The sequence below is a fragment of the Pseudomonas sp. SDO52101_S400 genome (assembly GCF_054071635.1).
Map to the genome: position 1 here is coordinate 55,948 of NZ_JBSVWF010000011.1, position 55,279 is coordinate 111,226.

58 protein-coding genes (2 of these 58 running past the window's edge) are annotated in these 55,279 nt (G+C 60.9%); 32 read left to right on the top strand and 26 right to left on the bottom strand.

What is annotated here, in order from left to right; all coding sequences use genetic code 11:
- A protein-coding gene (locus ACW9HX_RS07890; protein WP_457380154.1) for a FadR/GntR family transcriptional regulator crosses the window boundary here: on the bottom strand, positions 1-490 show its 5' portion. 218 nt of this gene lie to the left of the window's left edge; 490 of the gene's 708 nt are visible here — the first part of the coding sequence; the start codon lies at positions 488-490; the stop codon falls past the left edge of the window.
- A 256-nt stretch (positions 491-746) separates the two neighbouring features.
- Between ACW9HX_RS07890 and ACW9HX_RS07895 the strand changes: the two genes are divergently transcribed.
- The 5 genes from ACW9HX_RS07895 (at position 747) to ppx (ending at position 5,315) form a co-directional block, all read left to right on the top strand.
- Complete coding sequence (locus tag ACW9HX_RS07895; protein WP_457380155.1) at positions 747-1,532, top strand: transporter substrate-binding domain-containing protein; 786 nt, start codon at positions 747-749, stop codon at positions 1,530-1,532.
- Between the two features lie 21 nt (positions 1,533-1,553).
- On the top strand, positions 1,554-2,234 hold the full coding sequence (locus ACW9HX_RS07900; protein WP_457380156.1) for an amino acid ABC transporter permease: 681 nt from the start codon (positions 1,554-1,556) through the stop codon (positions 2,232-2,234).
- Complete coding sequence (locus ACW9HX_RS07905; RefSeq protein ID WP_457380157.1) at positions 2,231-2,881, top strand: amino acid ABC transporter permease; 651 nt, start codon at positions 2,231-2,233, stop codon at positions 2,879-2,881. Before ACW9HX_RS07900 ends, ACW9HX_RS07905 begins: the two co-directional genes overlap by 4 nt.
- On the top strand, positions 2,868-3,605 hold the full coding sequence (locus tag ACW9HX_RS07910) for an amino acid ABC transporter ATP-binding protein (RefSeq protein WP_457380158.1): 738 nt from the start codon (positions 2,868-2,870) through the stop codon (positions 3,603-3,605). The genes ACW9HX_RS07905 and ACW9HX_RS07910 overlap by 14 nt, the downstream gene beginning before the upstream one ends.
- A 207-nt stretch (positions 3,606-3,812) precedes the next feature.
- Entirely contained in the window at positions 3,813-5,315 is a 1,503-nt protein-coding gene (ppx, locus tag ACW9HX_RS07915) for an exopolyphosphatase (RefSeq protein ID WP_457380159.1), read from the top strand.
- Positions 5,316-5,580: 265 nt separating this feature from the next.
- On the opposite strand, the gene ppk1 is transcribed toward ppx, so the two are convergent.
- On the bottom strand, positions 5,581-7,806 hold the full coding sequence (gene ppk1, locus ACW9HX_RS07920) for a polyphosphate kinase 1 (protein WP_457380160.1): 2,226 nt from the start codon (positions 7,804-7,806) through the stop codon (positions 5,581-5,583).
- 18 nt (positions 7,807-7,824) lie between these two features.
- Entirely contained in the window at positions 7,825-8,838 is a 1,014-nt protein-coding gene (gene hemB, locus ACW9HX_RS07925) for a porphobilinogen synthase (RefSeq protein WP_457380161.1), read from the bottom strand.
- 207 nt (positions 8,839-9,045) lie between these two features.
- On the opposite strand from hemB, the gene ACW9HX_RS07930 reads away from it, so the two are divergent.
- Positions 9,046-9,702 carry a DedA family protein gene (locus ACW9HX_RS07930; protein ID WP_457380162.1) on the top strand — a complete coding sequence of 219 codons (657 nt, stop codon included), beginning with the start codon at positions 9,046-9,048 and terminating at the stop codon, positions 9,700-9,702.
- Here ACW9HX_RS07930 and ACW9HX_RS07935 read toward each other — a convergent pair.
- A complete protein-coding gene (locus tag ACW9HX_RS07935; protein WP_457380163.1) occupies positions 9,683-10,918 on the bottom strand; it encodes a sterol desaturase family protein in 1,236 nt (411 codons plus the stop codon). The two genes, ACW9HX_RS07930 and ACW9HX_RS07935, sit on opposite strands and share 20 nt — an antisense overlap.
- Before the next feature lie 116 nt (positions 10,919-11,034).
- Between ACW9HX_RS07935 and elbB the strand changes: the two genes are divergently transcribed.
- Complete coding sequence (gene elbB / locus ACW9HX_RS07940; RefSeq protein WP_457380164.1) at positions 11,035-11,703, top strand: isoprenoid biosynthesis glyoxalase ElbB; 669 nt, start codon at positions 11,035-11,037, stop codon at positions 11,701-11,703.
- 131 nt (positions 11,704-11,834) lie between these two features.
- On the opposite strand, the gene ACW9HX_RS07945 is transcribed toward elbB, so the two are convergent.
- On the bottom strand, positions 11,835-12,290 hold the full coding sequence (locus ACW9HX_RS07945) for a YaiI/YqxD family protein (RefSeq protein ID WP_457380202.1): 456 nt from the start codon (positions 12,288-12,290) through the stop codon (positions 11,835-11,837).
- 4 nt (positions 12,291-12,294) lie between these two features.
- Positions 12,295-14,190 carry an FTR1 family protein gene (locus ACW9HX_RS07950; RefSeq protein ID WP_457380165.1) on the bottom strand — a complete coding sequence of 632 codons (1,896 nt, stop codon included), beginning with the start codon at positions 14,188-14,190 and terminating at the stop codon, positions 12,295-12,297.
- Positions 14,191-14,341: 151 nt separating this feature from the next.
- Between ACW9HX_RS07950 and ACW9HX_RS07955 the strand changes: the two genes are divergently transcribed.
- The 5 genes from ACW9HX_RS07955 to ACW9HX_RS07975 all read left to right on the top strand — a co-directional run bounded on the left by ACW9HX_RS07955 (position 14,342) and on the right by ACW9HX_RS07975 (position 19,073).
- Positions 14,342-15,715: a COG3014 family protein gene (locus tag ACW9HX_RS07955; protein WP_457380166.1), complete on the top strand. Its 1,374-nt coding sequence runs from the start codon at positions 14,342-14,344 to the stop codon at positions 15,713-15,715.
- 202 nt (positions 15,716-15,917) lie between these two features.
- Positions 15,918-17,312: a COG3014 family protein gene (locus tag ACW9HX_RS07960; protein WP_457380167.1), complete on the top strand. Its 1,395-nt coding sequence runs from the start codon at positions 15,918-15,920 to the stop codon at positions 17,310-17,312.
- A 15-nt stretch (positions 17,313-17,327) separates the two neighbouring features.
- On the top strand, positions 17,328-17,702 hold the full coding sequence (locus tag ACW9HX_RS07965; protein ID WP_457380168.1) for a DUF1425 domain-containing protein: 375 nt from the start codon (positions 17,328-17,330) through the stop codon (positions 17,700-17,702).
- A 36-nt stretch (positions 17,703-17,738) separates the two neighbouring features.
- Positions 17,739-18,326, top strand: coding sequence for a penicillin-binding protein activator LpoB (gene lpoB / locus ACW9HX_RS07970; RefSeq protein ID WP_457380169.1), 588 nt, complete (start codon positions 17,739-17,741; stop codon positions 18,324-18,326).
- A gap of 3 nt (positions 18,327-18,329) precedes the next feature.
- Positions 18,330-19,073 (top strand): penicillin-binding protein activator LpoB, encoded by a 744-nt coding sequence (locus ACW9HX_RS07975; protein ID WP_457380170.1) that lies wholly within the window; start codon positions 18,330-18,332, stop codon positions 19,071-19,073.
- Between the two features lie 61 nt (positions 19,074-19,134).
- On the opposite strand, the gene ACW9HX_RS07980 is transcribed toward ACW9HX_RS07975, so the two are convergent.
- The 3 genes from ACW9HX_RS07980 to ACW9HX_RS07990 all read right to left on the bottom strand — a co-directional run bounded on the left by ACW9HX_RS07980 (position 19,135) and on the right by ACW9HX_RS07990 (position 22,373).
- Positions 19,135-19,767: a LysE family transporter gene (locus ACW9HX_RS07980; protein WP_457380171.1), complete on the bottom strand. Its 633-nt coding sequence runs from the start codon at positions 19,765-19,767 to the stop codon at positions 19,135-19,137.
- A 114-nt stretch (positions 19,768-19,881) separates the two neighbouring features.
- Positions 19,882-20,463: a mechanosensitive ion channel family protein gene (locus ACW9HX_RS07985; RefSeq protein ID WP_085708945.1), complete on the bottom strand. Its 582-nt coding sequence runs from the start codon at positions 20,461-20,463 to the stop codon at positions 19,882-19,884.
- Positions 20,463-22,373, bottom strand: coding sequence for an ATP-binding cassette domain-containing protein (locus ACW9HX_RS07990; protein WP_457380172.1), 1,911 nt, complete (start codon positions 22,371-22,373; stop codon positions 20,463-20,465). The genes ACW9HX_RS07985 and ACW9HX_RS07990 overlap by 1 nt, the downstream gene beginning before the upstream one ends.
- Positions 22,374-22,423: 50 nt before the next feature.
- Between ACW9HX_RS07990 and ACW9HX_RS07995 the strand changes: the two genes are divergently transcribed.
- Complete coding sequence (locus ACW9HX_RS07995) at positions 22,424-22,885, top strand: TIGR02444 family protein (RefSeq protein ID WP_457380173.1); 462 nt, start codon at positions 22,424-22,426, stop codon at positions 22,883-22,885.
- Here the strand turns inward: ACW9HX_RS07995 and ACW9HX_RS08000 are convergent.
- Positions 22,882-24,024: an AlgP family protein gene (locus ACW9HX_RS08000; RefSeq protein WP_457380174.1), complete on the bottom strand. Its 1,143-nt coding sequence runs from the start codon at positions 24,022-24,024 to the stop codon at positions 22,882-22,884. The genes ACW9HX_RS07995 and ACW9HX_RS08000 overlap by 4 nt on opposite strands.
- A 192-nt stretch (positions 24,025-24,216) precedes the next feature.
- Between ACW9HX_RS08000 and ACW9HX_RS08005 the strand changes: the two genes are divergently transcribed.
- Positions 24,217-24,882, top strand: coding sequence for an FKBP-type peptidyl-prolyl cis-trans isomerase (locus ACW9HX_RS08005; protein ID WP_457380175.1), 666 nt, complete (start codon positions 24,217-24,219; stop codon positions 24,880-24,882).
- 58 nt (positions 24,883-24,940) lie between these two features.
- Here the strand turns inward: ACW9HX_RS08005 and rsd are convergent, their stop codons facing one another.
- The 7 genes from rsd to ACW9HX_RS08040 all read right to left on the bottom strand — a co-directional run bounded on the left by rsd (position 24,941) and on the right by ACW9HX_RS08040 (position 31,335).
- Positions 24,941-25,399, bottom strand: coding sequence for a sigma D regulator (gene rsd / locus ACW9HX_RS08010; protein WP_085731442.1), 459 nt, complete (start codon positions 25,397-25,399; stop codon positions 24,941-24,943).
- Positions 25,400-25,584: 185 nt separating this feature from the next.
- Positions 25,585-26,136 (bottom strand): disulfide bond formation protein B, encoded by a 552-nt coding sequence (locus ACW9HX_RS08015; protein WP_457380176.1) that lies wholly within the window; start codon positions 26,134-26,136, stop codon positions 25,585-25,587.
- Between the two features lie 217 nt (positions 26,137-26,353).
- The gene (locus ACW9HX_RS08020; protein ID WP_457380177.1) at positions 26,354-27,592 is read right to left on the bottom strand and encodes a heme biosynthesis HemY N-terminal domain-containing protein; all 1,239 of its coding nucleotides are present in this window, start codon (positions 27,590-27,592) and stop codon (positions 26,354-26,356) included.
- Positions 27,589-28,728, bottom strand: coding sequence for a uroporphyrinogen-III C-methyltransferase (locus ACW9HX_RS08025; RefSeq protein WP_457380178.1), 1,140 nt, complete (start codon positions 28,726-28,728; stop codon positions 27,589-27,591). The genes ACW9HX_RS08020 and ACW9HX_RS08025 overlap by 4 nt, the downstream gene beginning before the upstream one ends.
- Positions 28,729-28,744: 16 nt before the next feature.
- On the bottom strand, positions 28,745-29,512 hold the full coding sequence (locus ACW9HX_RS08030) for a uroporphyrinogen-III synthase (RefSeq protein ID WP_457380179.1): 768 nt from the start codon (positions 29,510-29,512) through the stop codon (positions 28,745-28,747).
- Positions 29,509-30,450: a hydroxymethylbilane synthase gene (gene hemC / locus ACW9HX_RS08035; protein WP_457380180.1), complete on the bottom strand. Its 942-nt coding sequence runs from the start codon at positions 30,448-30,450 to the stop codon at positions 29,509-29,511. The genes ACW9HX_RS08030 and hemC overlap by 4 nt, the downstream gene beginning before the upstream one ends.
- 138 nt (positions 30,451-30,588) lie before the next feature.
- Positions 30,589-31,335 (bottom strand): LytR/AlgR family response regulator transcription factor, encoded by a 747-nt coding sequence (locus tag ACW9HX_RS08040; RefSeq protein WP_457380181.1) that lies wholly within the window; start codon positions 31,333-31,335, stop codon positions 30,589-30,591.
- Between the two features lie 471 nt (positions 31,336-31,806).
- Here ACW9HX_RS08040 and argH point away from each other — a divergent pair, with 471 nt between their 5' ends.
- Positions 31,807-33,201, top strand: coding sequence for an argininosuccinate lyase (gene argH / locus ACW9HX_RS08045; protein WP_457380182.1), 1,395 nt, complete (start codon positions 31,807-31,809; stop codon positions 33,199-33,201).
- A gap of 127 nt (positions 33,202-33,328) precedes the next feature.
- On the opposite strand, the gene ACW9HX_RS08050 is transcribed toward argH, so the two are convergent.
- Positions 33,329-33,988 (bottom strand): glutathione S-transferase family protein, encoded by a 660-nt coding sequence (locus ACW9HX_RS08050; protein ID WP_457380183.1) that lies wholly within the window; start codon positions 33,986-33,988, stop codon positions 33,329-33,331.
- A 123-nt stretch (positions 33,989-34,111) separates the two neighbouring features.
- On the opposite strand from ACW9HX_RS08050, the gene ACW9HX_RS08055 reads away from it, so the two are divergent.
- The 3 genes from ACW9HX_RS08055 to ACW9HX_RS08065 all read left to right on the top strand — a co-directional run bounded on the left by ACW9HX_RS08055 (position 34,112) and on the right by ACW9HX_RS08065 (position 37,872).
- The gene (locus ACW9HX_RS08055) at positions 34,112-34,396 is read left to right on the top strand and encodes a hypothetical protein (RefSeq protein WP_085708931.1); all 285 of its coding nucleotides are present in this window, start codon (positions 34,112-34,114) and stop codon (positions 34,394-34,396) included.
- Positions 34,397-34,587: 191 nt separating this feature from the next.
- The gene (locus ACW9HX_RS08060) at positions 34,588-34,833 is read left to right on the top strand and encodes a TIGR02647 family protein (RefSeq protein ID WP_007951883.1); all 246 of its coding nucleotides are present in this window, start codon (positions 34,588-34,590) and stop codon (positions 34,831-34,833) included.
- A 195-nt stretch (positions 34,834-35,028) separates the two neighbouring features.
- Entirely contained in the window at positions 35,029-37,872 is a 2,844-nt protein-coding gene (locus ACW9HX_RS08065; protein ID WP_457380184.1) for a class I adenylate cyclase, read from the top strand.
- Between the two features lie 7 nt (positions 37,873-37,879).
- Here the strand turns inward: ACW9HX_RS08065 and rnk are convergent, their stop codons facing one another.
- From rnk to cyaY, 3 genes are all read right to left on the bottom strand, one after another.
- Entirely contained in the window at positions 37,880-38,290 is a 411-nt protein-coding gene (rnk, locus tag ACW9HX_RS08070; protein WP_007951886.1) for a nucleoside diphosphate kinase regulator, read from the bottom strand.
- A gap of 128 nt (positions 38,291-38,418) precedes the next feature.
- Positions 38,419-38,643, bottom strand: a complete 225-nt coding sequence (locus tag ACW9HX_RS08075) for a DUF1289 domain-containing protein (protein WP_457380185.1) — start codon at positions 38,641-38,643, stop codon at positions 38,419-38,421.
- A 4-nt stretch (positions 38,644-38,647) separates the two neighbouring features.
- Positions 38,648-38,980: an iron donor protein CyaY gene (cyaY, locus tag ACW9HX_RS08080; RefSeq protein WP_007951887.1), complete on the bottom strand. Its 333-nt coding sequence runs from the start codon at positions 38,978-38,980 to the stop codon at positions 38,648-38,650.
- Positions 38,981-39,219: 239 nt separating this feature from the next.
- Between cyaY and lptM the strand changes: the two genes are divergently transcribed.
- The 6 genes from lptM to ACW9HX_RS08110 are packed head-to-tail and all read left to right on the top strand — an operon-like array spanning position 39,220 to position 43,827.
- The gene (gene lptM, locus ACW9HX_RS08085) at positions 39,220-39,393 is read left to right on the top strand and encodes an LPS translocon maturation chaperone LptM (protein ID WP_007951888.1); all 174 of its coding nucleotides are present in this window, start codon (positions 39,220-39,222) and stop codon (positions 39,391-39,393) included.
- A 9-nt stretch (positions 39,394-39,402) separates the two neighbouring features.
- Positions 39,403-40,650, top strand: a complete 1,248-nt coding sequence (gene lysA, locus ACW9HX_RS08090) for a diaminopimelate decarboxylase (protein WP_457380186.1) — start codon at positions 39,403-39,405, stop codon at positions 40,648-40,650.
- Positions 40,651-40,654: 4 nt separating this feature from the next.
- A complete protein-coding gene (dapF, locus tag ACW9HX_RS08095; protein WP_096817338.1) occupies positions 40,655-41,485 on the top strand; it encodes a diaminopimelate epimerase in 831 nt (276 codons plus the stop codon).
- A gap of 13 nt (positions 41,486-41,498) precedes the next feature.
- Positions 41,499-42,224: a DUF484 family protein gene (locus ACW9HX_RS08100; protein WP_457380187.1), complete on the top strand. Its 726-nt coding sequence runs from the start codon at positions 41,499-41,501 to the stop codon at positions 42,222-42,224.
- A 2-nt stretch (positions 42,225-42,226) separates the two neighbouring features.
- Complete coding sequence (xerC, locus tag ACW9HX_RS08105) at positions 42,227-43,126, top strand: tyrosine recombinase XerC (RefSeq protein ID WP_085708922.1); 900 nt, start codon at positions 42,227-42,229, stop codon at positions 43,124-43,126.
- Positions 43,123-43,827, top strand: a complete 705-nt coding sequence (locus ACW9HX_RS08110; RefSeq protein ID WP_457380188.1) for an HAD family hydrolase — start codon at positions 43,123-43,125, stop codon at positions 43,825-43,827. Before xerC ends, ACW9HX_RS08110 begins: the two co-directional genes overlap by 4 nt.
- 65 nt (positions 43,828-43,892) lie before the next feature.
- Here the strand turns inward: ACW9HX_RS08110 and sutA are convergent, their stop codons facing one another.
- The 4 genes from sutA to glnK form a co-directional block, all read right to left on the bottom strand.
- Complete coding sequence (sutA, locus tag ACW9HX_RS08115) at positions 43,893-44,219, bottom strand: transcriptional regulator SutA (protein ID WP_007951900.1); 327 nt, start codon at positions 44,217-44,219, stop codon at positions 43,893-43,895.
- Positions 44,220-44,321: 102 nt separating this feature from the next.
- Positions 44,322-44,747: a secondary thiamine-phosphate synthase enzyme YjbQ gene (locus ACW9HX_RS08120; RefSeq protein WP_457380189.1), complete on the bottom strand. Its 426-nt coding sequence runs from the start codon at positions 44,745-44,747 to the stop codon at positions 44,322-44,324.
- A 215-nt stretch (positions 44,748-44,962) separates the two neighbouring features.
- Entirely contained in the window at positions 44,963-46,300 is a 1,338-nt protein-coding gene (locus tag ACW9HX_RS08125; protein WP_096817333.1) for an ammonium transporter, read from the bottom strand.
- 37 nt (positions 46,301-46,337) lie between these two features.
- Positions 46,338-46,676 carry a P-II family nitrogen regulator gene (gene glnK / locus ACW9HX_RS08130; protein ID WP_002555808.1) on the bottom strand — a complete coding sequence of 113 codons (339 nt, stop codon included), beginning with the start codon at positions 46,674-46,676 and terminating at the stop codon, positions 46,338-46,340.
- Between the two features lie 413 nt (positions 46,677-47,089).
- Between glnK and ACW9HX_RS08135 the strand changes: the two genes are divergently transcribed.
- The gene (locus ACW9HX_RS08135; RefSeq protein WP_007920416.1) at positions 47,090-47,350 is read left to right on the top strand and encodes an accessory factor UbiK family protein; all 261 of its coding nucleotides are present in this window, start codon (positions 47,090-47,092) and stop codon (positions 47,348-47,350) included.
- A 395-nt stretch (positions 47,351-47,745) separates the two neighbouring features.
- Positions 47,746-48,273 (top strand): BRO-N domain-containing protein, encoded by a 528-nt coding sequence (locus ACW9HX_RS08140; RefSeq protein WP_192559280.1) that lies wholly within the window; start codon positions 47,746-47,748, stop codon positions 48,271-48,273.
- On the opposite strand, the gene ACW9HX_RS08145 is transcribed toward ACW9HX_RS08140, so the two are convergent.
- Entirely contained in the window at positions 48,268-48,537 is a 270-nt protein-coding gene (locus ACW9HX_RS08145) for a HigA family addiction module antitoxin (protein WP_457380190.1), read from the bottom strand. The genes ACW9HX_RS08140 and ACW9HX_RS08145 overlap by 6 nt on opposite strands.
- A gap of 252 nt (positions 48,538-48,789) precedes the next feature.
- Between ACW9HX_RS08145 and ACW9HX_RS08150 the strand changes: the two genes are divergently transcribed.
- The 6 genes from ACW9HX_RS08150 to ACW9HX_RS08175 form a co-directional block, all read left to right on the top strand.
- Entirely contained in the window at positions 48,790-49,254 is a 465-nt protein-coding gene (locus tag ACW9HX_RS08150; protein ID WP_457380191.1) for a hypothetical protein, read from the top strand.
- Positions 49,255-49,636: 382 nt separating this feature from the next.
- Positions 49,637-51,130, top strand: a complete 1,494-nt coding sequence (locus ACW9HX_RS08155) for a YifB family Mg chelatase-like AAA ATPase (RefSeq protein ID WP_457380192.1) — start codon at positions 49,637-49,639, stop codon at positions 51,128-51,130.
- Positions 51,131-51,488: 358 nt separating this feature from the next.
- On the top strand, positions 51,489-52,661 hold the full coding sequence (locus ACW9HX_RS08160; RefSeq protein WP_457380193.1) for a hypothetical protein: 1,173 nt from the start codon (positions 51,489-51,491) through the stop codon (positions 52,659-52,661).
- 72 nt (positions 52,662-52,733) lie between these two features.
- Positions 52,734-53,276 carry an adenylyl-sulfate kinase gene (locus ACW9HX_RS08165; protein ID WP_457380194.1) on the top strand — a complete coding sequence of 181 codons (543 nt, stop codon included), beginning with the start codon at positions 52,734-52,736 and terminating at the stop codon, positions 53,274-53,276.
- Between the two features lie 2 nt (positions 53,277-53,278).
- Positions 53,279-54,028: a class I SAM-dependent methyltransferase gene (locus ACW9HX_RS08170; protein ID WP_064589796.1), complete on the top strand. Its 750-nt coding sequence runs from the start codon at positions 53,279-53,281 to the stop codon at positions 54,026-54,028.
- A 6-nt stretch (positions 54,029-54,034) separates the two neighbouring features.
- A protein-coding gene (locus tag ACW9HX_RS08175; RefSeq protein ID WP_064589797.1) for a PEP-utilizing enzyme crosses the window boundary here: on the top strand, positions 54,035-55,279 show its 5' portion. It continues 1,071 nt past the right edge of the window; 1,245 of the gene's 2,316 nt are visible here — the first part of the coding sequence; its start codon is at positions 54,035-54,037; its stop codon lies beyond the right edge, outside the window.

Below are 55,279 nucleotides of genomic sequence, written 5' to 3' on the forward strand. Positions count from 1 at the left end.
ACATCGCCTGATTGCCGCTGGCCCGCAGGATCCGCCGGTGGAATTCGAAATCCAGTTTCGCCGCGGCGTCGAAGTCACCGACACGCAGTTGTTCGCGCATGGCGGCGACGTTGTCTTCCAGTTCGTCCAGATCAAACGTGCTCAGTGTCACCGCTGCCAGCCCGGCCGCGAACCCTTCCAGCGCGTAGCGCAACTGAAAGATTTCCAGCGGCGAGGCTTGGGCTGCAAACGGCCAGGCCGGCGCGCCCTCCCCACGCGGAAGCTCCACCGGCGACTGCACGAACACCCCCTTGCCCGGCTGGATGCTGACGACACCCAGCGCACTCAAGGACGACAACGCTTCGCGCAACGATGCTCGGCTGACCCCCAACTGCACCGCCAGATCCCGCTGCGAGGGCAGCGCATCGCCCGGGCCGAAGCCCTGCTCGGTAATCAGTTTGCGGATCGCTTGCAGCGCCACTTCGGGTACGGCGCGGGAGATCGAGTTCATGGTTTTCCAGTCGGACCAGGCCAAGGTGCGGCCAGTTGTAAAGCTATTCGAGGCGTCAGGCAAGTCATGCCCCAGCGGGGTTCGGCGGCGCACACCGATGCGCTATCGCAGTGCGAAAACCAACCTGACTGTTCAGACCAGTAAGACCGAACAAACCCGCTAATCCCGTGGCTTTGCGGGGCTAAATCGGCGCTTTGGCACGGCCCATGCTCTGTCCGATCGCAGAATTCACTTCCCGCCGATCCGGAGATTGTCCATGACGAAGCGTTACAGCGCCCTCCTCGCCGCCCTGTTTGCCGGTCTGATGCTGAGCCAGGCCCCCGCCCATGCCGACGGTCTGGACGAGGTGGTCAAACGCGGCACCTTGAAAGTCGCCGTGCCTCAGGACTTCCCGCCGTTCGGCTCGGTCGGCCCGGACATGAAACCCCGCGGCCTGGACATCGACACTGCGAAACTGCTGGCCGACCAGCTCAAGGTCAAACTCGAACTGACCCCGGTCAACAGCACCAACCGCATCCCGTTCCTCACCACCGGCAAGGTCGATCTGGTGATTTCCAGCCTCGGCAAAAACCCCGAGCGCGAGAAAGTCATCGACTTCTCCCGCGCCTACGCACCGTTCTATCTCGCCGTGTTCGGCCCACCGGAAGCAGCTGTCAGCACTTTGGATGACCTCAAGGGCAAGACTATCAGCGTCACCCGTGGCGCCATCGAAGACATCGAGCTGACCAAGGTCGCCCCCGAAGGCGTGACCATCAAGCGTTTCGAAGACAACAACTCGACCATCGCCGCCTACCTCGCAGGCCAGGTCGACCTGATCGCCAGCGGCAACGTGGTGATGGTCGCGATCAGTGAAAAGAGCCCGAAACGCGTGCCGGCGCTGAAAGTGAAGCTCAAGGATTCGCCGGTCTACGTCGGCGTGAACAAGAACGAGCCGGCGCTGCTGGGCAAGGTCAACGAGATCCTGGCCACCGCCAAGGCTGACGGCGCGCTGGAAAAGAACGCGCAGACCTGGCTCAAAGAGCCGCTGCCGGCCGATCTCTGACCGAAGGCGCGAGAAACTGTCATGGCCTATCAGTTCGATTTCTTGCCGGTAGTGGAAAACACCGGCCTGCTGCTGCGCGGGGCGCTGTTCACGCTTGAGCTGACGGCCATCGGGGCGCTGCTCGGGGTTGGCGTGGGTATCGTCGGGGCGCTGGTGCGGGCATGGAACATCCGCCCGTTTTCGACGATCTTCGGCGTTTACGTCGAGTTGATCCGCAACACGCCGTTCCTGGTACAGCTGTTCTTCATCTTCTTCGGCCTGCCGTCCCTCGGCGTGCAGATTTCCGAGTGGCAGGCGGCGGTGCTGGCGATGGTAATCAACCTCGGCGCGTACTCGACCGAAATCATCCGTGCCGGCATCCAGGCAATCCCGCGCGGGCAACTGGAAGCGGCGGCAGCGCTGGCGATGAGCCGTTTCGAAGCGTTTCGCCACGTGGTGCTGCTGCCGGCGCTGGGCAAGGTCTGGCCGGCCCTGAGCAGCCAGATCATCATCGTCATGCTCGGTTCGGCGGTGTGTTCGCAGATCGCCACCGAAGAATTGAGCTTCGCCGCCAACTTCATTCAGTCGCGCAACTTCCGCGCCTTTGAAACCTATGCCCTGACCACCCTCATTTATCTGTGCATGGCGCTGCTGATCCGTCAGTTGCTGAACTGGCTGGGGCGGCGCTACCTGTCGAAAAGCAGCGCAAGGAGCAGCCAATGAGCGACTTCACGTTCTGGGACATACTGCGCAACCTGCTGACCGGCCTGCAGTGGACGCTGGCGTTGTCGCTGGTGGCGTTCATTGGCGGCGGGATGGTCGGGTTGCTGATTCTGGTGATGCGCATTTCGAAAAACACCCTGCCCAGCAGCATCGCCCGTACCTGGATCGAGCTGTTTCAGGGCACGCCGCTGTTGATGCAGTTGTTTCTGGTGTTCTTCGGCGTGGCGCTGGCCGGGGTGGAGATTTCACCGTGGATGGCGGCAGCGATTGCCCTGACGCTGTTCACCAGCGCCTATCTGGCGGAGATCTGGCGCGGTTGCGTCGAGGCGATTCCCAACGGCCAATGGGAAGCTTCGTCGAGCCTGGCGCTCAATCCGCTGGAGCAACTGCGCTACGTCATTCTGCCGCAAGCGCTGCGCATCGCCGTGGCGCCGACGGTGGGTTTCTCGGTGCAAGTCGTCAAAGGCACGGCCGTGACCTCGATCATCGGCTTCACCGAGCTGACCAAGACCGGCGGCATGCTCGCCAACGCTACCTTCGAACCGTTCATGGTCTACGGCCTCGTCGCCGCCGGCTATTTCCTGCTCTGCTACCCCTTGTCCCTCAGTGCGCGCTACCTGGAAAGGAGACTGCATGCCTCTGCTTAGAATTTCCGCCCTGCATAAATACTACGGCGACCATCACGTGCTCAAAGGCATCGACCTGAGCGTCGAGGAAGGCCAGGTGGTGGCGATCATCGGCCGCAGCGGCTCGGGTAAATCCACCCTGCTGCGCACCCTCAACGGCCTGGAATCGATCAACGACGGCGTGATCGAGGTCGACGGCGAATACCTCGATGCTGCCCGCGCCGATCTGCGCAGCCTGCGGCAGAAAGTCGGGATGGTGTTTCAGCAGTTCAACCTGTTCCCGCACCTGACCGTCGGTGAAAACGTGATGCTCGCGCCGCAGGTGGTGCAGAAAGTGCCCAAGGCCAAGGCGCAGGAACTGGCGCGGCAGATGCTGGAGCGCGTCGGTCTGGGAGAGAAATTCGACGCTTTCCCGGATCGCCTCTCGGGTGGTCAGCAACAGCGCGTGGCGATTGCCCGGGCGCTGGCGATGTCGCCCAAGGTGTTGCTGTGCGACGAGATCACTTCGGCGCTGGACCCGGAACTGGTCAACGAAGTGCTCGGCGTGGTCAGGCAACTCGCGAAGGAAGGCATGACGCTGATCATGGTCACCCACGAAATGCGCTTCGCCCGGGAGGTCGGGGACAAACTGGTATTCATGCACCAGGGCAAGGTACACGAGGTGGGCGATCCGAAGGTGTTGTTTGCCGATCCGCAGACGCCGGAGCTGGCGAACTTTATTGGTACGGTGGAAGCGACAGCCTGAAATACTCTCAGCACCGGTAAAGGCCTCATCGCTAGCAGGCTAGCTCCCACAGGGGAGCGCATTTCAATGTGGGAGCTAGCCTGCTAGCGATTGGCCGCGCAGCGGTCACAGACTTTATGCGCTGAATCAAGGGTTTGAACCATGCGCGTTGGCGGCAGCGTTTGATCGTGGCACGATGTCGGGGTTATCGACCGAGACCCCCAGACCATGCCGCAATCCCAAGCCAAGAATCTGTCCCTGATCGCCGCAATCGACCTGGGCTCCAACAGCTTCCACATGGTCGTGGCCAAGGCCCAGAACGGCGAAATCCGTATTCTCGAACGTCTCGGGGAGAAGGTTCAGCTCGCCGCCGGCATCGACGATGAGCGCCATCTCAACGAAGAATCCATGCAACGCGGGCTCGATTGCCTCAAGCGCTTTGCCCAATTGATCAACGGCATGCCGCTGGGCGCCGTGCGAATCGTTGGCACCAACGCCCTGCGCGAAGCCCGCAACCGCCTGGAGTTCATCCACCGCGCCGAAGAAATTCTCGGCCACCCGGTGGAAGTCATCTCCGGCCGTGAAGAGGCGCGCCTGATTTACCTTGGCGTCTCTCACACCCTCGCCGACACCCCGGGCAAACGCCTGGTCGCCGACATCGGCGGCGGCAGTACCGAATTCATCATCGGGCAACGATTCGAACCGTTGTTGCGCGAAAGCCTGCAAATGGGCTGCGTGAGTTTCACCCAGCGCTACTTCAAGGACGGCAAGATCACCCCGGCCCGCTACGCCCAGGCCTACACGGCGGCGCGGCTGGAAATCATGAGCATCGAACACGCCCTGCACCGCCTGACCTGGGATGAAGCCATCGGCTCCTCGGGCACCATCCGCGCCATCGGACTGGCGCTGAAGGCCGGCGGACATGGCACCGGCGAAGTGAACGCCGAAGGCCTGGCGTGGCTCAAGCGTCGCCTGTTCAAACTCGGCGATGTCGACAAGATCGATTTCGAAGGCATCAAGCCGGATCGCCGGGCGATCTTCCCGGCGGGTCTGGCGATTCTTGAAGCAATCTTCGACGCTCTCGAACTGCAACGCATGGATCACTGCGAAGGCGCACTGCGCGAAGGCGTGCTCTACGACCTGCTCGGCCGCCATCATCACGAGGACGTGCGCGAACGCACCCTGACCTCGCTGATGGAGCGTTACCACGTTGACCTGGAACAGGCCGCACGGGTTGAGCGCAAAGCCTTGCATGCGTTCGATCAAGTGGCCGTGGACTGGGAGCTGGACGACGGCATCTGGCGCGAACTGCTGGGCTGGGCGGCGAAAGTGCACGAAGTCGGGCTCGACATCGCTCACTACCATTACCACAAGCATGGCGCTTACCTGATCGAGCACTCGGACCTTGCCGGATTCTCTCGCGAAGACCAGCAAATGCTCGCTCTGCTGGTGCGCGGTCACCGCCGCAACATCCCCAAGGACAAATTTGCCGAGTTCGGCGACGACGGCGACAAGCTGATCCGCCTGTGCGTGCTGCTGCGCTTTGCGATCCTGTTCCACCACATTCGCGGCACCCAGACCATGCCGCAGGTCGCGCTGCATGCCAGCGGCGACAACCTCGACGTGGAGTTCCCGGAGAACTGGCTGGATGAAAACCAGCTGACTCAGGCAGATTTCGCGCTTGAGGCCGAGTGGCTGACGCGGGTGGGGATTGTTCTGACCGTGCACTGAGTAACCGGCAGGCACAAAAAAGGCGATCCTTCGGGATCGCCTTTTTATTGGGTGTTCGGCTGAATTCTAATGGGGTGTTTAAGATCGATCCCCCTCACCCCAGCCCTCTCCCCCAGGGGGGCGAGGGGGAAAGGGAGCCGAATTGTGTGCGTTTCAAATCCTGAGTTCGACTCGATATCTCAGGTCGATGTACCTCGAATATTCAACTCGGTCAGTCCCCTCTCCCTTTGGGAGAGGGCTAGGGTGAGGGTGTGCTTTTAAGCTGTTAGCTGCTCACCGGCAAAATCGGGCTACCCAACCGCTCCAGCAACGTCGCCTGCGCACTGCGCGGGTTCTGATTGCCGGTCGGCGTGTTGCGAATGTAGCGGCCGTCCGACTGAAGGCTCCAGCTGTGGGTGTTGTCGGTCAGGTACAGCTCCAGTTCTTTCTTGACCCGGGTCAGCAGCTTCTTGCCTTCCACCGGGAAGCAAGTCTCGACGCGCTTGTCGAGGTTACGCTCCATCCAGTCGGCGCTGGAAAGGAACATCTGCTCCTCGCCACCGTTGAGGAAGTAGAACACTCGCGTGTGCTCAAGGAAGCGGCCAATGATCGAGCGCACGTGAATGTTGTGCGAAACCCCGGCGATGCCCGGACGCAGGCAGCACATGCCGCGCACCACCAGATCGATGCGCACGCCGGACTGGCTGGCCTTGTACAGCGCGCGGATGATCTTCGGATCGGTCAGCGAGTTGAACTTGGCGATGATGTGCGCCGGCTTGCCGTCGAGCGCGAATTGCGTCTCGCGGGTGATCATGTCGAGCATGCCCTTCTTCAGGGTGAACGGCGCGTGCAGCAACTTCTTCATGCGCAGCGTTTTACCCATGCCGATCAACTGGCTGAACAGTTTGCCGACGTCTTCGCACAACGCGTCGTCGGAGGTCAGCAGGCTGTAGTCGGTGTACAGACGGGCGTTGCCGGCGTGGTAGTTACCGGTGCCGAGGTGCGCGTAACGCACGATCTCGCCCTGCTCGCGGCGCAGGATCAGCATCATCTTGGCGTGGGTCTTGAAACCCACCACGCCGTAGATCACCACCGCACCGGCCGCTTGCAGACGGCTGGCCAGTTGCAGGTTGGATTCTTCGTCGAAGCGCGCGCGCAGTTCGATGACCGCCGTCACTTCCTTGCCGTTACGCGCGGCGTCCACCAGCGCATCGACGATTTCCGAGTTGGCGCCGGAGCGGTACAGGGTCTGACGTACGGCCAGAACGTGCGGGTCTTTGGCGGCCTGGCGCAGCAGGTCGACCACCGGAGTGAACGACTCGAACGGGTGCAGCAACAGGATGTCCTGTTTGCTGACAACGCTGAAAATGTTCTCGCTGTTTTGCAGCAGTTTCGGGATCTGCGGGGTGAAGGGCGTGTATTGCAGCTCCGGATGGCTGTCCAGACCGGTGATGCTGAACAGACGCGTCAGGTTGACCGGACCGTTGACCTGATACAGCTCGGTCTCGCTCAGGTTGAACTGCTTGAGCAGGTAGTCCGACAGGTGTTTCGGGCAAGTGTCAGCGACTTCCAGGCGTACGGCGTCACCGTAACGACGGGAGAACAGCTCGCCACGCAGGGCGCGGGCAAGGTCTTCGACGTCTTCGGAGTCGAGCGCCAGGTCAGCGTTTCGGGTCAGGCGGAACTGGTAGCAGCCCTTTACCTTCATGCCCTGGAACAGGTCGTCGGCGTGAGCGTGGATCATCGACGACAGGAACACATAGTTGTCGCCAGGGCCGCCGACCTCTTCCGGCACCTTGATGATCCGCGGCAACAAACGCGGCGCCGGGATGATCGCCAGACCGGAATCGCGACCGAAGGCGTCGATACCTTCGAGCTCGACGATGAAGTTCAGGCTCTTGTTCACCAGCAACGGGAACGGGTGCGTCGGGTCGAGGCCGATCGGGGTGATGATCGGCGCGATCTCGTCGCGGAAATAACGGCGCACCCAGGTCTTGAGCTTGGTCGTCCAGTTGCGCCGGCGGATGAAGCGCACCTGATGCTTTTCCAGTTCCGGCAGCAGGATGTCGTTGAGGATTGCGTACTGACGGTCTACATGACCGTGCACCAGCTCGCTGATGCGGGCCAGTGCCTGATGCGGTTGCAGGCCGTCGGCGCCAGCCTGTTCACGGGCGAAGGTGATCTGCTTCTTGAGGCCGGCGACGCGAATTTCGAAGAATTCGTCGAGGTTGCTGGAGAAGATCAGCAGGAACTTCAACCGCTCCAGCAATGGATAGGACTCGTCCAGCGCCTGTTCCAGCACGCGGATGTTGAACTGCAGTTGCGACAATTCCCGGTGGATATACAGGCTGCTGTCATCCAGACCGGGGATCGCGATCGCCGGAGCCGCCGCGGCAGGCTCGGTTGCCGGCGCGGGTGGCGCAGGCTCCAGTTCCGGCGGGGTTTCGGTAATCTGCTCGACCACGGGTTGAGCTTCTTTTACGGCAACTTCAGTGAGTCCTTCGGTATTCATCGAATGTTCCTGGGAGGGCTATTTCTGCTCTCGTAACAATTGAGCGGCACGGACAGCAAAGTAAGTCAGGATGCCATCAGCGCCGGCACGTTTAAAGGCGGTCAGGGATTCGAGGATCACGCCTTCGCTCAACCAGCCATTCTGGATCGCCGCCATGTGCATGGCGTATTCGCCGCTAACCTGATAGACGAAGGTCGGCACTTTGAAGGCATCTTTTACCCGGAACAAAATGTCCAGGTACGGCATGCCGGGTTTGACCATGACCATGTCCGCGCCTTCAGACAAGTCCGCGCCCACTTCGTGCAGCGCTTCGTCGCTGTTGGCCGGGTCCATCTGGTAGGAAGCCTTGTTCGCCTTGCCCAGATTCGCGGCCGAACCCACGGCATCGCGGAACGGGCCGTAATAGGCACTGGCGTACTTGGCCGAGTAGGCCATGATTCGCACGTTGACGTGACCGGCCAGCTCCAGGGCCTCGCGGATCGCCTGGATGCGACCGTCCATCATGTCCGACGGGGCAACCACCTGGGCACCCGCGGCGGCGTGGGACAACGCTTGTTTGACCAGTGCATCGACGGTGATGTCGTTCTGCACATAGCCTTCTTCATCGAGAATGCCGTCCTGACCGTGAGTGGTGAACGGGTCGAGGGCGACGTCAGTGATTACGCCCAGCTCCGGGAATCGGTCACGCAGCGCACGAGTGGCGCGCTGGGCGATACCTTCGGGATTCCAGGCTTCAGCGGCATCGAGGGATTTGAGTTCAGCTGGCGTGACCGGGAACAGCGCCAGCGCCGGAATCCCCAGCTCGACCCATTTCGCCGCTTCTTCGAGCAGCAGGTCGATGGTCAGACGCTCCACACCCGGCATCGACGCCACGGCTTCGCGGCGATTTTCACCGTCGAGCACGAACACCGGCAGGATCAGGTCATCGACCGTCAACACGTTCTCACGCACCAGCCGCCGGGAAAAATCATCACGGCGATTGCGACGCAGGCGAGTAGCTGGGAACAGACGGTTGGCTGGGGTAAAGCTCACGGCAGACTCCTGAGCCCGCGCAAACGGGCGAGCGTGACAGTTATAGACGGCCATTATGACTAACAGATGACAGTTGTGTGAGACCCGTGACATGTAGCCGCATTCCATTCTCAGCGTAGGAATTGTTCACGTCGAGACACATTTCGACACTTTCCTGAATGTGTCCGAAGGGTTAGGCTGCGCGTTCATTTCGCCAGCACCCAGACAATGCTCCAACAATTTCTGCATGACTTCGGCTACTTTGCCCTGTTTCTCGGCACGTTCTTCGAAGGCGAAACCATCCTGGTGCTCGCGGGCTTTCTCGCGTTCCGTGGATACATGGACATCAACCTGGTGGTGGTCGTGGCGTTCTTCGGCAGCTATGCCGGCGATCAGCTGTGGTACTTCCTGGGACGCAAGCACGGGCGCAAATTGCTGGCGCGCAAACCGCGCTGGCAAATGATGGGCGACCGCGCGCTGGAGCATATCCGCAAGCACCCGGACATCTGGGTCCTGAGCTTCCGCTTCGTTTACGGTCTGCGCACGGTGATGCCGGTGGCGATCGGCCTGTCGGGCTACCCGCCGGGACGCTATCTGCTGCTGAACGGCATTGGCGCGGCGATCTGGGCAGCCGCTCTGGCCGCAGCCGCGTACCACTTCGGGGCGGTGCTGGAAGGCATGCTGGGCAGCATCAAGAAATATGAACTGTGGGTACTCGGTGCGCTGCTGGTGCTGGGCGTCGGCCTGTGGCTGCGCCGCCGGTTCAAGAATGCCCGGCTGGCCAAGAAGGTCTACGAAGACGAGCAGGCCGAGCAACTGGCCAAAGCCGAACGGCACAAGGCCGAACTGGCCAAGACTGCCGACCCTAAGACGCCAGCCGAGTAAACCGCCGGCGGCAGCAATACAGCCCGATGCCACTGATCAGGCTGTAGCCGAACAGGCCGACCCAAACTTGCGGGTCGGCCGGCCATAGCCCGACTTGCGGCGCCAGCCATACCAGCGGCAGGTTCGCTGCCAGCCGCAGCAGTTCCAGCCTCAGCGCCCACGGGCGATTCTCCAGCGCTACGCCCAATACAAACAAACCGAATGCCACCGCGCCCCAGCCCAGAACCAGGGCGCCGGTCGACAGACTGTGCTCCAGATTCATCAGATAGCTGCCCAGCGCCACGTACATGCCGAATTGCAGCGCTACGTACCACTGCTGTCGGGCGCCCAGCGGCACTTCGAATTTGCGAAACCTGCTCAAGTCCGGCTTGTGCATCGGATACTTGGCCGCCACGTCCGCCGGGCGCCACCCCGTGCGCATGAACCAGATCCGCAGCTTGTCCCACGTGCGCTCAGCCCGGCGCGCGTCGTCCCACAACTGCGCATAGAACTGCACGTTGGCCCACAGCGGATTCCAGCTAGCCAGCGGTGTGGTCACACCGAAAATCACCGGTTCGTTGTCGTCCTCTTCCTGGAAAGAGCCGAACAGACGATCCCAAATAATGAACACCCCGCCATAGTTGCGATCCATGTAGAGAGCGTTCTGTGCATGGTGGGCCCGATGATTGGACGGCGTGACGAAGCATTTTTCGAACCAGCCAAGCTTGGGAATGTGTCTGGTGTGAACCCAGAACTGATACAGCAGATTCAACGCCGCAACGCTGACGAACACCAGCAAGGGTACTCCGAGCACGGCCATCGGCAGGTAAAAGATCCAGCCGAGCACAAACCCGGTGCTGGTCTGGCGCAAGGCGGTGGACAGGTTGTAGTCCTCGCTCTGGTGATGCACCGAATGCGCCGCCCAGAGAATGTTCCGCTCGTGCCCCATACGGTGCAGCCAGTAGTAGCAGAAGTCGTAGAGGACAAACGCGAAGACCCACACCCAGACGCTGTCCGCCGGCAACCTGACCAGCGCCAGATGTTCCAGGGCAAACCCGTACGTCACCAGCCCCACGCCTTTGGTCAGCAGGCCGGTGGTGGTCGACAACACCCCGGTGCTGATGCTGTTCACTGCATCGGCCAGGCGATAGTTGCTCACCCCGCGCCAACGGTCGGCGATGAGCTCTGCCACGATCAATACGAAGAAAAACGGCACCGCATACAGAATGAAGTTCATGACGCGCCCTGATCGAGATCCGTGTGCACAGATCCTAGGTCTAGCCACAGCTGGACCCTATGGCAACGAACGACAAATTAGTGGACATTTAGCGCCATGAATCTGGAGAGAAACCCATGAGCAAAAAAGTTGCAGTGATCCTGTCCGGTTGCGGCGTGTACGACGGCGCCGAGATCCACGAAAGCGTCATCACCCTGCTGCGCCTCGACCAGCGCGGCGCCCAGGTGCAGTGCTTCGCCCCGGACATCGCGCAATTGCATGTGATCAACCACCTCACCGGCAAAGAGATGCCTGAGTCGCGCAACGTGCTGGTGGAATCGGCACGCATCGCCCGGGGCAACGTCAAGGATGTCCGTGAAGCCGATGTCGAAGCGTTCGACGCGCTGATCGTGCCCGGCGGCTTTGGCGCAGCGAAAAACCTGTCGAACTTCGCCGTCGAAGGCGCGGGTTGCTGCGTTCAGCCAGACGTACTGGCGCTGACCGAGGCCTTTGCCGAAGCGGGCAAACCGGTGGGCCTGATGTGCATTTCGCCGGCGCTGGCCGCCAAGATCTACGGCCCCGGCGTGACCTGCACCATCGGCAACGATGCAGACACCGCCACGGCGATCGGCAAGATGGGCGCCACCCACGAAGACTGCGCGGTGACCGACATCATTGAAGACAAGGCGCGCAAACTGGTGACCACCCCAGCCTACATGCTGGCGCAGTCGATCAGTGAGGCGGCATCAGGGATCAACAAGCTGGTCGACCGCGTGCTTGAACTGACCCACGAAAACGACGCCTGATCTCCCTGGTCGAATACAAAACCAATGTGGGAGCGGGCTTGCTCGCGAAGACGTCAGGTCAGACAACTATTCGTTGAATGACGCACCGCCTTCGCGAGCAAGCCCGCTCCCACAAGGGATTTGTGTAATGTTCAGGGTATGCGTGTGAGCCTGGTGAGGATCCGGTCCAGCGCATTGGCGAACGCCTGTTTCTCCCGGTCGCCGAACGGCGCCGGGCCGCCGCTGACCTGGCCCTGCTCACGCAGATCGGTGAACAGGTTGCGTGTCGCCAGCCGCTCTCCCATGTTCTGCGCGTCGAACTCCTTGCCTCGCGGGTCCAGCGCTGCAACGCCCTTCTTCACCAGCCGGTCGGCCAGCGGAATGTCGCTGCAGATCACCAGCTCGCCCGGCACCGCATGTTCCACCAGGTAATCATCCGCCGCATCCGGGCCGCTCGGCACCACGATCAGCTTGACGATCGTCAGCGCCGGTTTGCTCTGCGGCTGCCCTGCCACCAACACCACTTCGAAACGGCGCTTGAGGGCGAACTTGACCACCAGCTCCTTGGCCATCTTCGGGCAGGCGTCGGCGTCGATCCATACGCGCATCATCTCAGGCCGCCACTCGGCGCTTTTCCACCACCCGACTGCGCCCGTACAGCACAACAATCGCCGCAATCGCCACGGCCTGCGCTGTCAGCGAGTAAGCGTCGGCATGAATCCCCAGCCATTCGAAATCGAAGAACGCCACCGGACGAGTGCCGAAGATCCCTGCCTCCTGCAACGCCTTCACACCATGACCGGCAAACACCACCGACAACGCACAGAGCAATGCCGCGTTGATGCTGAAGAACAGCGTCAACGGCAATTTCGCTGAACCGCGCAGAATGATCCACGCCAGACCGAACAGCAGCACCAGCGCCGTCGCGCCGCCCGCCAATACCGCGTTGTGTCCGGCAGGACCGGCCTGCAGCCACAGGGTTTCGTAGAACAGGATCACTTCGAACAGCTCGCGATACACCGAGAAGAACGCCAGGACCGCGAAGCCAAAACGCCCGCCGCCGCCGACCAGACTTTGCTTGATGTAATCCTGCCAGGCTGCCGCATGCCGGCGATCGTGCATCCACACCCCGAGCCACAGCACCATGACACTGGCGAACAGCGCCGTGGCGCCTTCCAGCAGTTCCCGCTGGGAACCGCTGACATCGATCACATACGCCGCCACCGCCCAGGTCCCGAGACCGGCCAGCAGCGCCAACCCCCAGCCGACGTTGACGCTGCGTACCGCCGATTGCTGGCCGGTGTTGCGCAGGAACGCGAGGATCGCCGCCAGCACCAGGATCGCTTCCAGGCCTTCGCGCAGCAGAATCAGCAGACCGGAAACGTAACTCAGCGACCAGCTCAGACCATCGCTGCCCAACAACCCGGCAGACTCCTTGAGCTTGGCCTTGGCCGCGTCGAGACGCTGCTCGGCCTGCTCGACCGGTAAGCCGTCCTGCAGCGATTGGCGGTAGGCCATCAGGGATTTTTCGGTGTCCTTGCGCACGTTGGCGTCGACGTTATCCAGCGAGCTTTCGACCAGCTCGAAACCTTCCAGATACGCAGCAACGGACAAGTCATAAGCCTGATCACGCTCACCGACGCGGTAAGCGGCAAGGCTCTTGTCCAGGGTCGCGGCGGTGTAGTCGAGCAACTGCGCCGGGCCACGTTTGACCTGCGGCGGTTGCGCCCGTTGAGCACGGAAGGTCGCTGCGGCTTCAGGGCCTTCGGCGGCCTGCACTTCGGCCGGCGTCTGACGGGCAAGGTCGGCGATGTTGTAAGTCTTGTCGGTTTTGGCCGTGGCCGGGTCGGCGCTGAACTGGGCGATGTAGGTTGCCAGATCCCAGCGCTGACGGTCGTCCAGCTGATCGGCGAAGGCCGGCATGTCAGTGCCTTCGACGCCTTGTCCGAGCGTGTTGTAGATCGCGTACAGGCTCAGGTGGTCCAGGCGCGCCGCGTCACGCAGATTGGCCGGAGGCGGCGTCATGCCGACACCTGCCGGGCCGTCCCCGGCACCCGTGGCGCCGTGGCACACCGAGCAGTGCTGGGTATAGAGCGGCGCGCCGCGAGTCGGATCCGGGGTGATGATCGGTGCCTGGCTGACTTCATACGCCACCGCCAGTTTCGCCCCCAGTTGCCGCGCCTGACGGGCGACGTCCGCGCCGTCCTGCTTCGCGGTGATGGCGGCGAACAGCGCTTCGACGCCCTGCTCCAGGCCGGCCTTCTCCGGTTTGGCCGGCATGCCGGCAATCAAGCCTTGCAGCGCGCGGGTGAACTCCAGTTGTTCACGGTATTCGGCATCGTCGATGACCTTGCCTGCCTCTACCGTTGGCGGGTAATCGGCGCTGATGTAATCGAGCAGGTGCAGCGCTTGCGGCGCGCCTTCCACGGTTTCGGCCAGCAGATTGAAGCTGCTCAGGGCAAACAACGGGAACACCAGCCAGGCCAGGAATCGGGACGAGGCAGTCATGAAGGGATCTCAATTGGAAATGCGAAGTAACATATTGTTCACGTCGGGGGAGCCTGACTCAAGCTTTCTCTCCAATACCCGGCGCATAGCGATTGACCGCCCCTATAATCCGTCACCTTTCACCTCTCTGTTCAAGGAAGAGTTGCACGCCATGCGCCAATGCCTGCTGCTATCGGTATTAATCAGCACGATCCTGCAACTGAGCGGCTGCGCGGCTTACCGCGATTACGACCTGGAAATGCAGCAGACCAATGACCGGCTGATGCGTGGCGACTATCAGGGCGCCCTGGATGTGCTGGAGTGGCACAACCCCTGGGAAGACAAGGACCTGCTCTATTACTTCGAGAAGGGCTCGATTCTCAGTTTCGCCAACGCACGACCCCAGAGCCAGAAAGCCTGGCGCAGCGCTGACCGGATGGTGTTCCAGCGCGAAGAGGCTGTGCCTTCCGCCCCCATGAAGCTGCTCAACCGTTTTTCCTATGAAATGGGCACCATGCTGGTCAACGACAAGCTCAGTCGCTACGAGGGCTACGACTACGAAAAAGTCATGCTGACCACGCAGATGGCCCTCAACCAATTGAGCGAAAGTGATTTCGACGGCGCCCGGGCCGACATCAAGAAGACCCACGAACGTGAAGCACTGATCGCCCGCCAGCGAGAGCGCCAGTACGAAGAGCTCGAGGAACAGGCCAAAGCTCAAGGCATCGTCGTGAAATACAAGGATCTGCAGGGCTATCCCGTCACCACCCTGGATGCGCCGGCGGTGATCGAACTGAAAAACGGCTACCAGAGTGCCTTCAGCCATTACCTGGCCGGCTTCACCTACGAAGCGCTGGGTGAGCGGGATTTGGCCGCGCCGGGTTATCGCCAGGCAATCGAGTTGCGCCCGAACATCCCTTTCCTCGAACAGGCGTTGCGCGATCTCGACAAACCGCCAGCCAAGGATGATGAAAGCGATGTTCTGATCGTCGTCCAGAGCGGTCTGGCACCGGCCCGCAGCTCGGTCACTGTGCCGGTCCCGGTGCGGCTCAATGAAAACCTGGTCATCACTGCACCGATCTCGTTTCCCATCCTGGTGCCGGATACCGTCACACCGGCGTTCGACCACATCATGGTGGATGGCCGCAAACGCCCGCTGACCGTGATCAACAGCGTCACCGACATGGCGTTTCGTACGTTGCGCGATGACATGCCGGCGATCATTTCCCGGGCGATGTTCCGCGCCAACATGGCCGCCATTTCCCAGGCCCAGGAAAACGAACGCAACCCGGCCAAGGCCTCGCTGGTGGTCACCGAGCACGACCCCTTTGAGGAGGCCGACACCCGAACCTGGCGCACGCTGCCGGACAGAACGCTGGTGGCCCGCCTGCGACTGAAAAAAGGCAACCATCAGTTCGGCGCTCCCAATGCACCGGAAGCGGCGCCGGTGACCTTGCGAATCGACCGCGATCACCAGTTGGTCAACCTGCGGGTCCTGAACGACATCGCCAATGTTGTCGGCAACGCCAGACTGCCGGACAAGTGATGGCATCTAACTAACCAGTGCAATTAAAAAGCTATTACATAGCCAGCATCGCCCGCTTATAATGCCGCGCCCTCGTTATTGCGATGCGGCATTAAAGCTCCTCTGTTTATGAGGAATTGGCAGGAGGCCAACGCCACTGCCGATCGGTCCCAGCAGCCCGACCCGCACCCGAGGCTGTCGCTACTCATGGAAGAAGTACCCCATGGCATTCCGCGCTCCCACTCTGATCGCGCTTGGCGCAGTCACTCTGCTGTCCGGCTGTTCGGCGTTTCGCAACTACGACTCCGAACTGGCCCAGACCAATCAGCAACTGGCCACCGGCAACGTCGACGCCGCCCTGACCCTGCTGGAAAAGAACAACACCGGCCCGGACAAAGACCTGCTCTATTACTTCGAGAAAGGTGAACTGCTGCGCGCCAAGGGCGACCTGTCCGGCAGCCAGAATGCCTGGACCAGCGCCGACCAGGTGGTCGGCAAGTGGGAAGATTCGGTCAAGCTCGACACCGACAAATACCTGGCCCAGTTCGGCAGCTTCCTGGTCAACGACAAAGTCCGCCGCTACGAAGGCTACGACTACGAAAAAGTCATGCTGACCACGCAAATGGCCCTGAACCTGTTGGCGGTCAACGACTTCGACGGCGCGCGCACCGCGATCAAGAAGACTCACGAACGTGAAGCCGTGATTGCCGACCTGCGTGACAAGGAATACCTCAAGAGCGAAGAGGAAGCCGAGAAAGAAGGCATCAAGACCCAGTACAAGGACCTGCAAGGCTACCCGGTCGCCAGCCTTGACGCCCCGGAAGTAGTCGGCCTGAAGAACAGCTACCAGAGCGCGTTCAGCCATTACCTGGCCGGTTTCGTCTACGAAGCCCTGGATGAAAAAGACCTGGCCGCGCCGGGTTACCGCAAGGCAGCCGAACTGCGTCCGAACACGCCGCTGCTGGAGCAGGCGCTGGTCAACCTCGACAAACCGGTCAAGAGCGATGACAGCGACGTCCTGATCGTGGTGCAAAGCGGCCTGGCGCCGGCCCGCGATTCGATCCGCGTGCCGCTGCCGCTGCCGATCTCCAACAACGTGGTGATCACCCCGCTGTCGTTCCCGATCATCAAGCCTGACACCTCGACCGCGCCGTTCGCGCAGATCGGTGTCGACGGCCAGCAACTGAACCTGACTGCCCTCAACAGCACCACTGCCATGTCCCGCCGCGCGCTGCGCGATGACATGCCGGGGATCATCGTGCGGACCATGGTGCGCGCGATCACCAAAGGTGTGGCGCAGAAGAAGATCAACGAAACCAACCCGCTGGCGGGCCTGGCCGTCGGTATCTCTTCAGCTGTGCTGGAAGGTGCCGATACCCGTACGTGGCGTACCCTGCCGGACACCACTCAAGTCGTACGTCTGCGCTTGAAGAAAGGCGAGCACCAAGTCACTCTGCCGAGCGCCGTCGGTGGCTCGCTGGTCAAGGTCACCGTCGATCAGCGTTATCAGGTGATCACCCTGCGCGCGGTGGGTAACCAGGTGTTTGCCGCCGGGCTCGCCGCCCATGTGACCCCGAGCGCCGGCACCACCGCTGTGGCCAGCCTCAAACAACCTTAAGAACGGAGTCTTTGCATGCGTTTCAAACTCTTCGCCGTCGCAGCCCTCGCCTTGATGGCCAGCGGCTGCGCCACACCGCCACCGCCGGAGCCGGGCAGCGCCGCGAGCAAGGTCGTGGCCATGGGCCCGCAGAAACACATCGCGGTCGGTGCCATGCGCGTCGCCCGCGAGAACGGCTTCATGACCGTCAATGTGCAGTTGACCAACACCCTCAACAGCAACAAGACGTTCTACTACCGCTTCGCCTGGCTTGGCGCGGAAGGTTTCCCGGTAGCCGAAGAAGAAGTCTGGAAAAGCCAAATGATGTACGGCGCCCAGACCAGCTTCATCCAGGGCATCGCCCCGACACCGAAAGCCGTGGATTTCCGTCTCGAACTCAAGACGCCTTAAGCCCGACACCCTATTCCCGATTCAGAGAACATTCCCATGTTTGCACGCTTTTCCTTCATCGCCGTCATCGCCCTGCTGGCCAGCGGTTGCGCCAACACCTCGCCGACCCTGGGCAGCAAGAACATCAGCTACGGCGACACCAAGGCTGTTGAAACCGTAACCAACGAGTTCGGTTCGACCGACCTGCAGATGATCGCCGAGTCGATGACCCGTTCCCTGGCCCAGTCCGGCATTCTGCAGGGCCGTCCTGTAGTGCAGGTCTACGACGTGAAGAACAAGACCAGCGAATACATCGACACCCGCGAAATCACCACCAGCATCAAGACCCAGCTGATGAAGTCCGGCACCGCCCGCTTCGCCAGCGACAACACCGCGATGCAGAGCCAGGTCGACCAGCTCAAGCTGCAAAACCAGAGCGGTCTGTACAAGAAGAACACCGTGGCCAAGACCGGCAACATGATCGCTGCCAAATACCGTCTTGAAGGTTCGATCAGCTCGATCGTCAAGCGCAGCAGCGACTACAAGGACGTCTTCTACAAATTCAGCCTGCAACTGATCGACGTTGAAAGCGGTCTGGCCGAGTGGATGGACGAGAAAGAGATCCGCAAAACCACGGAGCGTTAATCGATGCGCATATGGATTGGCATGATGGCCCTGGCTTGCGCGTTCAGCGCGCAAGCGGCCCCGAAAGTCGCGGTGACGGATCTGGCGTACCAGGAACGCGTGGAGCAATACATCCACGTCGTTTCGTCGAAGAACAATTACCGCGAGGGTTACTACAGCTCCAGCGGCTCTTCGAGCTACGACGAATTCGAATCCAACACCAGTTACATCGAGCAGGCCGAGCTGCGCAAATTCACCGGCGACATCAAGGGTGAAATCCTGCGCACCGGCATGTTCCAGTTGATCCAGGGCACGCCGTACACCGCGTCGTCCAAGGGTGATATTTACGATGTGATCAAGCGGATCAAGGCTGGCAACTTCAAAGGTGCCGACTATGTGCTGTTCGGTACGGTGTCTGACATCGACTTCACCCAGGACATGAACGAGCTGGCGAACACCGACAGCTATTCGGCCGTTCTGGGCCTGACGCTGGTGGCGGATTTCAGCCTGATCAACACCAAGACCTACGAAATCACCTCGGCCTTCACGGCCATGGGCGAAGCGCAGGACACCAAACTGGTGAACCACCGCGACATCAAGATCTCACTCAATCGCCCCCGGGTCGTGCGTGATGTCTCGAAAGCGCTGGGCGAAGACGTGGCCGGACAACTGAGCATGCAGCTCGGCGGTGGCGGTTACGAGCAGCCGCGTGAACCGCAGCAGCGCAACAATCTGCCGCGTGATACGGCGCCGGTGATTCTTCACTGACCGGCTGCCGAAAACGAAAAAGGCGACCTGAAAAAGGTCGCCTTTTTTATGCCTGCCCGCTTTAGGCGGCGGCCTTGCGCAACGTCGCCATGAACGCCGCCGCACCGATGAACAACCCGGCAAACGTGCGGTTCATGCGTTTCTGCTGGGTCGGTGTACGCAACAGGCGCAGCACCTTCGACGCCAGCCCGGTGTAGCCGGCCATGACGATCAGGTCGACGCAGATCATGGTCACGCCGATCACCACGTACTGGATAAACAGCGGCGCGTGAGGATTGATGAACTGCGGCAGCACCGCCAGCATGAACACCAAAGCCTTGGGGTTGCTGATGTTCACCAGGAATCCACGAAACACCAGGGCCATCGGCCGACCGATCGGACGTACCGCCGCGTCATCGCTCATGTCCATCGGCAGTGCGCGCCACTGTTTGATCGCCAGATAAACCAGGTACGCAACACCGAACCATTTGATCGCATGGAACGCGGTGGCCGAAGCGGTGAGGATCGCGCCGACACCGGCGCCGACGATGGCAATCTGCAGGGCCAGGCCCAGTTGCAGGCCCAGGGCGTTCCAGTAACCGCGCCAGAAACCGTATTGCAGACCGCTGGACATCGACGCAATCGCGCCGGCGCCCGGAGAAAGGCTGATCACCCAGCAGGCGGCAAAAAACGCCAGCCATGTTTGAAGCTCCATCGCACACCTCGACTCAGACTCGTGACAAACGTCCAAGCTAATGCGATTCAGGCTGGATGACTACCGATTTTTTTCAGGATGTTGCGGCTGCCGACCAACGTGGCCGGCGCCCGATCACTTTTCGAAACCACTGGAAGGGAACACATCCGACCCGCGCCAGCGTCGCACGGAGCGCTGGAAGAACAGGCTGTTGGGCACCTGCACCATGGCGCTGCCGGTGCCGAGTTCTTCGGCTTCGATCAGCGTGGTGTAGAGCAGATTGATCGCCACCACCCGACCTTTGACGCCGGGTTTGTCGGTGGTGTCCACCAGTTCGACCACATCGCCGAGACGGAACGGGCCGACGGTGAAGATCAGAATCGCGCAGAGCAGGTTCGACAGCACGCTCCACATGGCGAAGAACGCCACCGCCGCGACGGCGACGAAGCCGGACAACGCCGTCCACAGCACCGTGGCAGAGACCCCGAGGCGCTCCAGCACGAAGATCAGCGCGCTGCCCATGATCAGCCAGCGCAAACCACCGCGCAGCGGCATCAGCAACTGCGGAGGGAATGGATACTTCTCCCCCAGCCGGGTCAGGAAGCGAGCGACGACGCGTTGAGCGAAGTAGCCCGCCAGCAGGATCAGCAGAATCTGCACACCGAGCCAGATCGGCTCGATCCACACCGCCGGCAGCGGCAGCTTGAACGCTTCCATCAGGACAGCGCCTCCAGCTCCGACTGCATGCTTTCCAGGGTTTCCAGCGCTTGCATCCACGCCTCTTCAAGTTCGCCTTCGCGCACCTTCAGTTTGGCCTGTTCGGCCAGCAGGTCGCGCAACTCGTTCTTGCGCGCCGGCTCGTAGATGTCACTGTCGCCCAGGCTGGCATCGACCTTGGCGAGTTTCTCGTGCAACTTGCCCAGCTCGGCTTCGAGCTTGTCGGCCTCGCGCTTGTGCGGCGCCAGTTGCTGACGCAACGCAGCAGCAGCCTGACGCTGGGCCTTCTTGTCGGTCTTGTCCGGGTTGACCGGCGTGTTGCTGACAGGGGCGTTGCGCTGACGGTATTCCACCAGCCAGCGGGCGTAGTCTTCGAGGTCGCCATCGAACTCCTCGACCTTGCCGTCCGCGACCAGGTAGAAATTGTCGGTGGTGCTCTTGAGCAGATGCCGATCGTGGGAAACCACCAATACCGCGCCGCTGAATTCCTGCAGCGCCATGGTCAGCGCCAGGCGCATTTCCAGGTCAAGGTGGTTGGTCGGTTCGTCGAGCAGCAACAGGTTCGGCCGTTCCCAGGCGATCAACGCCAGGGCCAGGCGGGCCTTTTCACCACCGGAGAAATTCAGCACCGGCTCGTCGATCCGTGCGCCACGGAAGTCGAAACCACCGAGGAAGTCGCGCAGCGTTTGTTCACGCTCGGTCGGCGCCAGACGCTGCAAGTGCAGCAACGGGCTGGCCTTGGAGTCCAGCGAGTCGAGCTGATGCTGGGCGAAGTAGCCGACCACAGTGTTCTCGCCACGGGTCAGGCGCCCGGCCAGCGGTTCGAGTTCACCGGCAAGGTTCTTGATCAGAGTCGATTTACCCGCACCGTTAGGGCCAAGCAAGCCGATCCGCGCGCCGGGGGTCAGTTGCAGCTTGACCTTTTCCAGCACGGCTTTCTCGCCGTAACCCAGGCGCGCATCGGACAGGTCGATCAGCGGGCTGGATATCTTGGTCGACTCACGGAACACGAAGTCGAACGGCGAATCGACGTGGGCCGCCGACAGCTCTTCCATTCGCTCCAGCGCCTTGATCCGGCTCTGGGCCTGACGGGCCTTGGTGGCCTGGGCCTTGAACCGGGCGATGTAGCTTTCCATGTGCGCACGCTGCGCCTGCTGCTTCTCGTAGGCCTGTTGCTGCTGGGCCAGACGCTCGGCACGGGCGCGCTCGAACGCGGTGTAGCCGCCACGGTAGAGGGTCAGCTTGCGCTGATCGACGTGGGCCACGTGATCGACCACTTCATCGAGGAAATCCCGGTCGTGGGAAATCAGCAACAACGTGCCTGGGTAACTTTTCAGCCACTCTTCAAGCCAGATGATGGCATCGAGGTCCAAGTGGTTGGTCGGTTCGTCGAGCAGCAGCAGGTCTGATGGGCACATCAAAGCCTGCGCAAGGTTCAGACGCATCCGCCAGCCACCGGAGAAATCTCCTACCTGACGATCCATCTGCTCATTGGTGAAACCGAGACCGGCCAGCAGCTTGCGCGCTCGCGCATCGGCGGTGTAGCCGTCGGCGCTGTCGAGTTCGGCGTGCAGGCGGGCCAGCGCGGTGCCGTCGTGAGCCTCTTCGGCTGCCGCAAGCTCACGCTGCACTTCGCGCAGACGCAGGTCACCGTCGAGCACATAGTCGACCGCCAGGCGTTCGAGCGTGTCGACCTCCTGGCGCATGTGGGCGATACGCCAGTCGGCCGGCAGCAGGCAGTCGCCCGAGTCCGGGTGCAACTCACCGCGGAGCAAGGCGAACAGGCTGGATTTGCCGGCGCCGTTGGCACCGATGAGGCCGGCTTTATGGCCGGCGTGCAGGGTCAGCTCGGCGTCTTCTAGCAGACGTTGCGGGCCACGCTGTAAAGTCAGGTTCTGAAGTCGGATCATAATGGCGGCGGAGTCTACCAGCTTCCCCCGCAACTGGCGCGAGTAGCACGATGTCCTCTGACCTGTGGAGCTTTGCCCTTGCTGTCTACGCCCGTCCCGGCGTGGAAGATGCCTGCCTGCGCCTGCAATCGGCGGGGGTCAATGTATGCCTGATGCTCTGTGGTTTATGGCTGGAACAGCGCGATGCAACCTGCGACGAGGCGCGCGCGCGACAGCTTCAACAGCTGACCGCCCCTTGGGACCGAGAGGTGGTTCAACCGTTACGCGCGTTGCGCATACAGTGGAAAACGCTGGCCGACACAGATCCGGTGCTCAAGGGTATGCGTGAACAGATCAAAGGACTCGAACTGGAGGCGGAGCGTGCGTTGCTGTCGCGACTTGAGGGCGCGGCGCAAGGCTGGAAGCGCAACTCGAAGGAATCGAGTGATTGGCTGGAGGTGCTGGCCGGCAGTGCGGCCAACCTGAACCGCGACGCGCTGCAAGTGCTGCGCGTCGCGGCAACCGGTGCTTAGGAAGCGCTGGTCGGGTTGCTGGCGACGCTCGACACCGGCGCCGACGATGGCGTGGTTGCGGTGGTCGAGGTAGGGGCGGCAGGTGCTGTGGTCGCAGCCGGAGTGACCGGAGCGGCAGGTTTGGCAGCAGGAGCAGTGGCCGGTTTTGCTGCAGCTGGTTTGGCAGTGGCTGGTTTTTTCACTGCAGGTTTTGCAGCCGGTTTCGCTGCTGGCTTGGCGGCCGGTTTAGCGGCGGTCGCTGGCTTGGCTGCGGCAGTTGCAGGCTTGGCAGCAGCCGGTTTGGCGGCGGGTTTCGCGGCAGCAGGTTTAGCTGCTGCTTTTACCGCAGGCTTGGCAGCTGGTTTCGCTGCAGCTTTGGCAGCGGGTTTGGCTGCAACCGGTTTGGCAGCGGTTTTGGCCGCAGGCTTGGCAGCAACAGTTTTGGCCGCTGGTTTTGCTGCCGGTTTAGCGGCGGTTTTGGCGGCTGGTTTTGCAGCCGGTTTGGCCGCTGCAGTTCTTGCCGGTGCAGCTTTTGCAGCAGCGGTGCGCGCGGCAGGTTTGGCCGCTGGCTTGGCGGCAGCTGGTTTTGCTGCAGCCGGCTTGGCGGCGGCAGGTTTTGCAGCTGTGGTTTTAGCCGCAGGTTTCGCAGCGCTTGCGGCTGCGGGTTTCTTCGCTGCAGGTTTTGCGGCGGCTTTCACTGGTGCTTTTGCAGCCGGTTTGGCTGCAGCCTTTTTCGCAGGCGCTGCTGCCGGCTTGGCCGAACGCAGGGACAACGCCTTGCCGACGGCTTCTTGAACACGACCGACACCCTGGGCCAGTTTCAGGCTTTCCTGAGCATCGCGCTTGAGTTGCAGAATGTAGCTGCGGGTATCGGACTGACGATCCTTCAGCGCATCGAGCAGGTCTTCGAGTTCCTTCACGGCAGCCTTGGCCTTGGTCTGCGCCTTGGCTTTACCGGCTGCGGCTGCGTCCTGCAATTTGGTGCGGGATTTGTGCAGTTTTTCTTGTGCCTTGCCGCGTTGCTTTTCCAGTTTGGCGAGCAGTTTTTCAGCATCAGCCAAGGCTTGGGAGCAAGCGTTTTCCAGATGCTCGAGCAGGCTGCCCGAGAGCTGTTGGAGTAAGTGCAACGGAGTATTTACAGGCTTCTTGGTGGCCGACATGGTTTACCTCCTGGCTGACGTGAGTGCGGCTCATACTAGACCTCTGCTGCTACCGCCGCTAGGGCATGTTGACAGTATCGAATGCACTCGGTTGCAGGCTTGCGAAAAACTTCTGCACATTGCTCAAAGCAGTTCACCGTTGCAGAGCTTCGCGCTGGCATAATCCACCGCAATTCAGGACGGAGAGTGCCCATGTCGCGCTACTTTTTTTTATCCCTCTGCATGATCTTTTCGGCGGCCCAGGCCGACGAAAAAAACACCGCGAACGATGCTCATGATCTGGCCTACAGTCTCGGCGCCAGCCTCGGTGAACGGCTGCGCCAGGAAGTGCCGCAGCTACAGATCCAGGCCCTGATCGAAGGCCTGCAACAGGCCTATCAAGGCAAGCCGCTGGCACTGAGCGAAGCACGGATCGAACAGATCCTGGCCGATCACGAATCGCAGACGGCCGAGCATGCGGCCATGCCTTCAACTGAGGCCGCGATGGAAAACGAGCGACGTTTTCTCACTGCCGAAAAGGCCAAGCCTGGTGTGAAAGAGTTGGCTGACGGCATCCTGCTGACCGAGCTGACACCGGGGAACGGCACAAAGGCCGGCCCCGACGGAAAAGTGCAGGTGCTGTATATCGGCAGGCTACCGGACGGCACCGTGTTCGATCAGAACAGCCAGCCGCAGTGGTTCAATCTCGACAGCGTCATCGCCGGATGGCGCACCGCCTTGCAAAACATGCCGGTGGGCGCGAAGTGGCGGTTGGTGATTCCATCGGATCAGGCTTACGGCGCCGATGGTGCCGGCGACTTGATCGCACCGTTCACACCGCTGGTGTTCGAAGTCGAATTGCGCGGCGCGACCAGTTGATCGCCCAATAAAAAACGGTGCGCTGTGGGCGCACCGTTTTTGTGTCAGGGTCGTCGGTTCAGGCCTGAACCGAATCCTCTTCCTTGTGGGCGGTATGCAGCACTTCGATCAGGCAGTCTTCCAGTTCGAAGCGCTCGTGGAGCAGCCCACCCAGCTCCTTGAATTTTTCGGCAACGCATTTGCCTTCATCGCAAAGATCGTTGAAGGCGAGCAATTTTTCCGTGATGACATCGATGCGCGGGTAGATCGTCTCGGCCAGTTCCAGGCCGCGCTTGTCGTTGAAGGCCTTGGCCTCGCCCGTCAGCTGTTCGTAGATTTCGAAATGCCCCGCCGATACGTAATCGACCAGCACGCCGCAGAACTCCTGCAAGGGCTTTCGATCCACGGAGAGTGACTGAGGTTCTGCACCCAGCTTGTCGTAGGCAGCGATCAGTTCCTCGCGCTCCTGGAGCCAGCGGTCGATCAGCAGATGAACTCCACCCCAACGTTCCTGAGCATTCTGACAACTTTCGAGCATGGCGATCTCTCTTCCCTTGTGGGTCATGCTGCCCTAATCCCGCGCCCCTTCTTGTGGGTATTGCTTTGAGAGGCGGCCAGGCAGAGCGTCATCGAGCAACACAAATCCAATGACACGTGCGGGCCAGATTATGCCCGCACGCCTATGGCTTCAAGGTACGCAGGAGAGAAAGTTCATACAAGTGTTTAATCCCTGACCAGCGCCTGATGCGACGCTTCGCCGCTGAGCGGTCGCTGCAGAGCGCTCCAGGCCAGTCGCAGCAATTGGTAAACCGCAAGGATCGACATGGCGACGAAGAACAGCAGACTCCACTCCGGAATGCTCAGGTCGAACAGCGTCCACGACAATTGCGCGCAATCCTCGCTGTCGTTGAACATCCGTGCCAGGGCGCAGAGCCACGGCAGGTGGCTGAATAATTCCTCGGTGCTGGGCGCGCACTGTGCCAGATGATGCATCGAATCGCTTTGCAGGAGCACCTGTCGCCATGCAGCCATGGTCGCGCCGAGACTGGCCGCCAGCGCACCGGACCAGTAGAGCGAAAGGCCGAAACGCCCTGGCCCATGCACAGCCGCCACACCACAGCAGGCTGTGAGAACACTCAGGAAAAGCCGCTGCACCAGGCACAGACTGCAAGGCACCAGACCTACCGCGTATTCGAGGTAATAGGAAGCTCCCAGCGCCAGTGTTCCCGCCGTGAAAGCCATAAAAAACAGGGAGCGTGAGCAGGTCAACGACATGGGTTATCCGTAACAATAAAGACAGGCAGTTACGGTAGAGGAAAGGGGCGAGGCCTTTCAAGGCGGGCCGCTGACGACACTTCACCAGAAGTGTAGGGAAATCCCGACAGACTTGAGAGGAAAGGATGTAGGCCTCTGTAGGACTTTGCGTAAGAAGCGAATTAGCGGTAACTATTCAGTCGAGAACATGAGCGAGGGAGCGTACCCCCTCGTCCATTCAGGCGTGTGCCTGTACCGGTAGAGGCGCAGCCAGCAGACGCTCATCCAACAACCCCAGACCTTCCTGGAACAGCTGGTTGCTGCGCTCGGTGTCTCCGAGTCGGGCCAGCAGTCGAGCCAGTTCCGCACAGGCTTCCGGGTTGCGCTGAGTGCGCAGGCTGCTTTCCAGGTAATCCCTCGCCTTGCCCCACAGACTGGCTTGCAGGCACAGTCGACCGAGCGTCAGCAGCAGGCTCGGGTCGGCGGGATGATCCTTGAGCCAGCCCTCGGCCGCTTGCAATTGACGCGTCGGATCACTGCCACGCACCAGGCCATAAAGCCGAGCCAAGTGGCTGTCGTACTTACGCTTGAGGGCGCTGCGCAACACCTCTTCCGCTTCGACCTGAGCACCGAGCTGGCGCAGTTGCTCAGCGTAAGCCAGGACCAGCGGCGACTCCTGACGCTGCGACGAGGTGAGTTGCTGCCAGGCACGATTGAGCGACTGCAGACCCACCGCGCCGTCTTCTTCGCGATGCGCCGCCAGCGACAGGTTCTCACCCCAGGCACGACGCTCCAGCTCGGCCAGTTCGGCAGGAGGCAGGACTTTGTCCTTTCGCAGCTCGGGCAGCATGCGGATCACCGCCGACCAGTCACCACGCTGTTGATGCAGACGCTGCAACTGACGCAGGGTCTGGACGTTATGCGGATGACGCTCGCGCATCGCCTGCAAAGTCACCAGCGCACCCTCCGTATCACCACGGTCGGTTTGCAGTTGCGCATGACTCAAGGCGATCGCCAGTTCTGCCTGAGGCTGGCGCTCGAGGGCGCGCTCCAGCAGACGATCACTTTCCTCGTAATTGCCTTGCTCGTTGGCGGCACGGGCGGCGCCGAGGTAATACAGCAGCGGTTGGCGCTCGGCCTCGGCAGCCCGATAAAGGTGACGCTGGGCGCTGGCCCAGCGGCCTTCGGCCAGATCCAGTTGGCCATGTTCGATCGCCACTTGCACGCGACGACTGCGGTTGCGGCGCGACCAGGGATTGACCACGCCACCCGACGTCAACACCAGTTCGACCAACGCCTTGATGCCCCAGATCAGCAGCCACAGCACCGCCACCAGCGCCAGCGTTGCCCACAGGCTCGACTCATAGCGGAAGCTTTTGTAGGCAACCAGCACGTAACCGGAATGCTCGGCAATCGCCAAGCCGAGGGCCGCCGTCGCAGCAATCACCAGAAACACGATGACATACAGGCGCTTCATGGCGTGGCCTCCTGCGCGGTGGAGGCAGGCTTGGCGAACGGTTTCACCGAATCTTCAGCGTTGACGTTACGTCGCTCAAGATAGGCTTGCACCGCGCTGAGGGTGCCAGTCAGGTCAGGGGTGACGACCGTGACCGGTTGCTTGCTCAGTTCCGCCACTTGCTCGAGCATGATTTTGCTCTGCGGGTTGTCCGGGTTGAAATTGCCCTTGAGCACATCCCGCGCTTCAGTCAATGCCTGGGTATAAACCGCGGCCTGACCGTTGAGGGCCGCCCATTGCGCCTGCTCGAGCGAAAGGCTCAAGGCCAGGCGCACCTGGCTCAGGCTCTGACCGGCGAGCAGCGGACGAACGTTTTTATCCGCGTTGAAATCAATGCGGATGTAGCGCGAGATCTGATCCCACCACTGCGACCAGCGACTGGCACCGTCACCATCGGAAGTCAGCCCCAACAGCGAATCGCCCCGATCCTTGTACTCAGGCGCCAGCTCAGTGAGTTCGATAACCTGATCACGCAGCGCGCCCAGACGCAGGAACAGACCGGTGCGGTCAGGCTGCTCGGTGCTGCGCAGCGCCACCAGGGTTTTTGCCACTTGTTCGCGAGCGGCAAACGAACCCGGGTCGTTCTGTTCGCGCAGAATTTCGTCGGCACCCTGCACCAGCGCCTGAGCGCTGCTGATGTCCTGCAAGGCAGAAAGACGCAGGCTGGCAAGTCTCAGCAAATGCTCGGCTTCGGCCAGGCGCCAGTCTTTGCGGCTGGCACCGAGGACTGTTTCCAGACGTTGATTGAGGCGCTGCTGATCGCCCTGGAGTTGCGCCACCAGACGCTGGCGATCAGCGAGCTCGTCGGCACCCGGCAATTGCCCGAGGCGCTCGGTCAGACGCTGATCGTTGAGCTTGAGGGTCTGGGCCTGATCGCTCAATGCCTGCACCTGACTCAATTGCTCCTGAGTGTTGGCTTGCAGGTGTCGCACCTGCCAGACACCCCAGCCACCCACCGCAACACCGGCGGCGCCGAGCAGCAGCGCGACAATGGCCAATCCGTTGCCTCGGCGCGGTTCAGCGGCCGGTGGCGGTACTTCAACCGGTGCATCGATCACAGGTTGAACGTCATCTTTAGGCAAGGCTGTTTCGCTCACGTATCCATCCTTTGCATTAGAGAACGGGTTCGGGATGCTCCCGTAACGCCGTCAGCAAGGCCGCGGCACTGGCGCCGCGACAATCCACAACTGTTCGGGCCCCGGCGGCATGTGCCTGCGCGGCGACCCTTGGGCTTGGAACAAACAACGGCATCTGCGCAAGCTCTGGCCAAGTTTCGCCGGCCAATCGGCGCAGGTGCTCAAAACCCTGTCCACTGCTGACCACCAGCCCGTTCAGGCGTTCCGCCTCGATCCGTCGGGGCAGTTCCCGCGGCGGATAGTCCGGCAGGTCACGGCGGTACAATTCCAGATACTCGACACTAGCACCAAGCGCGCGCAGGCGCTCGGCCAGCAGCTCACGCCCACCCTCCCCGCGCAGGATCAATACCTGCGAGCCGGGCACGGCCACCGCCTCCAGCAGGCGCGGCAATTGCAGCAAGGCTTCGCTGTCGTCCCCCGCGTCCGGGAAGCTCACATCCAGCCCCCGATCCCGAAGGATACCCGCGGTCGCCGCGCCCACGCTGAACCATGGCATCGACGGAGTAGCCAGACCCAGAGCGTCGAGCAAATCCACCGCGATCCGCGCCGCCGGTTTGCTGACCACGATCACCGCGCCGTAATGCGGCAGTTGGGTGATCGTGCGACGCATTGTGTCAGAGACCGGCAGTGGCGCGATTTCCAAAAGCGGCAGGCAGCTGCTGAAAATCCCCTGTCCGGCCAGCACCTCGGCCAGCGCCCCGCAATCGTCGGCGGGGCGCGTCAGCAGCAGGCGCCAGGCAGTCACTCGTGGCCTGCCTCGCCGTAGACTGCCTTGAGAATGTCGGCAGCACCCTGGCGGAGCAAGTCTTCAGCAACCTGCACGCCCAGCGTTTCGGCTGCCGCACGCGGCGCACGGGATTGCGCGCTGAGCAACTTGCCGCCGCTTGGTTCGCCCACCAGCCCCCGCAGCCACAACTGATCGCCTTCGAGCACGGCGTAGCAGGCGATCGGCACCTGGCAGCCGCCATTCAGATGTTTGTTGAGGGCTCGCTCGGCGGTGACACGGTCGGCGGTATCGGCGTGATGCAGGGGTGCGAGCAAGGCGTGGATTTCAGTGTCGGCGCTGCGGCATTCGATACCGACGGCGCCTTGGCCACCGGCCGGCAGGCTGTCGTCAACACTGATCGCAGAGGTGATGCGGTCTTCGAAACCGAGACGGATCAGACCGGCCGCCGCGAGAATGATCGCGTCGTACTCGCCGGCATCGAGTTTGGCCAAGCGGGTGTTGACATTGCCGCGCAGGAAACGGATTTCCAGGTCGGGACGGCGGGTCAGCAGTTGCGCCTGGCGACGCAGGCTGGAGGTGCCGACGATGCTGCCGGCCGGCAACGCATCGAGGCTTGAAAAGGTATTGGAGACAAAGGCGTCACGCGGGTCTTCACGCTCGCAGATGCAGAACAGTCCCAGGCCTTCAGGAAAGTCCATTGGTACGTCTTTCATCGAATGGACGGCGATGTCGGCTTCATTTTCCAGCAGCGCGGTTTCCAGTTCCTTGACGAACAAGCCCTTGCCGCCGATTTTCGACAGGGGGGAATCGAGCAGCTTGTCGCCGCGACTGACCATGGGCACCAGCGTCACCAAAAGGCCCGGGTGGGCCGCTTCCAGACGGGCTTTGACGTATTCGGCCTGCCAGAGGGCCAGTGCACTTTTGCGGGTGGCGATGCGGATTTCGCGAGAGGACATGGATCAATCCGTACTGAATAGATACGGCGGATAATAACAGCTCAGCCAAATCCACTTTGACCTGAATCAGAAACGGCGTGGCCTCCCTGGCCGGCAATGCCTGGTGAAAAGAGTTGAGAGCCGTCCGACGCCTGCGGATTAAAGCCCTTGCATCATTTTGCGCACGCCCGCCACATGGCGGCGGCTGACGATCAACGCATCACCATTCAGGCCTTTGAGGAACAACTGGAAGTGACCCAACGGTGTGCGCTGCAGCCGCTCGATGCGGTCGCGAGCCACCAGCGCGTTGCGGTGGATCCGCACGAAGCGTTCGCCAAATTCGTCTTCCAGGGCCTTGAGTGGCTCGTCCAGCAGGACTTCACCGGTTTCATGGCGCAAGGTCACGTATTTGTGGTCGGCAATGAAGTACACCACCTGGTCCAGCGGGATCAGCTCGATGCCTTTTCGGGTTCGGGCGCTGATGTGGCTGCGTGGGCCGGTGCCGCTTTCGGCGGCTGGACGAGTCAGGGCCGAAAGCTGAGCCCGATTCGGACGTTCAGCCCTTTTCAGGGCTTCCTGCAGATGTTCGGTTCGCACGGGTTTCACCACATGGCCCACGGCACTTGCCTGAAGGGCCTCCAAGGCAAATTCATCGATACCAAAGCAAAACACCACGGCGGGCGGGGTTTCGCGTTCGCACAGGCGGGCAGCGACTTGCAGGCCATCGAGGCCTGGCATGCGGATATCGAGCAGCACGATATCCGGCTTGTGGCTGTCGATCAGTGCCAACGCCTCTTCGCCATTGGTGGCGCTTGGCTCCAGGACTGTGTAGCCCTCGAGCTCGCTCACCATTCGGGCGAGGCGCTCGCGGGCCAGTGGTTCGTCATCAACGATCAGGACATTCATATTGCGCTGGATTCCTGCGTGAGTCTCGCACAAGGATAGCGTAGACAAGTGGAGTGACGTCCGTCACCGCGATCCACGCTAAGACTAGCGCGAGCGCCAAAAAGTGCCGTACGTCGGCCGGCAATATTTGCCGACACCCGGAACGCACTGCTCAAAGCTCGTCGCTGTCTGCGTTTTACGCAGGGTATGCCGATGGTCAATACACCCACCCCTCTCTTCTTATAGTCGGCGACCAGACCTTTGCGCGATCCGCAGTCGCGCCGACCCTTAGTCCTACTGTAGACGCTCGCCGGGCCGATATTGCTCAATCGGAAAATATCCTTGAGCAAATCCCCCGGAACCGGCGGCGACTATGAACCCCGACATGAGAAAAAAACGTATCGACCAGTGTCAGCGACAGGATTGGCAACCCTGTTATTATCCGCGCCAGCGTTTCACGCCTACTTTCTTCAAGCCGATACGAGCGAATTCATGAGCACTGACAAGACCAATCAGTCCTGGGGCGGCCGCTTCAGTGAACCCGTCGACGCCTTCGTCGCCCGCTTCACCGCCTCCGTCACTTTCGACCAGCGCCTGTATCGCCACGACATCATGGGCTCGATCGCCCACGCCACCATGCTGGCCAAGGTCGGCGTGCTGACGGATGCCGAGCGCGACAGCATCATCGATGGCCTGAAGACCATCCAGGGTGAAATCGAGGCTGGCCAGTTCGACTGGCGCGTAGACCTCGAAGACGTGCACATGAACATCGAAGCACGCCTGACCGACCGCATCGGCGTCACCGGCAAGAAGCTGCACACCGGCCGCAGCCGCAACGACCAGGTCGCCACCGACATCCGCCTGTGGCTGCGCGACGAGATCGACCTGATCCTGGCCGAAATCACCCGCCTGCAGAAAGGCCTGCTGGAGCAGGCCGAGCGCGAAGCCGGCAGCATCATGCCGGGCTTCACTCACCTGCAGACCGCCCAGCCCGTGACGTTCGGGCACCACATGCTGGCCTGGTTCGAAATGCTCAGCCGCGACTACGAACGCCTGGTCGACTGCCGCAAGCGCACCAACCGCATGCCGCTGGGCAGCGCCGCGCTGGCCGGCACCACCTACCCGATCGACCGCGAATACACCGCGCAGTTGCTGGGCTTCGACGCCGTCGGCGGCAACTCGCTGGACAACGTGTCCGACCGTGACTTCGCCATCGAATTCTGCTCGGCCGCGAGCATCGCGATGATGCACCTGTCGCGCTTCTCCGAAGAGCTGGTGCTGTGGACCAGTGCGCAGTTCCAGTTCATTGATCTGCCGGATCGTTTCTGCACCGGCAGCTCGATCATGCCGCAAAAGAAAAACCCGGACGTGCCGGAACTGGTACGCGGCAAGACCGGCCGCGTGTTCGGCGCCCTGATGGGCCTGCTGACCCTGATGAAAGGCCAGCCACTGGCCTACAACAAGGACAACCAGGAAGACAAGGAACCGCTGTTCGACGCCGCCGACACCTTGCGCGATTCGCTGCGTGCCTTTGCCGACATGATCCCGGCGATCAAACCGAAACACGCGATCATGCGTGAAGCGGCGCTGCGTGGTTTCTCCACCGCCACCGATCTGGCCGACTACCTGGTGCGCCGTGGCCTGCCGTTCCGTGACTGCCACGAAATCGTCGGCCACGCCGTGAAGTACGGCGTCGACACCGGCAAGGATCTGGCGGAAATGAGCCTGGAAGAACTGCGTCAGTTCAGCGACCAGATCGAGCAGGACGTGTTTGCCGTGCTGACCCTGGAAGGCTCGGTGAATGCCCGCAACCACATCGGCGGCACTGCGCCGGCGCAGGTCAAGGCTGCTGTTGCTCGCGGGCAGGCGCTGATCGCCAGCCGCTAAAAGCCAAAGCTTCGCGAGCAAGCCCGCTCCCACATTCGATCTGCTGCGAACACCGAATGGTGTCCAATCGAGATCAAGTGTGGCAGCGGACTTGCTCGCGAAAGCTATCTCGAAAGCACTAAAAAACTTACTTCTTCGCAGCGATCATCGCCAAAAACGCCGGCATCGCCGCGTCCTTGTCCGCAGCAATCTTCTGCACGTGCGAATTCTGCTCAAGCCGCTCCAGCAGCGCCTTGGCCTTCGGCATCTCCGCCAGCAAATCCAGTCCGAACAGCTTATGCCCAACCGCAATCGCCGGCGGCACGCTGTAAAGAAAGTACAGGTCAGCAATGCTCAGACTGTCGCCCGCCACATAGGGAGCGAACTTGCCATGGCGACCCAACGCGGCGAACCCCAGCAGCAGTTCGGTCCTGGACTTTTCCTTGATCGCTTCAGGCAGCACCGCGCCGAAAAACGCTTCGCCGAAGCAGGCCCGGGCCGGCAGTTCGATGTACAGCTCGATTTCCTTGGCCAGCGCCAGCACCTGCGCACGCTCGAACGCGTCGACCGGGAGCAGCGACACACCCTTGCCAGTACTTTCGAGGAACTCGAGGATGACCGCCGTTTCGTTGATGTAACCCCGCTCCGTGCCCAACACCGGCACCTTGCCGCGGGGACTGATCTTCAAAGACTCTGGAGTCTGGGTCGGATAGAACGTGACTTCTTCGAACGGCAGGCCTTTTTCCAGCAACGCCAGTTTGACCATGTTGTAGTAGTTGCTGACTGAGAATCCGTAGAGCTTGAACATCACATAGCCTCCAGGCCGTGCGGGGTGGGCAGTGCCTGTTTATAGATCGCTCCGGGGATTCCTGCCAGCAGCATCACGCCGCTGAATGCGGGTAAACTGGCGCCTTTCCTAGAGGAGCCTGCCATGAGCGAGCCGACAGACATCGATAACGACGAAGAAGAGTTCACCGAGAGCACTTTGATCGAAGCCATCGAAAACCAGATCGAAAGCGACAACCCGCCAGCGGCCAAGGCGACGTTCAACAAGCTGACCCTGGTCGGTTACGAGCGTGAGGACATCCTTAACCTGATGGCCCACGTGCTGGCTTACGAGATCGACGCCATGCTCGATGACGACCGCGCATTCAATACCGAATGGTACGAAGCAGCCCTTCGTGCACTGCCCGAGTTGCCACCGGAAAAGCCGTAACCGGGCACCCCGATGTGGGAGCAGCTCTGCTCCCACACAATTTGTCACCCATCTCTGCGGCCTTCTCCCGGCCCCTGACTACACTGGAATCCACCCCCGAGACAAAAACCCTGGCGCACACTGGACAGGCCGCGCCGGCAGGTTCACCTTAGGGGCGCTGTCGTCCAATTCCTAGAAAGTCTGGAGTCCTTATGTCGCTTACCCCTGAGTTGGTTGCCGAACTGGAAGTCCTCGCACTCTTCAACCTGGACAGTTCCCAGGAAGGTCTGAAAATTCATCAGACCGCTGCCCCGAAGCACATTGCCGCCGCACAACGCCTGTTTGAAAAAGAACTGACAGACCAGCCTGATGGCGGTTACCTGACCAGCCTCGGTCGCGATGCCGCACAAAATGTGCAAACCGTACTGACGATTCTGAAAGAGCAACAAACCGCCTGATCCTCCCGACTTCGCCCACGGAAACCTCTGCCACGGGATTTCCGCGGGCCAGCCCGGCTGCAAGCCATCGCCACGCGGTAGAAATCTGGCGTCAAAAAAACAAATTCAGCTTAATGCTCGCACTGCACAGGCGCTAAACTCCCCCGCATTCCGTGACCCTCTGCCTCCGAGCCCTGCGAGCCGGTTTGAGTCGACATGACCCGCACCCATGAAATCCGCCCCGACCTGGACGAGGGAATCGACCGCAAGGTACTCAGCCAGCTGCGCGCACGCTTTCTCAAACTCAACGAAGGCCGCCTGAACCGGGCGCTGGAAGGTCTGTCGACGCGTCAACAAAGCGTGCTGAACTTGCTGCCGCTGTTTTTCCACGTCAATCACCCGCTGTTACCCGGTTATGTCTCGGGCAGCACACCGGCCGGGTTGTCGAATTACGAACCGGACGCCGATGCACTCGCCGAAGCCCAGCGCCTGACGCGCTCGTTTTCCTACAAGCCGCGCCACGGCAGTAATCCGCCACGGCCGATTCACGGGCTGTTCCTGATGGGCAGTCTCGGCACCCTGGCCCAGGCTGACCAGAGCGACATGGACGTGTGGGTCTGCCACGCACCCGACCTGAGCGACAGTGAACTCGCCGAGCTGCGCAAAAAGTGCCAGTTGCTTGAAGTCTGGGCCGCGAGCCAGGGCGCGGAGGCGCACTTCTTCCTGATCGACCCGGCACGCTTCGTCAAAGGCGAACGTGACACCCAGCTCAGCTCCGAGGATTGCGGCACCACCCAGCATTACCTGCTGCTGGATGAGTTCTACCGCACCGCGATCTGGCTGGCCGGGCGCACGCCGATCTGGTGGCTGGTGCCGGTCTACGAAGAGCGTGCCTACGATCAGTACACCCACACGCTGCTGTCCAAGCGTTTCATCCGCAACGATGAAACCCTCGACCTTGGCCCACTGGCACACATTCCGCCGGGCGAGTTTGTGGGCGCCGGGTTGTGGCAGTTGTTCAAGGGCATAGAGTCGCCTTACAAGTCGGTGCTCAAGCTGTTGCTGATCGAGGTCTACGCCAGCGAGCACCCGCAAGTGCAGTGCCTGAGCCTGCGCTTCAAGCAGGCGGTATTCGCCAACCGGCTGGACCTCGACGAGCTGGACCCGTACATGGTGGTTTACCGCCGTATCGAGGAATACCTCACCGCACGCAACGAACCGGAACGACTTGAACTGGTGCGTCGGGCACTGTACCTCAAGGTCAACCGCAAGCTTACCGGCACCATCCGCACCCAGAGCTGGCAGCGTTCGCTGCTGGAAAGGCTGGCCAGCGAATGGCACTGGGACCAGCGACAACTGGCGCTGCTCGACAGCCGCAGTCAGTGGAAAGTCCGTCAGGTCAGCGCCGAGCGCCGGGCATTGGTCAACGAATTGAATTACAGCTACCGCTTCCTCACCCAGTTCGCCCGCACCGAGCAGACCGTCAGCCTGATCAACAAACGTGATCTGAATGTGCTCGGCCGGCGACTGTACGCCGCGTTCGAGCGCAAGGCCGACAAGGTCGAGTTCATCAACCCCGGCATCGCCCCGGATCTGGCCGAAGACACTCTGACCCTAGTGCAGTCGCCGAACAAAAAAGAGCCGGGGCAAACCCACTGGGGCCTGTACAACGGCAGCCTGACGGCGCTGGAGTGGGAACACTTCGCACCGATCAAGCGCAGCCGCCAGCTGTTGGAACTGCTGACCTGGTGCCATCGTAACGGCGTGATCGACAGCAGCACTCGCCTGGCCCTGCATCCCGGCACCAGCGATTTGAGCGAGTTCGAGCTGTTCAATCTGCTCGGCAGCCTGCAGCAAAGCATCGCCCTGCCTTTGCCAACCGTCGCCGAAGAACCGCTGCTGCACGCCAGCGTGCCGAGCGAGGTGTTGATACTGGTGAATGTCGGGGTCGATCCGCTCAAGCATCATCGCGACCTGAACATCCTGATGACCACCGAGCGCACAGACTCCCTGAGCTATGCCGGCGTGCGCGAGAACCTCGTGCTGACCCTCGATCAGGTCACGCTCAACAGTTGGAACGAAGTGCTGGTCAACCGCTTCGATGGGCCGCATGCGCTGCTCGACTGCCTGCGCGATTACCTCAACAACCTGCCGCGCGGACCACAGCAACCATCGCTGCGAGTGCGTTGCTTCTGCCACAACCGTGCGCAATTCATCGCCCGCCGGGTGGAAGAGATCGTCGACACCGCGCAGAACCTGTTGCTCAGCGACTTGAATCACCGCTACCTGATCCAGGTGCAGCAGCACTATCACGTGCTGGAACTGGTGCCGGGCCAGGTCAGCCATGTCGCTCTCGCCACCCTGCCGGCACTGCTCGATTACCTGGGCGAGGAACAGCCGCGCTACAGTCCGCTGCACCTGGACCCGATGGCGCTGGAAGACCACGACCTGGCGCTGATCCTGCCAATGGGTCAGCCCGAATCCATTCAGGTGTTCTACCGGATCACCGAACAAACGGCCGAGCTGTACGTGCTCGACGAATTCAATGCACTGTGGCAACAACACTTGCCCTATCACGACGAGCAAAGCCTGTTGGTGCCGTTGCAGCGATTCCTGCAATCGATCCAGTTCCGGCGCGAAGCGCTGCTGCCGATGGCGTCGAGCCAGCCTGCCAGCCTTGAAATCTTGTATTACCAGTTATTGCCATCAGGACCGGGACGCGCGCGACGGGTCGAAATGCGGCCAGCACCGCAGACGCCAGTCAACAAACCGTTCTACGACGTGCAGGCGATCATCGGCAAAGCCGCACCGGGCGAGGTGCAGGTCACGTTGTATTGCAATCAGCGGGAGTTCAGCGAACTGGAACATGGCGACCAGCTGTTCAGCGTGGTCGCGCGGGAAATTGTCGGGCAGCGCCGGGAAACCGAGCGTTACCGCTGCTACATCACCGACCTCGACCTCTCGGGTGTGATCGGTGACGGGCAGGGTTCGAGCAATCTGTATCTGCGCTACAAGGCCGACCTGGAACGCTCTCTGAACGAGGCGCTCGAGCAGGTCTGAGGCGGGGTTACTCCGGGAAATCGCCGCCGTTGGCCGGCTGCGATTCGACTTCCAGCAGGGTCAGTTTCAGGGTCTTGCCACCCGGTGCCGGCCAGTCGATGTGCTGACCAACCTTCAGGCCCAGCAGCGCACTGCCGACCGGAGCCAGGATCGATACCTTTCCTTCGTCAGCGTTGGCGTGCTTCGGGTAGACCAGAGTCAGGTGATAGTCCTTGCCGCTGCTCTCTTCTCGGCAGTGCACACGGGAATTCATCGTCACGACATCGGCAGGCACTTCATCGTGGCCGACCAGGGTATCGGCGCGGTCCAGTTCGGTTTGCAGCGCGATCACGCCCGGCAGCGTGTCATCCAGGCTGTCGATCAGGCGCTCCAGACGTTGCACGTCCAGACGGGTAAGGGTGATGGAAGGTGCGGTCATGATCCGGGCAGACTCCTTTCTTCTGCACACAAAAAAAGCAAAACCCCGCCACAAAAGACGGGGTTTTCACCAGGCCTCGATGGGTTGAGGCGTTTCCGGACACTATCACAGCTCAAAAAATATACAAGCTACGTCCCGGAGCGCTGCCTGCGCTGTATCGCCTGCGCGCAGATTACCCGGCGGCGCTCGTCATCGGCCGAGCGCCATTCACGGATGTCTTCGACATGCCGCATGCAGCCGAGACAGACCTTCCGCTCATCCAGCCGACACACACCGGTGCACGGCGAAGGCACGGCCGGGCTGACGTTACTGTAGAGCGGCTTCGGCGGACGGGCGGGAGCGGTGTCAGTCACGAAATCACAAGCCTTCGAAATCGAATTCGGTACCGGCCTGCTGCTTGACGATGCGTTCGAGCATCTCGCCCAACTGCTCTTCGCTCTTGTCGCACATCCAGCGTTCGCTTTCTTCGTCGTAGTCGAAGTGGAAACCACCGGACACAGCGGCCAGCCACAGCTGACGCAACGGTTCCTGACGACTGAAGATCAGCTGGGTGCCGTTCTCGAACTTGACGGTCAGCACACCGGCCGAGTTCTCCATGTCGATGTCCAGGTCGCTGTCGTCGAAGATGTCTTCCAGTTTTTCCTGGGTTTCATCGACCAGATCGTGGAAACGGGCTTCGGACAAACTCATTGCGGCAACCTCAAAAAATGTCTTATCAGGCTCAAGCGCCGCAAGATACGGTCGCTGCCAGCCGATTGCAAAGGATAACGACCAAGCGCCCTGCCCGGCGACGAAATATGCACCCGTCATGCAGGAAAAGTTTCCTCTACACAGCCCGAGCCCCGCCGGACGGGAGTTCCGTCGCATAGGCAAGCTGCCGGGTGGCCGGTATACTCCGGCGCAATTAACGCATATTCAAGGATTTCGCCATGAAGCGCCTGATCTCTTCCCTTGCTGCGCTCGTCGCGGTTGCCTGTCTCGTTTCGGCCTGCGGTCAGAAAGGCCCGCTGTACCTGCCCGATGAAGATCAGGACCCGGCCGAGCAAGCCCAGTCTTCGCAAAAGCAGCCTGTCTCCAAGGCACACAAGCACGACGTTTACTAAGGGATCGCCATGGACGCTTTTAACTACCGTGGCGGGGAGCTGTTCGCGGAAGGTGTGGCGCTGTCCGCCATCGCCGATCGCTTCGGCACACCGACCTACGTCTACTCCCGCGCCCACATCGAGGCTCAGTACCTGGCCTACGCCGATGCGCTGGCCGGCATGCCGCATCTGGTGTGCTACGCGGTCAAGGCCAACTCCAACCTCGGCGTACTGAATGTCCTGGCCCGTATCGGTGCCGGTTTCGACATCGTCTCCCGTGGCGAGCTGGAACGCGTCCTGGCCGCCGGCGGCAGCCCTGACAAGATCGTGTTCTCCGGCGTCGGCAAGACCCGTGACGACATGCGTCGCGCGCTGGAAGTCGGCGTGCATTGCTTCAACGTCGAATCCACCGACGAGCTGGAGCGCCTGCAAGTGGTTGCCGCCGAGCTGGGCGTTCGCGCACCGATCTCGCTGCGCGTGAACCCGGACGTCGATGCCGGCACCCACCCGTACATTTCCACCGGTCTCAAAGAGAACAAGTTCGGCATCGCCATCGCCGACGCCGAAGACGTGTACGTGCGTGCCGCGCACCTGCCGAACCTGGAAGTGGTCGGTGTCGACTGCCACATCGGCTCGCAACTGACCACTCTTCCTCCGTTCCTCGATGCCCTCGATCGCTTGCTCGATCTGGTGGATCGTCTGGGCGATTGCGGCATCCATCTGCGCCACATCGATCTGGGTGGCGGGCTGGGTGTGCGTTATCGCGATGAAGAGCCGCCATTGGCCGCTGATTACATCAAGGCTGTGCGCGAGCGTCTCGACGGTCGTGATCTGGCGCTGGTATTCGAGCCGGGCCGCTTCATCGTCGCCAACGCCGGCGTGCTGCTGACTCAAGTCGAGTACCTCAAGCACACCGAGCACAAAGACTTCGCCATCGTCGACGCAGCCATGAACGACCTGATCCGCCCGGCCCTGTACCAGGCGTGGATGGACGTGACCGCAGTCAAACCGCGTGTCACCGCCGCACGCAAGTACGACGTGGTCGGCCCGATCTGCGAAACCGGCGACTTCCTCGCCAAGGATCGCGAACTGGCGCTGGAAGAAGGCGACCTGCTGGCCGTGCATTCGGCCGGTGCCTACGGTTTTGTGATGAGCTCCAACTACAACACTCGTGGCCGTGCCGCCGAAGTGCTGGTAGATGGCGATCAGGTATTTGAAGTGCGTCGCCGCGAGACCGTGGCCGAGCTGTTTGCCGGCGAAAGCCTGCTGCCGGAGTAACCCCATGCTGCTGCGTTTTACCAAGATGCACGGCCTGGGCAACGACTTCATGGTCCTCGACCTGGTCAGCCAGCACGCGCACATTCAGCCCAAGCACGCAAAAATGTGGGGCGACCGACACACCGGCATCGGTTTCGACCAGTTGCTGATCGTCGAGGCGCCAAGCAATCCGGATGTGGATTTCCGCTACCGGATCTTCAACTCCGACGGTTCCGAAGTGGAGCAGTGCGGCAACGGTGCGCGCTGCTTTGCGCGCTTCGTGCTCGACAAGCGCCTGACCGCCAAGCGCCTGATTCGCGTCGAGACCAAGGGCGGGATCATCGAACTGGACGTGCGTAACGACGGCCAGATCGGCGTGAACATGGGCGCCCCGCGCCAGGTTCCGGCGGACATTCCGTTCCAGGCGACCGAGCAGGCTCTGAGCTATCAGGTGGACGTCGACGGTACATCGGTCGAACTCGCAGCGGTGTCGATGGGCAACCCCCACGCCGTGCTGCGTGTGCAGGACATCAACACCGCACCGGTGCATGAGCTGGGGCCGAAAATCGAACACCACCCGCGCTTTCCGGCGCGGGTCAACGTCGGTTTCATCCAGGTCATCGACCGTAACCGCGCACAATTGCGCGTCTGGGAACGTGGCGCCGGGGAAACCCAGGCCTGCGGCACCGGCGCCTGCGCTGCTGCTGTAGCTGCGATCAGCCAGGGGTGGATGGATTCGCCACTGCTGATCGACCTGCCGGGCGGGCGCCTGTCCATCGAATGGGCAGGCCCTGGCCAACCGGTGCTGATGACCGGTCCGGCAGTGCGTGTATACGAAGGACAAGTCCGTCTTTGAGTGAGCAGAAGTCATGACCGATAAGCCTCAGGTACCCGCCCGACAGTCCGGTGAATCAGCGTCCGAGAGCCTGGAGGCGGCAGCGGTTGCCGCGTACCTGGAGGCTCATCCGGACTTCTTCGTCGAACATGAAGAACTGCTGCCATCCCTGCGCATTCCCCATCGTCGCGGCGACACCGTGTCGCTGGTCGAGCGCCAGATGTCCATCCTGCGCGACCGCAACATCGAGATGCGTCACCGCCTCTCGCACCTGATGGACGTGGCCCGGGACAACGATCGCCTGTTCGACAAGACCCGTCGCCTGATCCTCGCCCTGATGGATGCTGCGACACTGGAAGATGTGGTGATCAGCGTCGAAGACAGTCTGCGCCAGGACTTCCAGGTGCCCTTTGTCAGCCTGATCCTTCTTGGTGACAACCCGGCTCCGGTCGGCCGCTGGGTGACCCACGCCGACGCGCAAACCGCCATTGGCGGCCTGCTCACCGAAGGCAAAAGCGTCAGCGGCAGCCTGCGCGAACACGAACTCGACTTCCTGTTCGGCGAAGAGCAGCGCAAACAGATCGGCTCCACCGCCGTGGTCGCTGTCAGCCACCAGGGCATCCACGGGATTCTGGCCATCGCCAGCCGTGATCCGCAGCACTACAAGAGCTCGGTCGGCACGCTGTTCCTGAGCTACATCGCCGAAGTCATGGGCCGCGTGCTGCCACGGGTCAACAGCTCCCTGCGCTCGGTACGCTGACCATGGAAAGACAACTGGACGCTTACTGCGAACACCTGCGCAGTGAGCGGCAGGTGTCGCCGCACACGCTGTCGGCCTACCGACGCGACCTCGATAAAGTCCTCGGCTGGTGCAACAAACAGAACGTCGGCAGCTGGCAGGCCCTGGACATCCAGCGCCTGCGCAGCCTGATCGCCCGCCTGCATGCCCAGGGCCAGTCTTCACGCAGCCTGGCGCGACTGCTCTCGGCGGTGCGCGGGCTCTATCACTATTTGAATCGCGAAGGCCTCTGCGATCACGACCCGGCCACGGGTCTGGCACCGCCCAAAGGCGAACGCCGTCTGCCGAAAACACTCGATACCGACCGTGCCCTGCAACTGCTCGAAGGCGCCGTGGAGGACGATTTCCTGGCCCGGCGCGATCAGGCGATTCTTGAGCTGTTCTACTCCTCCGGCCTGCGCCTGTCGGAGCTGACCGGGCTCAACCTCGATCAACTCGACCTCGCCGATGGCATGGTCCAGGTGCTCGGCAAAGGCAGCAAGACGCGCTTGTTGCCCGTCGGCAAAAAAGCCCGGGAAGCACTGGAACAATGGCTGCCGCTGCGTGCGCTGACCAACCCGGCGGATGATGCGGTGTTCGTCAGCCAGCAAGGTCGACGCCTCGGGCCACGAGCAATTCAAGTGCGGGTCAAACTGGCCGGCGAGCGTGAACTGGGGCAGAACCTGCATCCGCACATGCTGCGGCACTCTTTCGCCAGCCACTTGCTGGAATCCTCCCAGGACCTGCGCGCGGTGCAGGAGCTGCTCGGCCACTCGGACATCAAGACCACCCAGATCTACACCCATCTGGACTTCCAGCACCTGGCGGCGGTCTACGACAGCGCCCATCCACGGGCCAAACGCATGAAAGGCGACGATTCATGAGCATCCAGTTGATCACCTTCGACCTCGACGACACCCTGTGGGACACCGCCCCGGTGATCGTCAGCGCCGAAGCGGTTTTGCGCGAATGGCTGAGCGAACATGCGCCGAATCTGGGCGCAGTGCCGGTGGAACATCTGTGGTCGATCCGCGAACGGGTGCTGGCCAGCGAACCGGGACTCAAGCACCGCATCAGTGCGTTGCGTCGGCGGGTGCTGTTCCACGCCCTGGAAGAAGCAGGTTATGCCCACGGTGAAGCCTCGGAGCTGGCGGACAAGAGTTTTGAAGTGTTTCTGCATGCCCGGCATCAGATCGAGGTGTTCCCGGAAGTCGAACCGATCCTGGAAACCCTCGCCAAACATTACGCCCTCGGCGTGGTCACCAACGGCAACGCCGATGTGCGCCGCCTCGGGCTGGCGGATTATTTCAAGTTTGCGCTGTGCGCCGAAGACATCGGCATCGCCAAGCCGGATGCGCGCCTGTTCCATGAAGCCCTGCAGCGCGGCGGCGTGAGCGCCGACGCGGCGGTACATATCGGCGATCATCCGGGGGATGACATCGCCGGGGCACAGCAGGCCGGCTTGCGTGCCATCTGGTTCAACCCGGCCGGCAAGGTCTGGGAAGCAGAGCGTTTGCCGGATGCCGAGATTCGCAGCCTGAACGACCTGCCCGCTGTGCTCGCCCGTTGGAACAGCCGCGGGTAGATTTCCTGCACCCATGAAAAAGCCCGCAGCGACGGCGGGCTTTTTCAGCAAGCAAGCGACTCGCCTCAGATAGGGCGGCTACCGTACTTGTTGTCCGGCTTCTTGGGCGGATCGGCGACCACATTGGCCTCCACTTCCTGCACCTTGCCGCCGCGCGCAAGGAACTCTTCCATGGCCTTGGCCAGGGCATCGCGCTCCTTGTTCTTGGCTTCGATGCTCGGCAACTCATCGACCGACACCGCAGCCTTGGCCTTGCCTTTGGCAGCCGGGGCCGGCGTATCGTCACCGCCATCGTCTTCAGCAACGTCTTCCGCTGCTGCTTCCAGACCGTCCTCGGCCTCGTCTTCGTCGCCTACTTCGAGGTCGTCGTTTTCCAGATCATCGTCGCTCATGTTCTACCTCATGACTTGCGAAAAGCAGATTAGTTATAGACCAGCTTTAGCGACTGTCGAAAGTCGCCGTAAAAAAATCGGTAACCATTGGTGACCAACGGTTTATGCCCCTTCACCGTGCAAGGTGGCGAGGACTTTGCGGGCACCGCCATGATCGCGGTGCTCACCCAGGTAAACGCCTTGCCAGGTGCCCAGTGCCAGCCGACCCGCCGAAACCGGCAGGCTGATCTGACAGCCCAGCACGCTGGCCTTGAAGTGCGCCGGGAGGTCGTCCAGGCCTTCGTCGTTATGCTCATAGCCGTCTGTTCCTTGTGGGATCAGACGATTGAAAAATCGTTCGAAGTCGCGACGTACCGCCGGATCGGCGTTCTCGTTGATGGTCAACGACGCCGAGGTATGCTGCAGCCACAAATGCAACAGACCGACCCGGCATGCCTTGAGTTCAGGCAGTCCGGCGAGCAACTCTTCCGTTACCAGATGAAAGCCCCGGGGCCGTGCCCGCAGGGTTATCAGAGTCTGTTGCCACATACAGTTCTCCGCACGTTCGGGGCGCATTCTAGCGCGCTCTGAAAAAAAACAAAGGCCCTAATATTCCTTCAATGGTGTAAGCCATTGGCCGTAGAAAAACCCCCGTCGTAAACACGACCAAAGCAGTACGAAAAATCCTTTCAGCCATCTCGAGGATGACAAATTCCGGACAAAAAAATGCCCGGAGAACCGGGCAAGTTTTTTTAGGCGCTTGCTTACAGGTTGTAGCCGCGCTCGTTGTGTTGTGCCAGGTCCAGGCCTACCGATTCTTCTTCCTCGGTAGCGCGCAGACCCATCACGGCATCCAGCACTTTGAGAATGATGAAGGTGACGATCGCGGTGTAGATCACCGTGAAGCCGACGCCTTTGCACTGAATCCAGACTTGCGCGGCAATGTCGGTGACGGTGCCGAAGCCACCCAGCGCAGGCGCGGCGAACACGCCGGTCAGGATTGCGCCGAGGATACCGCCGATACCGTGCACGCCGAACGCGTCCAGGGAATCGTCATAACCGAGTTTGCGTTTCAGGGTGGTCGCGCAGAAGAAGCACACCACGCCTGCGGCCAGGCCGATGATCAGCGAACCCATCGGGCCCACGGTGCCGGCGGCCGGAGTGATTGCCACCAGACCTGCAACCACGCCGGATGCGATACCCAGTGCGCTAGGTTTGCCGTGGGTGATCCACTCGGCGAACATCCAGCCCAGTGCGGCAGCGGCGGTTGCGATCTGGGTGACCAGCATCGCCATGCCGGCAGTGCCGTTGGCGGCCGCAGCGGAACCGGCGTTGAAGCCGAACCAGCCGACCCACAGCATCGCGGCGCCCATCAGGGTGTAACCGAGGTTGTGCGGCGCCATCGGGGTGGTCGGGAAGCCTTTGCGCTTGCCCAGCACCAGGCACGCCACCAGACCGGCGATACCGGCGTTGATGTGCACCACGGTGCCGCCGGCGAAATCGAGCACGCCCCAGTCACCCAGCAGCGAGCCCGGACCGCTCCAGACCATGTGCGCAATCGGCGCGTAAACCAGGGTGAACCACACGCCCATGAACACCAGCATCGCGGAGAACTTCATGCGCTCGGCGAAGGCACCGACGATCAGCGCCGGAGTGATGATGGCGAATGTCATCTGGTAAGTGACGAACACGGCTTCAGGGAACAGCGCCGCCGGGCCAGTAATGCTGGCAGGCGTGATGCCCGCGAGGAAGGCCTTGCCGAAGCTGCCGACGAAGGAGTTGAAGTTGACGACGTTGGCTTCCATCCCGGTGGTATCGAACGCCATGCTGTAGCCATAAAGGAACCACAGGATGGTGACCAGGCCAGTAATGGCGAAGCACTGCATCATCACGGAAAGAATGTTTTTCGACCGAACCATGCCGCCGTAGAACAGCGCGAGGCCGGGAATGGTCATGAACAGCACGAGGGCCGTCGAGGTCAGCATCCAGGCGGTATCGCCGGAATTGAGGACTGGAGGCGCCACCGGATCTGCCGCCAAAGCCAGGCCGGGCATTACGATGGACAACAGGGCGCCTAGCCCTGCGAATTTACGCAGAGTCATATTGTTTTCTCCTGGGGCGTTGGGTTTGTGGCGGCGTTTAGATCGCGTCGGTATCGGTTTCGCCGGTACGGATGCGAATCGCCTGTTCCAGATTGACCACGAAGATCTTGCCGTCACCGATCTTGCCGGTGTTGGCAGCCTTGGTTATCGCCTCGATAACCCGATCCAGATCCTTGTCGTCGATGGCAACGTCGATTTTCACCTTGGGCAGAAAATCGACCACGTACTCCGCGCCGCGATACAGCTCGGTGTGACCCTTCTGCCGCCCGAAGCCTTTGACTTCAGTAACGGTAATGCCCTGCACGCCGATTTCGGACAGCGACTCGCGCACGTCGTCCAACTTGAACGGCTTGATGATGGCAGTGACTAGCTTCATGAAACTCTCTCCCGAATTGGTGGACTTGCCCCAGGAAAACAAACCCGACTCAAGTCTAAGCGCAGTGCCTGGCTTTGTAACGCATCGTCGGCCTTACCTGCCCGACTGACGCCAGCTAACCGCTGCTGACGAAACTCCCCGCTCCGTCTGCCGCACTGCATTCGTCACAGCGACTGCATCAGTGCATGGGTCACTACCGACTAAGCAGAAAGCTTGCCATCTCGCCAAAATCCCCTGATTTCAATCCCTTGGCCGCTGCCGCAGATGCCATCACCGAAATGGCACACCGGATACGCACAACAACGGTGCGCAGCCGTTCGTCCTTTTGCGCGAAAAGCGTGCATCCCGGCCCGCGCGAATGACTATAGACACTGCGTGATACACTGCCGGCCATAGTTTCCAGGACATATCCCATGCTCGCGCCCAAAGACTTCCTCGACGCCCTGAGCGGCACCGCCTCCCGCCTGTTCAGCGGCGACACACCGTTGCCAAAAGCCGAAATCGAAAGCCAGTTCAAGATGCTGCTGCAAAGCGCCTTCAGCAAACTGGACCTGGTGAGCCGGGAAGAGTTTGACAGTCAGATGGTGGTGCTGGCGCGGACTCGCGCTCGACTTGAGAGCCTTGAGGCGAAGGTGGCGGAGATGGAAGCGAAGCTGACGCCGCCGGCTGAGTAACACCTCGTTTCTTTGTGAATGCGGCTCCTTGTGGGAGCGGGCTTGCCCGCGAATGAAGGTCGGAACGACCTTCCCGCCATTCAGGATTCGCTGCCGAATCTCGGCAGAATCCTACAGCTTGCACCCCCGCCGTCCGATTGCGTCGTGAAGCCCTGATTCCTAAGCTCACCCAATGCTGAATGTTCAGCACTGGGTTTGGCGACCCGGAAAGCTTAAGGCGCACGACAACCATGATGGCGGCTATGTTTACCGCCACATCGAGTCATGGCGGTTGTGCGTGGGAGACCTTCGGGTCTGCCGGGTTCCTTTTGCTCCGGTTCGCCAACCCGCGTACGACTGCCACCCAATTGTTTGGCGACAATTGAGGGCAGCCCTAAAGCAAAAGGAGCTGTTCAATGAATAACGAAGATACGTATCTCACTCCTCAGGTTTTCACCCGCCACAAACTCCCCCTCCACGCCCTGCTCATCCAGAACCAACCCTGGTTCTCTGCCCGCGATCTGGGCCGCCTGCTACACATTTACCTCAACGAACGCATGCTGCGAAAACTCGACCCCGACCAATACCAAACCCGCAAAACCCTGATCCACAACCAGATCGAAAACACCCTCCTGATCAGCGAATCCGGCATCTATGCCCTCCTTGTCTACCACTACTGCCCCGAATACCGTGCCCTGCGCGAATGGCTCACCCATCAAGTCATCCCCACCCTGCGCGACGCCCAGCACCCCACGACAAGCGAACGCCCACAGCTAAGCCTGCTGAATTGGCCCGAGATGTCGTTGAGTTTGCTGCACTGGAATAACCAGCCGTGGATTCGGTTGCAGGATGTGCCGCAGATGGTGGTAGAGCGGGAAAAACGAAAACACCCAGTGCCGGCCACTTGGTGGAAAAGGGCTTCGCGGATGCTGCAGTCGCTATAAGCCCGCATGCCGGAGCTGGGCTCTTCGTAAATCGTAAGTCGACTGAAGATTCATCCAGAACTCAGGCGTGGTGTTGAGATGAATGGCAAGTCTGATTGCCAGGTCGGCGCAGATCCTGAGCTGGCAATTCACAAGCTTTTCTATCTCACTTTCGGGCCATTTCGTGGGCATGGCCAGATCCATGACGGTCATGCCCAACGGCTCCATGAATTCCTTATTCAGAACCTCGCCCGGATGAATCGGGCGCGTACCATTGCGGTCCATTTTTCGCCTCCAAAGGCTGCGTTGAGTGGCCAAACTGGAGCATCCGACTCCGCGATACAAGACCGTCGAAACCCTTTCGCCGACGTCCTACAACTATTAGGGCACGGCCCTACAAAAATCAGCGTCTGAGCCTGATTACGTGAGTTCTTCCCCGTGATTACGCTGGTGGCTTTCGCCTGCGCTGGTCGATCCAACAAGTCGAATTGCAGACGAATCACATTGATCGCCAGACACTCTGGTTCTGGATCCCTCTTGTCTGACTTGCTCAAACTCAAAGAAAACACGCTGGTTCAGCACCCAGATGGCGGCTACATCTTCGGCACGATCCCCGATATGCCAAAATTCGGCTTGCCAGGCGGGAAAATTTATTTGCGAATAGGTATTCACCGCCGAGCGAATAGCGGTTTTGGCGTAGTACACGTATGGGAAGCCCATAGAGCCGACTTGCTCAAACATGGTTGCCAGACTGTCGATGGGGTAGCAGCGATTGTTGCGAAAATGATCGTCCCGGGAGCGCAAATCTATTGCGAGTTCAAAGAACAGCGATGTGGAAACAGGGTCGCGGTACTGAAGACATCTATGGGAACACTGATTCTTGAACCGCGACACGAGCGCGCCACAGGATTTGGTTACTTCGTGGTGACTTGGTACCCGCAAAAGCGCGCGCATGGCACGTTGGTGGGGCAGATACCACGGGCATCATCCAATCAGAAATAAAAAAGGCGTCCAATGGACGCCTTTTAAGTATTTTTTGAGGAGTAGTCGCAGCGATTCTTTAGCTCCTGGCTTTACAGCCTTGGGTTCAGAATCCGACAGGCTCGCCCGTCGTCACTACTTCAGAGAAACCAGCTTTCTCTGCTGCCAAAAATGCGGGGGAGCTTTTGCTGGTGCCCAGTCCCGACGAATGCGCAGTTGCAGTCCTCGGACGGGATGATCCGTCAATGCCGGTCGAGAGTCAACGCTCCAATTCAGGCAAGCAGTGACAGCCCATCGAATCTTGATACGTCTTGTAAACCTCTATTTCAGCACTGAAACCCGGCTCAACTACCCTTCAAAAACCCGCAGGAAGCGGCTCCCCGATTCAGCTCAAGGAACGACCATGTCTCTCTCCATCGTCCACAGTCGCGCCCAGATTGGCGTGGAAGCCCCCGCTGTCACCGTCGAAGTCCATCTGGCCAATGGCCTGCCGTCGCTGACCATGGTCGGCCTGCCCGAGGCGGCGGTGAAGGAGAGCAAGGATCGGGTGCGCAGCGCGATCATCAATTCCGGACTGCAGTTTCCGGCGCGACGGATCACTTTGAATCTGGCGCCGGCGGATCTGCCCAAGGATGGCGGGCGGTTTGATCTGGCGATTGCCTTGGGGATTCTGTCGGCAAGTGTGCAGGTTCCGTGTCTGACGCTGGATGAGGTGGAATGCCTCGGTGAGTTGGCGTTGTCCGGCGCCGTACGAGCGGTGCGCGGGGTGTTGCCGGCGGCACTGGCGGCGCGCAAGGCGGGGCGGGCGCTGGTCGTGCCGCGGGCGAATGCCGAGGAGGCCTGCCTTGCTTCGGGGTTGAAGGTGTTTGCGGTGGATCATCTGCTGGAAGCGGTGGCACATTTCAACGGGCACACACCCGTGGAGCCTTATGTATCGGACGGCTTGATTCATGCCGCCAGACCCTATCCCGATCTCAACGAAGTGCAGGGGCAAATGGCAGCCAAACGTGCGCTGCTGATCGCGGCGGCGGGCGCGCACAACCTGTTGTTCAGCGGGCCGCCGGGAACGGGCAAGACATTGTTGGCCAGTCGATTGCCGGGACTGCTCCCGCCATTGTCCGAATGCGAAGCACTGGAGGTGGCCGCCATTCAATCCGTCGCCAGCGGCGTGCCGTTGACCCATTGGCCGCAACGTCCTTTTCGCCAGCCACACCACTCGGCATCAGGCCCGGCACTGGTTGGCGGCAGTTCGAAACCGCAACCCGGCGAAATCACCCTGGCCCATCACGGCGTGCTGTTTCTCGATGAGCTGCCGGAGTTTGATCGCAAGGTGCTGGAGGTGCTGCGCGAGCCGCTGGAGTCCGGGCATATCGTAATCGCCCGAGCCAAGGATCGCGTGCGCTTTCCGGCGCGCTTCCAGTTGGTGGCGGCGATGAATCCGTGTCCCTGTGGATATCTGGGTGAACCAAGTGGCAAGTGTTCGTGCACGCCGGACATGGTTCAGCGTTATCGCAACAAGCTGTCGGGCCCCCTCTTGGACCGGATCGACTTACACCTGACGGTGGCGCGGGAGGCAACGGCGCTGAACCCTGCGGTCCAGCCAGGGGAAGACAGCGCCAGTGCCGCCGCGCTGGTAGCCGAGGCCCGAGAGCGACAACAGAAACGTCAGGGATGTGCCAATGCGTTTCTTGATCTGCCGGGGCTGCGTCGCCACTGCAAGTTATCCACAACCGACGAGAACTGGCTGGAATCGGCGTGTGAACGGCTGACTTTGTCGCTGCGCTCGGCGCATCGACTTCTCAAGGTCGCCAGGACGTTGGCCGATCTGGGGCAGGAAGAAAACGTCCGACGCGAGCACTTGGCAGAGGCGTTGCAGTATCGGCCGGCAACACAGTGAGAATGACAACGCTACTCGCAAATGGGCGGGGCAAAAAATAAACATCCGAATGCCGATGGCCATAGACCGAGATGTGATATAACGGCGACGCTCTTTTTATTATTTATCCGTCCATCGTCAAGACGAAGAGCATTTTTCAGCGTGGAAATGGAGGCTGGACATCATGGAGAAGATATCTATTGCTTATCGGGCAAATCCGTCATTCAACCAGTGCAGTCGTTACTCAAGCCAAGCTTGGCTTGCATGCGTTTACCTGGTCGTCAATTTAAATCCAGACAACTACAAAGTCCTTGTCCAGCATTATTACCCGACTTGACATCGACCTTATTTAAATAAACTTTAAAAGCGCAACTTCATAATGAAAAATGTTTACTTGCTCAGCAACGTGGTGGGTGGTGGCAAAACATATCTCGAGTATCTGATCCCCGCGCTCAATTCGCTTCGAGAAAAGTACAACTGTGTCGTACTCAATACTGATCGTACCGACTTAAGCCGAGAAGAAGTCGAAGCCGTCCTCGATTTCCCGGTAAAGCAGGTTGGCAATGACTTCATTGCGAGCCTGAAATCGCAGGTTGTCATTTCAAATGATGCCTATGCCGGGCGTCTGCTCGACGATTCAAATTTTGGCATCTTCATCAGCCACGGCAATGTCGGCATGCCGACCAAAGACAAGTATTACTACGCAGAGCTGACTTCTTACTGGGATGCGATCATCGCTTCTTCCCGGTCGGGCTTTGATTTGATTACGGCCGGAATGCAGGCATACCGTCGCGACAGAAAGTCTTTGAAAACAATGCTCATCAATGGACTGGCGTTGCGTTCGGACATGCGCAAAACCAGTCCGGTGGCTACGCTGCCCGTGAAGATTCCGGGCTTTTTTGAATCATCATCGCCTTCGAAAAAAACTTCCGACGACTATGTCGTAGGGCTTCTGCCGACCCAACTGGGTATCTGCCCAAACGGGGCGACACTGTATGAAAACCTGCAGACCGTCATCAATGCAGTCAAATCGCAAATTCCCCACGCAAAATTCATCCTGCGTCCGTACATGGCCGAACTTTCCCATCCGACCGTAAAGGCTCTGTGCGAAGAACTGTCTGCCTATGACTGGATAACCGTCGACAAGGCCGGCACCAGCAGCACAGCTTTCTACACACAATGCGACACGGTCATCACCGATGCATCTACCGGTGGCGTTTCGTTCATGCTCAATACCTGCAAGCTGCCGATTTATTACGTGCCCTTTACCGAAGAAAGCAATCTCACGGTCGATGCCTGGCTAAAGCAAATGGACAACCTGTTGCCAATTGCCAGAAGCAGCAATGAGCTCAGAGACATGGCGCTAGGGTTTAGCCTGCTGGAACGAGAAGACAGTTATTACATATACAACAAGTTCTACCAGGCACAATACAGCGACTTGCCTCTGCCTCAGGAAGTGTTCCACGACCTGATTGAATACCGGCACGAGTCGAAGTATTGCCCGCTCTCGATTGACTCTTTCGGCGACATTAACGAGCGGGACAAACATTAAAATAAAGCACGCCAGCCCTCATGTGAGGAAACAGCCTGCCGATACACTCGAATCGAACACGGTCAGAACACTATGAACTGTGATGCTGATGGACAGGTAATCTGGATTACGGGCCTTTCAGGTGCGGGCAAGTCAACGCTGGCCCGCGAACTCGTTGCCAGACTGCGTACTGAAGGACGATCGGTGGTCATGCTCGATGGCGATGAGTTGCGCGAAGTATTCGGCGCAACCGCCGCCAACTCTCAGAACCATGGCCGCGACGGACGACTGGCGCTGGCGATGCAATATGCCCACCTGTGCCGAATGATCGCCGCGCAAGGCCAGACCGTGGTGATTGCAACGATTTCGCTGTTTCGCGAAGTCCATGCATGGAACCGCGCCCACCTGCCCGGCTATTTCGAAGTTTATTTGAAGGTCCCGGTCGAGGAATTGCGTCGCCGCGACCCGAAGGGGATCTACCGTCGATACGATGCCGGGGAACTGCACAACGTTGCCGGGCTTGATCTGCCCATTGATGAACCGCGAGCGGCAGACTGGCTTGTAGAGTTCGACCCGCAGCGCTCCAGGCAAACCCTGGCAGAAGACTTGATCAATAAAATTTATAGAAGGAACTGAGTATGAAAACCGAATGGGACTACACCACTCTGGCCGATGCCTACTTGAAGCGCCCTGACTACGCCGATGCCGCCATTGACGCCATGCTCTCGATCGCTGGCGCCGAGCAAGGCGACAAGTTCTGCGACGTCGGCGCGGGTGTTGCACACTTGACGCTGATGCTGGCCGCCCGTGGCCTGGATGTCACTGCGGTAGAACCCAACGATGCAATGCGCGCCAACGGCATCAAGCGCACCGCCGCGCTGGCCAATGTCAAATGGCACGAAGGCACCGGTGAAGTGACCGGGCAAGCGGCGCAGGCATTCGACATGGTCACGTTCGGCAGCTCCTTCAATGTCTGCGACCGTCAGCAGGCACTCAAGGAAACCGCGCGCATTCTCAAACCGCGCGGCTGGTTTGCCTGCATGTGGAACCACCGCAATCTGGAAGATCCGATTCAGGCGCGAATCGAAGCCATCATCAAAGAGCGCGTCGCCGGCTATGGCTACGGCACCCGTCGCGAAGACCAGACCGCCGTGATCGACGCCAGCGAGCTGTTCGGCCCGGTCGTGCATCTGGATGCGCGGGTCATCCACGAGCAATCCATCGCAGAGTGCCTGGAAGCCTGGCGCTCCCACGCCACGCTGGAACGTCAGGCGGGCGCGAAATTTCACGAAGTCATCAGCGCCATCGACGATTACCTGCAAAGTCTGCAGACGCCGTCGATCCAGATCCCGTACTCGACGAATATCTGGGTCGCTCAGCTGAGATAACGCCTGATGGCCCTGCATTTCTCTACCAAGGCCGGCACCTTGTCGCGCCTGCAAGGGCGGCTCGTGTCTGCGCGCATTGCGCCGCTGCTCGCGTTTACCGTGGAGCAGTGGCACGCGGATCGGCGCGCCTGCATTCAGGATATCCGCGGGCGGCTGCCTGCCCCCTCCTGGATCGTGCGCTCCAGCTGTGGCCGCGAGGACAGCGCCGAGGCTTCTTTCGCCGGCGCCTTTCTCTCGGTGCCGAATGTCGAAGAAGCAGGGCTTGAGTCGGCGGTTGAGCAGGTCATCGCCAGTTATGGCGAGACGCATCTGAGCGACGAGGTGCTGATTCAACCCATGCTCGGCAACGTGATCCGTTCCGGCGTGGCGTTTTCCCACGACCCGAATACCTGCGCGCCGTACCGTGTGGTGAACTGGTCGGAAGGTGACGACACCGCATCGGTCACCGGCGGCATGGGTGGACGGTTGTGGCAGCAGGCGGCGCACAGCCCTGTTTCACCACCCGCAGCCCTCTCACCGATCATTGCTTTGCTTGAGGAACTGCTGGGGTTGTTCGGCGGTGGCCCCGTCGACTGCGAGTTCGCGGTGACGTGCGAAGCCGAAGGCGAGACCTTGTGGCTGTTGCAGGCCCGGCCGTTGATTCTGCCTGCCCGGGCAGAGTCCGAAGCCGCGCAGGCTGCCCGCCTGCAAAATATCGAGCAGAAAATCGCGCGCGGCATGCGCCCGCATCCATTCCTGATCGGCCAGCGCACGGTCTACGGCGTGATGCCCGACTGGAACCCGGCAGAGATCATCGGTATCCGCCCCAAACCGCTGGCGCTGTCGCTGTATCGCGATCTGGTGACCGACTCCATCTGGGCTTACCAGCGTCACAACTATGGCTACCGCAACTTGCGCAGCTTCCCGCTGATGCCGCACTTTTTCGGTTTGCCGTATATCGATGTGCGCTTGTCGTTCAACTCGTTCATCCCGGCAGACCTCGACGAGGGACTGGCCGGGCGACTGGTCGACTACTACATCGATCGGTTGCTGGCGGAGCCGACCCTGCACGACAAGGTGGAGTTCGAGATCGTTTTCTCCTGCTACACCCTGGACCTGTCGCAACAACTGGAGCGCTTGGCCAGTGCAGGCTTTTCCGCGCACGAACTGGAGGCCATCAGTTCCAGTCTGCGCAAACTGACTAACCGCATCGTGCATCCCAAGGATGGTTTGTGGCGCAGCGACGCCAACAAACTTGATGTGCTCAATGCC

Bases quoted from the DNA above. Each gene is read 5' to 3' on its own strand.
- rsd (WP_085731442.1), bottom strand. From the start codon at position 25,399: ATGCTCGAAAGTTGTCAGAATGCTCAGGAACGTTGGGGTGGAGTTCAT.
- ACW9HX_RS08100 (WP_457380187.1), top strand. From the start codon at position 41,499: ATGACCGATAAGCCTCAGGTACCCGCCCGACAGTCCGGTGAATCAGCG.
- sutA (WP_007951900.1), bottom strand. From the start codon at position 44,219: ATGAGCGACGATGATCTGGAAAACGACGACCTCGAAGTAGGCGACGAA.
- elbB (WP_457380164.1), top strand. From the start codon at position 11,035: ATGAGCAAAAAAGTTGCAGTGATCCTGTCCGGTTGCGGCGTGTACGAC.
- lysA (WP_457380186.1), top strand. From the start codon at position 39,403: ATGGACGCTTTTAACTACCGTGGCGGGGAGCTGTTCGCGGAAGGTGTG.
- ACW9HX_RS08155 (WP_457380192.1), top strand. From the start codon at position 49,637: ATGTCTCTCTCCATCGTCCACAGTCGCGCCCAGATTGGCGTGGAAGCC.
- ppx (WP_457380159.1), top strand. From the start codon at position 3,813: ATGCCGCAATCCCAAGCCAAGAATCTGTCCCTGATCGCCGCAATCGAC.
- ACW9HX_RS08125 (WP_096817333.1), bottom strand. From the start codon at position 46,300: ATGACTCTGCGTAAATTCGCAGGGCTAGGCGCCCTGTTGTCCATCGTA.
- argH (WP_457380182.1), top strand. From the start codon at position 31,807: ATGAGCACTGACAAGACCAATCAGTCCTGGGGCGGCCGCTTCAGTGAA.
- ACW9HX_RS08120 (WP_457380189.1), bottom strand. From the start codon at position 44,747: ATGTGGCAACAGACTCTGATAACCCTGCGGGCACGGCCCCGGGGCTTT.
- ACW9HX_RS07995 (WP_457380173.1), top strand. From the start codon at position 22,424: ATGTCCTCTGACCTGTGGAGCTTTGCCCTTGCTGTCTACGCCCGTCCC.
- cyaY (WP_007951887.1), bottom strand. From the start codon at position 38,980: ATGAGTTTGTCCGAAGCCCGTTTCCACGATCTGGTCGATGAAACCCAG.
- ACW9HX_RS08020 (WP_457380177.1), bottom strand. From the start codon at position 27,592: ATGAAGCGCCTGTATGTCATCGTGTTTCTGGTGATTGCTGCGACGGCG.
- ACW9HX_RS08005 (WP_457380175.1), top strand. From the start codon at position 24,217: ATGTCGCGCTACTTTTTTTTATCCCTCTGCATGATCTTTTCGGCGGCC.
- ACW9HX_RS07955 (WP_457380166.1), top strand. From the start codon at position 14,342: ATGCGCCAATGCCTGCTGCTATCGGTATTAATCAGCACGATCCTGCAA.
- ACW9HX_RS08165 (WP_457380194.1), top strand. From the start codon at position 52,734: ATGAACTGTGATGCTGATGGACAGGTAATCTGGATTACGGGCCTTTCA.
- ACW9HX_RS07935 (WP_457380163.1), bottom strand. From the start codon at position 10,918: ATGAACTTCATTCTGTATGCGGTGCCGTTTTTCTTCGTATTGATCGTG.
- ACW9HX_RS08050 (WP_457380183.1), bottom strand. From the start codon at position 33,988: ATGTTCAAGCTCTACGGATTCTCAGTCAGCAACTACTACAACATGGTC.
- ACW9HX_RS08110 (WP_457380188.1), top strand. From the start codon at position 43,123: ATGAGCATCCAGTTGATCACCTTCGACCTCGACGACACCCTGTGGGAC.
- ACW9HX_RS07905 (WP_457380157.1), top strand. From the start codon at position 2,231: ATGAGCGACTTCACGTTCTGGGACATACTGCGCAACCTGCTGACCGGC.
- ACW9HX_RS07900 (WP_457380156.1), top strand. From the start codon at position 1,554: ATGGCCTATCAGTTCGATTTCTTGCCGGTAGTGGAAAACACCGGCCTG.
- ACW9HX_RS07945 (WP_457380202.1), bottom strand. From the start codon at position 12,290: ATGCGCGTATGGATCGACGCCGACGCCTGCCCGAAGATGGCCAAGGAG.
- lptM (WP_007951888.1), top strand. From the start codon at position 39,220: ATGAAGCGCCTGATCTCTTCCCTTGCTGCGCTCGTCGCGGTTGCCTGT.
- ACW9HX_RS08015 (WP_457380176.1), bottom strand. From the start codon at position 26,136: ATGTCGTTGACCTGCTCACGCTCCCTGTTTTTTATGGCTTTCACGGCG.
- ACW9HX_RS07960 (WP_457380167.1), top strand. From the start codon at position 15,918: ATGGCATTCCGCGCTCCCACTCTGATCGCGCTTGGCGCAGTCACTCTG.
- ACW9HX_RS07965 (WP_457380168.1), top strand. From the start codon at position 17,328: ATGCGTTTCAAACTCTTCGCCGTCGCAGCCCTCGCCTTGATGGCCAGC.
- ACW9HX_RS07930 (WP_457380162.1), top strand. From the start codon at position 9,046: ATGCTCCAACAATTTCTGCATGACTTCGGCTACTTTGCCCTGTTTCTC.
- glnK (WP_002555808.1), bottom strand. From the start codon at position 46,676: ATGAAGCTAGTCACTGCCATCATCAAGCCGTTCAAGTTGGACGACGTG.
- ACW9HX_RS07910 (WP_457380158.1), top strand. From the start codon at position 2,868: ATGCCTCTGCTTAGAATTTCCGCCCTGCATAAATACTACGGCGACCAT.
- ACW9HX_RS07985 (WP_085708945.1), bottom strand. From the start codon at position 20,463: ATGGAAGCGTTCAAGCTGCCGCTGCCGGCGGTGTGGATCGAGCCGATC.
- ACW9HX_RS07975 (WP_457380170.1), top strand. From the start codon at position 18,330: ATGCGCATATGGATTGGCATGATGGCCCTGGCTTGCGCGTTCAGCGCG.
- rnk (WP_007951886.1), bottom strand. From the start codon at position 38,290: ATGACCGCACCTTCCATCACCCTTACCCGTCTGGACGTGCAACGTCTG.
- ACW9HX_RS07950 (WP_457380165.1), bottom strand. From the start codon at position 14,190: ATGACTGCCTCGTCCCGATTCCTGGCCTGGCTGGTGTTCCCGTTGTTT.
- ACW9HX_RS07990 (WP_457380172.1), bottom strand. From the start codon at position 22,373: ATGATCCGACTTCAGAACCTGACTTTACAGCGTGGCCCGCAACGTCTG.
- ACW9HX_RS08060 (WP_007951883.1), top strand. From the start codon at position 34,588: ATGTCGCTTACCCCTGAGTTGGTTGCCGAACTGGAAGTCCTCGCACTC.
- hemC (WP_457380180.1), bottom strand. From the start codon at position 30,450: ATGTCCTCTCGCGAAATCCGCATCGCCACCCGCAAAAGTGCACTGGCC.
- lpoB (WP_457380169.1), top strand. From the start codon at position 17,739: ATGTTTGCACGCTTTTCCTTCATCGCCGTCATCGCCCTGCTGGCCAGC.
- ACW9HX_RS08065 (WP_457380184.1), top strand. From the start codon at position 35,029: ATGACCCGCACCCATGAAATCCGCCCCGACCTGGACGAGGGAATCGAC.
- ACW9HX_RS08170 (WP_064589796.1), top strand. From the start codon at position 53,279: ATGAAAACCGAATGGGACTACACCACTCTGGCCGATGCCTACTTGAAG.
- ppk1 (WP_457380160.1), bottom strand. From the start codon at position 7,806: ATGAATACCGAAGGACTCACTGAAGTTGCCGTAAAAGAAGCTCAACCC.
- ACW9HX_RS07895 (WP_457380155.1), top strand. From the start codon at position 747: ATGACGAAGCGTTACAGCGCCCTCCTCGCCGCCCTGTTTGCCGGTCTG.
- ACW9HX_RS08055 (WP_085708931.1), top strand. From the start codon at position 34,112: ATGAGCGAGCCGACAGACATCGATAACGACGAAGAAGAGTTCACCGAG.
- xerC (WP_085708922.1), top strand. From the start codon at position 42,227: ATGGAAAGACAACTGGACGCTTACTGCGAACACCTGCGCAGTGAGCGG.
- ACW9HX_RS08000 (WP_457380174.1), bottom strand. From the start codon at position 24,024: ATGTCGGCCACCAAGAAGCCTGTAAATACTCCGTTGCACTTACTCCAA.
- ACW9HX_RS08145 (WP_457380190.1), bottom strand. From the start codon at position 48,537: ATGGACCGCAATGGTACGCGCCCGATTCATCCGGGCGAGGTTCTGAAT.
- ACW9HX_RS08040 (WP_457380181.1), bottom strand. From the start codon at position 31,335: ATGAATGTCCTGATCGTTGATGACGAACCACTGGCCCGCGAGCGCCTC.
- ACW9HX_RS08160 (WP_457380193.1), top strand. From the start codon at position 51,489: ATGAAAAATGTTTACTTGCTCAGCAACGTGGTGGGTGGTGGCAAAACA.
- ACW9HX_RS07980 (WP_457380171.1), bottom strand. From the start codon at position 19,767: ATGGAGCTTCAAACATGGCTGGCGTTTTTTGCCGCCTGCTGGGTGATC.
- dapF (WP_096817338.1), top strand. From the start codon at position 40,655: ATGCTGCTGCGTTTTACCAAGATGCACGGCCTGGGCAACGACTTCATG.
- ACW9HX_RS08140 (WP_192559280.1), top strand. From the start codon at position 47,746: ATGAATAACGAAGATACGTATCTCACTCCTCAGGTTTTCACCCGCCAC.
- ACW9HX_RS08135 (WP_007920416.1), top strand. From the start codon at position 47,090: ATGCTCGCGCCCAAAGACTTCCTCGACGCCCTGAGCGGCACCGCCTCC.